Here is a 53,500-nt window from a genome sequence, read left to right on the forward strand (position 1 = left end):
TCCCAAAACCGAGAGATCGCACAAGACGATCACGGCGGCTGCGTGCGCGCTGGAGTGTTTCCCGGGCGGGCGGGTCCTCGTGACCGTGCCGACCCTGGACCTGCTCGTGCAAACTGCTCAGGCGTGGCGCCTGGTGGGCCATCGGGCGCCGATGGTGGCGGTGTGCTCGCTGGAGAACGACCCGGTGCTGAACGAGCTGGGGGTGCGTTCGACCACGAATCCGATTCAGCTCGCTCTGTGGGCAGGTTCGGGGCCCGTGGTCGTGTTCGCCACGTACGCCTCTCTCGTGGACCGCGAGGACCCGGAGGACCCAACGGGTCAGCGGAAGGTGCGCGGGCCGCTGGAAGCCGCTCTGGCGGGTGGAGAGCGGCTGTACGGGCAGCAGATGGCCCCGTTCGACCTCGCCATCATCGACGAAGCCCACTCAACCGCGGGTGATCTAGGTCGGCCGTGGGCGGCGATCCACGACAACGCCCGCATCCCCGCCGACTACCGGCTCTACCTCACCGCCACCCCGCGCATTCTCGCCTCCCCCCGCCCGCAGAAGGGCGCGGGCGGGAAGGAGGTGGAGCTAGCGAGCATGGCCGACGATCCGGACGGCACCTTCGGGGCGTGGCTTCCCGGCGCCGAACTGGGGCTCTCGGAGGCGATCGAGCGGGGCATCCTCGCCGGGTTCGAGATCGACGTCCTCGAGATCCACGACCCCTCCCCCATCGTCGGGGAGTCGGAGGAGGCGCGGCGTGGCCGGCGCCTGGCGCTCCTGCAGACCGCACTGCTGGAGCACGCCGCGGCGTACAACCTCCGCACCGTCATGACCTTCCACCAGAAGGTGGAGGAGGCCGCCGCGTTCGCGGAGAAACTGCCGAAGACCGCAGCCGCGCTGTATGCGCGCGATGCCTCCGGCGAGGACCTGAAGGCCGCGGATAAGCTGCCCGCGTCGTCGATCGGCGCGGAGTTCTACGAGCTGGAGGCCGGCCGGCACATGCCGCCGGAGCGGGTGTGGTCGGCGTGGCTGTGCGGCGACCACCTCGTCACCGAGCGGCGCGAGACCCTGCGGCAGTTCGCCAACGGCATCGACGCGAACAACCGGCGCGTGCACCGGGCGTTCCTCGCAAGCGTTCGCGTGCTTGGGGAAGGGGTCGACATCACCGGCGATCGGGGCGTGGAGGCCGTCTGCTTCGCCGACACCCGCGGCTCGCAGGTGGAGATCGTGCAGAACATCGGCCGGGCGCTGCGGCCCAACCGCGACGGTTCTACGAAGGTCGCGCGGATCATCGTGCCGGTCTTCCTCGAGCCCGGCGAGGACCCGCAGGACATGGTCGCCAGCGTCTCGTTCCGCCCCCTTGTCGCGGTCCTCCAGGGCCTGCGCTCGCATGATGAACGACTCGTCGAGCAGTTGGCCTCCCGCGCGCTCACCAGCGGCAAGCGCAAGGTCCACATCCGGCGCGACGAAGAGGGGCGGATCGTCGAAGCCAGCGGCGCGGTCGGCGGCGAGGACCAGGAGGCCGACGACACGCAGGCCGCCGCCGAAGCGGCCCTGCTGCACTTCTCCAGCCCGCGCGACGCCGCGACCATCGCCGCGTTCCTTCGCACGCGGGTCTACCGGCCGGAGTCGCTGGTGTGGCTGGAGGGCTACCAGGCGCTGCTGCGCTGGCGAAAGCAGCACGAGATCACCGGCCTGCACGCCGTTCCCTACGACGTTGAGGCCGAAGTCGGTGCAACGAAATCTTTTCCACTTGGGCGATGGGTCCACCAGCAGCGGAAAGCGCTACGGGCCGGGGAACTCGAACCGCGCCGCAAGAAGCTCCTCGACGCACCCGAGGCCGGCATGGTCTGGGAACCGGGCGAAGAGGCGTGGGAGAAGAAGCTCGCCGTGCTCCGGGCCTACCGGCGCGCCACCGGACATCTCGCACCCCGCCAAGGCGCGGTCTGGGGCGAGAGCGAGACCGAGGGCCTCGTGCCCGTCGGGCAGCACATGGCCAACCTCCGTAGGAAGGGCGGCCTCGGGAAAGACGCGGAGCGGGCAGCGCGGCGGGCGCAGCAACTCGCGGCGATCGACCCCGACTGGAACTGCCCCTGGCCACTGGACTGGCAACGCCACTACCGCCACCTCGCCCACCTAGCCGCCGACGAACCCGGCGGACTCGTGCCCGACATCGCGCCGGGCGTCACCTACGACGGCGACGACATCGGGCGCTGGCTCCAGCGACAACGCCGAGGCTGGAGACTCCTGTCGACCGAACAGCAGAAGCGGCTGTCGGGGATCGGTGTGAAGCCCGCCCAGACGCCACCTCCCGCCTCCGCAGCCAGGGGCGCGGCGAAGGGGAGCAAGGCGCAGCAGGCCTTCCAGCGCGGCCTGACCGCCCTCGCCCAGTGGATCGAACGAGAAGGCCAGCGGCCTATCCCGCGCGGCCACGCTGAGGAGATCGCGGTCGACGGCGAAGCGGAGCCGGTGCCGGTGAAGCTGGGGGTGTGGCTCTCGAACACCAAGACCCGGCGCGACAAGCTCACGGCGGAGCAGCGGAACGCGCTGCGGGAGCTGGGCATGCAGTGGGCGTAGAGCCGCAGACCGCAGATCCTTGATCTAGCGGCACACCAGCGCACAGAAGGACCCCGGATCGTCATGGCGACGCCCCGGGATCTTTGACCCGTCTCACCGATTCCTGATGCCGCCTGTCAACTGTCCGAGCGGCTTTGCGGGGCGGACAAGCGGGCGACGCAGTCAGGGTCGTGGTGACGGACCGCTTGCCAAGTCCTTCCGCCAGGTGTGCCATCTCCACGGAGGTGCCGACGAGGCCGTCTCCGTTCAGGGCGGCCGCTGCCAGCCGGGCTTCGCCCAGCGATATGTGGCTCATCTCGCGCAGGGCTCGCAAGACGGGAACGAGACTGACCTCCTTGGTTGCCAGGCGAAGCCGGGCGGCCCCGTGCTCGGCCAGCAGTGCCTGTCTGACTTCTTGGGGAGCTGGGCCTACGCCCGTCTCGCACCACGCGTTGGGGCAAGCCTGGCATCGCCCTTCGATGCCCCAGCGCAGCTGTCCCCGGTCGATGAACTGACCGACATCGCGGACCAGCACGCCGGCACAAGCCACGCACTTCGAGGTGACCTTCACTCCCTGGGTGGCAGTGATCATGGGTCTCTCCCCACCATGTCGATCTGCTTGATCCTGCCGCAAGCACTGGAGCCTGACGACTGCGTTGTCCGCGGATCAAGGTTCGGCAGCGGGATGTCCATGCGGCGAGTGGCTCCGGCGGCACGGTCTGGCAGCACCGTCCACCGCGGTGGGAAGCGCCATGACGCAGTCCTATGACGTCGGCTGCAAAGGCATTGAGTTCGTCTTCGTGCTGGGGCGGGTGTCACCAGGTGGCGGGTGTCAGTCGTGCTGCCACCAGGTCACTGCGAGGCCGGCCAGGAGGGTGCCGAGGTGGCGGACAGCTCCGGTGAGGAGCGCTACGGAGATCAGGCGCCGCCACGAGACCGGGGCGGGCACCTCGTGGTCCTGGCGCGGGATGGTGGAGGGGGTACGGTTCTTCTTCGGCATGGTGGGAGTCCTTCATTCGGGCAGGGCGCGGCGGCGCGCCGTGCGGGGTGTGGGGTGACACAGCGGGCGGTCTGCGGGAGATGGCCGGGGTGTTGTGCTGTTGCGATTGATCGTGGCAGCCGGGCGGTGGGCGCTGCATCCTCAACTGGGCCTTGGTTGGGGGGAGAACGATGTAATTTCCACCCCGTGTACACGTGGGAGAGCATCACCGGGCCCGGCACCATCGACGATCTTGTCGCGGACGCTCATGCGGCCGGCCATTCGGACATGACCGTGCGGCGGATCCACGACTGGATCTCCAAGGGGCTGCTGGACCAGCCGCGTCTGCGGACCCGACGGCGTGGTTCGGACAAGGCCGAGCACAGCGCCAACCAGCGTCGGCTTCTGCTGCTCCTGCTGGACAAGCATCAGCAGGTGGCGCGCCTGAGTTCGCTCGCGCAGGTGCCGCTGGCCATGTGGCTGTGGTGGGACGGCTATGTGCCTACCCGGCAGGCGCAGCGGGCGTGGGTGACGTGGGTGGGGCGCGGTCGGCGCAGTCAGGAGGTGGCGCGTGAGGGGGCGGTGGGTCTGCTGGAGCAGGTCGGGCATCAGCTGGCCACGCCGACTGCGCGGGCCCGGTTCGTGCGGATCATCACCGAGCTGGGCAACGGCAAGATGCTGACGGTGCGTGGGCGGGCCGAGCTGCTGGACGCGGTGCGGGACGTGATGGAGCCGGAGACGGTGTTCGCGGCCAGTGGCCTCGTCCGCTCCCTCGGACCTGCGGGGGCGCCGATGACCGTTGACGCGGTCGTGACCCAGGTCGAGGCCCTGCGCACGGCGCTGTGCCGCACCTTGGACGGGAAGGCGGACGGCTCGCTGCTGGAGCGGGGCCGGGCTGTCTACCGTGCTTCCACGGCCGACTACCTCGCCGTGCGCAGTGGCCTCGCCGCCGACGCCGGGCAGCTGGCCGACCTCTTCCGCCAGCCCACCCTCCAGCAGCAGTTCAACCAGGCCGGGCACCAGCTTCTGCTCGTCCTCGGCATGCACCTGGTCGACCGGCGCACAGGCGTGGGGTGGGCCTGAGGCCGGGCGTAGGTTCTGACCGGTCCGGTGAAGTGGCGGCGGGACAGGCTCAGAAGGGCCTTTTTTAGGTGGTCTTCCGCCTGTCTGCCCGGCATGCTCCGAGGATGGATACTGCCTCTGATCTCCTCCCTGTCGTCTACGCCGACGAGTCTTCGAACTCTGGGCAGAACCTTCTCGACCCTCATCAGCCGGTATTCACACTGGCGGGGGTGCATCTGTCCGACGAGCTGGCGGCGTCGATCGTGGATGAGGTCCGATCCCAGCTTCCCTCCACCCAGGGGGAGGCCAAGTACAGCTCTCTCGCCCGGTCGTCAGGAGGGCGGAAGGCATTGAAGAGGGCCTTCGGGAGTCTGCCCGAGGGGAGCGTTCGCAGCTTTTTGATGGACAAGCGGTTCATGGTGGTCACCAAGCTGGTCGACGTTCTGGTGGAGCCGCTGGCCGATGCGGACGGTCTTAACCTGTATGAGGACCAGCGTTGTCTGGCGTTGTCCGAACTGCTGCGTATGGCCGGCCCGGTCCTCGGTGACGAGGCGGCGTTTCAGCAAATGCTCCAGGCCTTCGTCGACTGGGTACGTCAGCGGGTGGCGACCGAGGACTTCTTCTCCGCCATAGTCGCCTACAGGGCGTCGATCCCGGAGGAGCACGCGGACTTCGCCGGTTGGATCGAGTTGCTGGAATACAGCCGGGGAGTAGCCGACGCGGCCGCCGCCGACCTTGTGGCTGGCGAACAGCGCGACATCCTCGACCCGGCGGTACCGGCGCTGTACTGCCTCTGCACCAGCTTCGGCGAGGCTCTCGAGCGGTTCCGTCTCGTTCATGACACCTCGAAGGTGATCGACCGGAACGCGACGCTTCTACGCATGGCGCATCTCCTCCCGGACCTCGCTCGCCCCGGCCACTTCAACGACCCGCTTCCGGCCGTGCAGATCGACTTCGCGAACAGCACTGCGCACCCCCAGCTTCAGATCGCGGATTGGGCAGCAGGTGCGGTACGGCAATGGGCCGCCCACCTGGCGGTCGGTGGCGGTGACCGGTTCTCGGAGGAACTGGCGGACGTGGTGATGCCCTGGGTGGTCGGCGCTGTATGGCCGACCGGGGAAGTCGATCTGCGCGCGTCTAGTCCTGAAGGACGGTAACCGCGTCGCAAAGACGACGGCTGAGCCGAGCAGGCGCAGCTCACGCGGGCCAGCTGCTCGTGCGGCATCTCAGCCGCGTCCCGGCGTTGGCCCCTGCCCCGTCGGCGCCGCCCGTTCCCGGGGGCGGCGCCGTGCCCGGTGCCAGAAACACCGACGGCCGGTACCGAGGCGGTACCGGCCGGTGTTGACGGGCGCGGGCCAACGCGCCTGCCGTGTGTCCTGAAGGGCTCGGGCTTGCGACCAATCTGCCGTCAGGCGACACCGACGGATGTCGTCGGCATCGGTGTTGAGCAGCGTCCTACCGATGGGGGCGATGGTGCAAGAGCGCCGGAACGAATGTTGGGCCGCACGGAGCCCGCCCAGTGGTCAGGGAGGTGATCCTGTGCCGGGGTTGAGGGCCGGGGCGTGAGGCAATTTCCCTGCGGGTCACCGGAACATCGGCGAGGCCGCCAACCGGCGAAACGGGCAGATCGGGCAGATCGGGCAAGGGTGCGGGCGGGGAGCCGGGTGGTCGTGGAAGGCTGGTGCGTACCGCGCAGCTCCGCATCAGCAGGGCCAACTGCCGCAGGGCTGCGCCTGCTTGGGACCACCGGCCCGGGTTCCGGTTCTTCATGTGCCGGGAACCCCTGTCAGGACGGAGTCCTGCTCGTCACGCCCCACCAGCCCTCCTTCCCCTCTACCCCCGCGTCGCCGGCCGTCGGCGAGGTGCCCGCGGGGCGTCTGGGGCCCACGCACACGCTGATCCTGCTGATCGCCTTCCTGGCGTTGGGCACCGTCCTGTTCGTCCAGGGCACGCCGATCAGCGACATCCTCATCCTGCTCGGCGGATGCGGGGCGATCGGCGCCGCCACCCTCGCCGCGGCCGGCGGCGGACGCCGGCTGATGGCCGTCCTCGTCGAGGCCGCGGTGCGCTCCGGCGCGGGCAAGTAGAGGAAAGGGACCATGGCCTTTCCCCGCCCTGACGGCCCGCCCCTGCCGTTCGCCGGCCTCGCCGAGCACCTGACCGCCCTACGCCGAGCGGCGCGGCTGTCCCAGCTTGAGCTCGCCGCGGCCGCGGCCGTCTCCCGCGGCACCGTCCAGCGTGCCGAGTCCGGCGCCACGGCCCCCTCGACGGCCGTGCTCGACTCCCTCGCGCGCGCCTGCGGCGGAGACCAGGCGGCCCAGGGCCGCGCACACGTTCTGCGCATGCGAGGCCGCACCGAACAGCGCGGCCGCCTCCGTGGTCTCAAGGCTCCCGCGCCCGGCCTCGTCCATACCGCGCAGGACCTCGGTGCCGCGCTCGCCGCAGAGTACGAGCGCGCCGGTGCGCCGCCCATGAGCCGCTTCTTCGGCCCGGCGGAGGGCCACAAGCCGATCCCGCGCACGACCGCCTGGCGCATCATCAGGCGTCAGGGGCTGCCCGCCGACGCCGAGCAGCTGCAGACGTTCCTGGATGTCTGCCGGGTCAGCCGTTCCTCCCAGCGTCACTATCGGGAGGCGTACGGGCGCCTCGCGCCTCGCCGTAAGTGCAGCGCGCCCCCGCGTCACACTGTCCGGCGCACGCCCGTCGCCGTACCGGTCCGGGGTATCGACAAGATTCCCCAGTACTACAGGGACCTGCTGGACGTCATGCCCGAGGAGAACATCGAGACCGTCCTCGCGTTCGGCATCGCCCACTTCGTCGCCGGGCAGGCGTACCGCAATGGCACCGCGCCGCCCCACTCCCTGAACCATGTCATGCAGGTCGCGGTCGAGCTGTTCGTTGAAGCGAACCGTCTCCCGGTCACCCGGGACCGGGACGTCCGGCTCTTCGACCCCTACGGGCCTCTCATGGAGACCAAGGAGTCCGCCAAGGACCCGGGGATGTGGGATCTTCTCACCCGGCTGCAAGGGCGGAGTCCGGTGTCCGGTGGCGGTGCGGCGTGGGTCGCGAAGGGCAGCCGGGGGCCGGAAAGCAGACGCGCGGCGTAGGGCAAGGCGTGGTGGTCCCGGCCGGCCCTGGTGTCGGCCGGACCGCTTGCCTCCCGAGGCCCGGCCGGGGCCGGAGGGCGGTCACGGCTCCTCACGGGCCTGCGTGGATGGTTCCCACACCCGGGCGAAAAAAGGGGGTGCCGGCACCGGTCCGTCGCCGGTCGACCGGCGCAAGATTGGCAGCAAACACCACCTGATCTGCGACGGACGCGGTACCCCGCTCAAGGTCATCACCACTGCGGCCAACGTCAACGACGTCACCTAGACCTTCGCCCTGGTCGACGGCGTCCCGCCCGTCGCCGGCCGCCCCGGCCGTCCGCGCAGGCGTCCCGAAGCCCTGCTCGGCGACAAGGGATACGACTCCAATCCCAACCGCGACGAACTCCGCAGGCGCCGGATCCTGCCCGTCATCTCCCGCAAGGGGTCCCGGACATCAAGGGTATGGGCAAACTCCGCTATGTCGTGGAGCAGACCTTCGCCCTGCTCCACCAGTTCAAGCGCCTCGCCGTCCGCTGGGAACGCCGCACCGAACTCCACGACGCCTTCGTCTCTCTCGCCTGCAGCCTCATCTGCTGGAGGCGACTGAAGAAGCACCGATCATGAGCGGGTCACGAGCTCTTGGCTACAACTCACACCACTCACCCAGAGAGCCGACAGCCCGCGCCCGGGTGAAGTCATGCACCAGCTCCCACGCCCGATCGACACCCAGGACAAAGTCACCCGTGAACGCGGCGAGGTCGTCCATGATCGGGACTTCGACCTCAACACCCGAGGGAACAGTGCCGTCTCCTACGAGCAGAGACATCCGCTCGGGGGCACTCAGCAGATGGACGACCGCGTGATCACCTCGGAAGGCCAGGATCAACGCCGGGAACTCCCCGTTCGGCAACCGAACCTCGATGTACCCCTGGCCAAGAGAACGCAGGTCGTTGAAGCGGTCTGACAGACCCTTCGCCCCTGAACGCCCCTCAACCGGATGGAACAGTCCCGATTCCGACGATGTCGCCGCCCACACCACGCCCATCCAGCCACTTCTCCCCACACAGGTCATCGTCTACAACCCAGGGCCACGCTCCCACGCCCCACCACGACACAACTACTGGACTGGTGCACATGATCGTGTTACGAGCTCTTTGGCCTGCCTGGACGGGCAACACGCAAGATCCGTACGCATCGCGTACGCGATGCGTACGTTACTGGGGGCGCTGTATCCGTGTGTCACGGGTACAGGGAGACAGTGATGCCGAACTGGTGCATCAGGTCGGTGAAGGTGTCCTGGGCGCTCGCACGCAGGTGGTCGTCCTCGTCGGCCGGGGTGATCAGCGTTGTGACGGGCTGGATGCGGCGGGGGCGGCGTGCGTGGTCGGGGATGGTCCGGAAGCTGCCGTACTCGGTGATGACCGGCGTCAGGGGCGTCGGTTCGGCGGTGGTGATGGTTGCGGTGACGTGCACGGAGCTGTCCACGCCGAGATGGCGGGCGAGTTCGTGGGTGAGGGCGAGGGCGTCGCGGCAGCTGGCTCCGACGATGTCCGCGTCGACCAGGACGCCGTGCGCTGTGGGGTCTGCCATGTCATCTGAGCGCAGGCCTTCCAGGACAGGTTGGCCGCGAGGACGGTGCTGCCGTCGTGGTGCAGCTCGGTGTAGATCTCCCGGCCCATGCGCAGGGGCAGTGTGCTGAAGACCCAGCGGCGCAGCCCGGGCCGGGGGTTGGAGGAGACGACCTCGAGTCCGGTCAGCGGGCCCACGGCCAGGGGGTTGCGGGTCAGGTGCTGGGAGCGGACGCGGGCGGTCGCGCACAGGTCGGGGGCCTTCTCCCGGGCCAGGGGCGGCGCGGTGCGGGGCAGGGGCCGTTCCGGGCGGGCGACGGCGACGAACCAGGCGGAGGGTTCGGCCTGGTCGGCGAGGCAGGTGTCCAGGGCGTGGGCGAGGAGGCGGTCGGTTTCGTCCTGGGCGTGCTGGGTGCGGGTGAAGCGTTCGCGGTAGGCGCGCTCGATCTGGTGCTCGGCCATCCAGGCGGTGTGGTCGCGGTCGCGGTAGGGGACGACGGCGGCCTGCTGGTCCTTGTCCTTGGCGGCGGTGCCGTAGACGTGGTGGGGGGCCATGGGGCTGGCGGGGACGTCGATGGCCAGGAAGCTGAGCTGGCCGTCGGGCGAGGTGAGGGCGGTGAAGATGAGGTCGGGGAGGTAGGGCTGGACGTGGTTGCGGATCCACTGCGCGTACTGCTGCTCGTTGACCTCGTCGGGGTCGATGCCGACCGGCACGGTGGTCTTGTCGGTGACGCCGTAGACGAGCAGGCCGCCACGGGTGTTGGCCATCGCGGCGACGTCCTTGGCCAGCTCGTTCCACCGGCCCTCGTGCGGGGGCCAAGGCAGGGGCTCCTTTCAGTCCAGGTCGTCGGACTCGGCCAGGTTGGCGTCGGCGGCCTTCTTGATCATGTCGAAAGTGAGCGGGCCGGGCGGTGTACCGAGGTGCTCGTGCAGTCGCCTCCAGGAAGGGGCCATGCCCGGCAGCATACAAAGCCGCACTGACAATCTGGGGTGGTCAGCGCGTCGGTCTCAGCCACGGGGGAAGCGAGTCCCCGGCACCGGCACCGGCACCGGCACCGTAGGAAGTCGGGCGGGTCAAGGAGGGCTGCCAGGGATCGGGGCGGGGTTCAGCCAGGAGCCTCGCCCATCGTGACCGCTTCGCCGTCGGCGGCGGAGAGGGGCAGCAGCGGCAGGCGCCCTGCCGGTAAATCCGGTTGCGTTCCAGGAGGACCTCCGCCCGCGCCCGCACGTCCTCCCGCGAGCTGTCGAGCAGGTTCCGCAGGAGGCAGGGGGTGCCGCGGAGCGCGCTGAGGGCGGTGCCGCGGACACCGGGGTCCGGGTCATCGGCGAACGGCGGGAGCGCGTCATCGGGCAGGGCGCCGAGCATGCGCAGCGCCGACAGGGCGCGGGCGCGGACCGTGGCGTGCGGGTGACGGAGGAGGGAGTGCGGCAGGGCTGCGTCCTCGGGGTGCCCCTGCTCGGCGAGGCCGAGGACCGCGGTCGGGACGACGGTGGCCGGGTCGGCGCACAGGGCCTGGTAGTGCGCGCGGAGGTCGTACCCCTCCGTCCGGAGTTCCCGGCACGCCGTCGCGCGCACGCCTCCGGAGAGGTCCGCCAGGTACCGGGGCAGTTCGTCTCCGCGGCCGGCATGGCGCAGTCGTCCCACGGCGGCGGAACGCACGAAGGTGTCCCGGGCGGAGAGCAGGAGGTCGAGGACCACGTCCCCTTCCGGGTGGGCGAGGACGGCCGCGCAGGCGTGGCGCCGGATCTTCCGGTACCGGTGGGTGGCGGCGAGGGTGGCGAGGTCGTCGACGTGGAGGAAGCCGGTCTCCACGGCGGTGGCGAAGGTGTTGAGGCGGAGACCGTAGGCGCAGTCGTTGTCGAGGTGGGCGAAGAACCGGGCCCTGGCGTCGTCCAGGACCGCCTGCTGCCCGGAGGCGAGCGCCAGACGTATCGCGGTGCGCACGCCCAGCGCACGCACGCCCTCGTCGCGGTCCTGCTCGGCCAGCGCCCAGGCCTGCTCCATGGCCGGCAACCCGTACATGGTGGCCGCCTCCAGGCCGGCGAGCCGGGACTCCCGGCCGTTCGTCAGGAGGTAGGTGAGCGTCTCGTCGGGCAGCGCGCCGAGGCGCCCCAGGACGGCCTCCCGCGCCCAGCTCCCGTACCGCCTCCGCATACCCACCAGGACGGCCAAGGAGGCCAGTTGACGCGGCAATGCCTTGTCAAAGTCGCCGAGCACGCGGTCGAGGACGGCGCGGGCGAGGGTCCGCACACGTTCGTCGGTGTCCGCGCTCCGGATCAGGACGAGCGGCAGGACGGAGACGGGTAGTTCCGCCGACTCATCAAGGGCCAGCGCCGCCGCACGGACGCGGGGATCCCCGTGACACAGACACAGAGCGATCTCGGACTCGGTGGGCGGCAGGCTCCAGGACGGGGCTGCGGTCCCGCCAAGGCCCTCCTGCCAGTACGGGGCCCGGCGCCAATCCGCGATCTCCCGTGTATTCACCGACCGGAAGCCGACACGTATCCAGGAGGTCGACTTCCCACTGCGGAACACGTTGCTGCAGGTGGCCCAATGGACGCGTCTGTCGAGCCGGATCCAGTCCTCGGCCTCTCCCGCCCCGATCGCGCACTCCACGCCCTTACCGTGGAGCAGCCGCTCGGAGGGGGCATAGAGCTGGGTGGGGCCGAGGTCGTACGTTGTCATGCGCGACTGTAGCCCGGTCGCCCACCCCTCCCGCCAACCGATTTCCAGCACGGGCGAAGAGGGCCCGGCCAGGCAGGCGACTCGTGTCCGTAACCGAAGGAGCCGACAGGCCCAACGGGGTGTGTACCAAGACACAAGACGCAACAGCAGGTCGAGGGTGTGGCGGGTGCTGCCCCGTGCCGGGCGCGGCCGGGGCAGCGGACCCGGCCGCGTATGTCAGGCGGGCGGCGCGGTCGGCGGCGGTGTACGCGAAGCGGGCGGCCTCGTGGAGGGTGAACATGCAGTTCACCCTCGCGAAGGGGTCCGATGTCTCCAGGATCAGGCACCAGTGCGAACCGATCATGAGGTGTGTGGCGACCGTCTCGCTGTCGATCAGCCACACGTCCAGCGGGCCGGACGGAGTCTCTGAGCCGTACAGGTGCCACGAGGCGACTACTTCTTCCAGCCGGCGTCCGACCAGATAGTCAGAACGCGCACTGGCCCCGTGCAACGGGCACTCGTCCACCCTCTCCGACTCCACCCGCCGACCGTACCGTCAGGCAAACCCCCAGCTCACACCCTTACGCGGAGCATCCCTTAGGGCTACTGCGCGCCGCCGTCGTCCGACGTCGTTGGTGTCAGCGTCGGATGTCACCGGAACAGCTCGGGCACCGGGCAAGCCTCCAGCGGCCCCTCCGGCCGGTCGGCCCAGCGCCACCAGACGTGCCGACCGGTACACCTCAGCAGTGTCCGGCAGGTCCGCCGGCCATCGTCCTCCCGCTTGACGAGGACGAAGCCGCCGGACTTCATGGGCTGGCCGCACTCGGGACAGGCCGGGACGTCGTCGGTCATACGGCGCACCCTAACGGAGTGACCCCTTCATCCCGAAGCAACTCGGACTGCTCGCCGGTCATGCGCTGCTGTACCTGTCACCTGCGCTGACAGTCCGCTGACGTCCACGGTTGCCCGCGGCCGTGCGTCATCGCTGTCACGCAGTTAGATACTCAGTATGCCTCGCACGTAGGGCTCCTACAGGCCACGTAGCGCCTCATAGAGGCCGTCATAGGCTGCCCAACAGCCGATGCTGCCGTCGTCGTACAGACTGCCCATATACCAGTCGCCGTCATCGACAGGCCTCACGAGACACAGGCCGTGGAACCCGAGAACGATTTCTGGGCGCACCATCTCGTGGGTCCCGGCGAAGGCGACCCACTTCGCTGACCGATCGGGATCCAAAGCAACAGCCTCCCGGTCTCCCGATACATCGCGGATCTGCTGAAGAGTCCATCCCTGGGGTAGCCGCGCGTCTGCCATCCAGGGATGGTCTCACTCACCAGGTGCAGATACCCCCCTTTAAGTGGATGGTTCGTGAGCATTTGACCGTGTCTTGCCTTGAAGGGCGCTCATCAGCGGTTACTTCGAAAGGCGCTGTCCGGTGGAGCCGCAGGCGATACTCGTCTTGTGGACTGGTTGGAGCGAGCTCGGGCGGCGGAACAGCTTCAAGATTGGGACGAGGCGATCGCGCTGGTAAGCGCGCACGCCGAATGTTTCTCCCACGATCCAGACATGCACGACAACCATCTGTGGCACATGGATCTGCTGGCCCGAGCGGAACGGATTCCAGAACTTACGGAGCGCGCCCTCACGGATAGCCACGCACGTCGAAGACTCAACAGATCGCTTCGAGAGCGGGGTATGGAGGCGGCGCTGCGTGACCGCGCCGAAGACGGCGACCGTGGCGCCCTGTACGTCCTTGTTCGACTGATGTGCGAGACGGGTCGGGTGCAAGAAGCTCAGAAGGTAGTTGCGGACATCGGCCCGGAGGACCAGTACGCACGCCAGATTGTGGCCGGCGATTGCTGAACGTAGGTGTCCGGCTACGGCTTTCTCGCGAAGTTGCCGGTGTCGGCCTCGGTGAGGAGGCCGAGTTTGACCAGGCGTTTCAGCTTGGCGCGGGTGCCTTCGACGTTCCTCGGCAGCAGTTCGTGGCCGAGGGCTTCGCAGACGTCCTTGGCCCGTAGCGGTCCGGTCGTCTGGTTGAAGGCGTCGAGGATGCGGAGGTAGTCCGGGTGTTCGGGCAGCTCCGGCGAGGATGCGGGGAGCCGGTCGGCGAGGCCGGTGACGGTCTTGCGGGTGATCGCGAGGTGCTCCAGGTGCGTCTCGGCCTCCCGCAGCCGGGTCTGCAGGTCGTCGATCTGTGCGCGGAGCTCGTCGGCCAGGGCCCGGGCGGCGTCTTTCTGGAGGTCCAGGGCTTCGAGCAGGGGCTGGAGGTTCACGCTGCCACCGTCTGCGTCGCGTGCCAGGTGGGGGCGTTCGCGCTGGTGAGGCGTCGGGTCATGACGCGGGTCATCGCCCAGTAGACGCGGGAGGCGGAGGAGGAGGACCGGTGCTCGTAGTCGCGGACCAGGCGCCGGTGCAGTATCAGGATGCCGTAGGTCTGCTCGACTCTCCATCGCTTTGGCTGCGGCACGAACCCCTTGACCTGTGGGTCGCGTTCGACGATCTCGACATCGATGCCCAGGCCGGCGCCGTGCAGAACGACCTGGTTCTTGAAGCCCTGGTCGGCCAGGGCTTTGCGGACGGTGCCGCCGGTGTGCTCGGCGGCCTGGTCCAGCAGGAGGATGCCCGCGGTGTTGTCGTGGGCGTTCGCGGCGAGGACGACGACCGCAATGACCAGGCCGAGGACGTCCACGGCCAGGCCGCGCTTGCGGCCGGGCACCCGCTTGGCCGGATCATGGCCGGTCGTGGAGGCGGGGACCCCGGCGGCCGCGTGGACACTCTGGGTGTCCAGGACCACCAGGGTCGGGTCCTCTAATCGGCGGGCGCGTTCACGTACCTGGCAGCGCAGGAGTTCATGGATGACCTGATCAGTGCCGTCGTCGCGCCATGCGGCGAAATAGTAGTAGGTCGCACTCTTCTGGGACAGGTCGTGCGGGAGGTAGGCCCACTGGCAGCCGGTCCGCCCCTGATAGAGGATCGCGTTCACGATCTCCCGCATGTTGTAGGCGCCTTGGTGGCCGCTGACCGAGCGGTGCCGGTTCTTCCACGCGGTGATCACCGGCTCGATCAACGACCACTGCTCGTCCGATAAGTCACTCGGGTACGGCTTGCGTTCACTCACCCGATCACATCACCAGATCAGCACCCGTGGACCGGCGGATTCCGCCCTGCCGCCACACCATCAGGCGACAGCAGAACCACTCAAATACTCACGAACCGCCCACTTAGGGGGCCGGGTCGCGGCAACGCGACCCGGCTACCCGACAGATCTCCAACCAGCTCCGCTCCTTGCTGCGCGAGTACTGCCCCACTGCCCTCGACGCCTTCCTGGCCAAGCAAGGAGGGCTGGCCCGTGAGGAAGCCCGCATCATCCTGGCCAAGGCGCCAACGCCTGCAGAAGGCTCGCAGCTGTCGCTGAGCCGACTGCGTTCCGCTCTCAAGCGCGCCGGCCGTGTCCGCAGCGTTGACGAGGAGGCTGACCGCCTGCGCGGTGTTCTACGGGCCGAGTATGCTCACCAGCCCGCGGCGGTCGAGAACGCCTTCGGCAAGCAACTTCTTGCTCTGCTGAAGCAGTTCGAAGCAGCCTGCCAGGCCAGTGAAGACCTCGCTGAAGCAGTTGATGCCAGCTTTCGCGAGCATCCAGATGCCGCGATACTCCTGAGTTTCCCGGGCCTCGGTGTCCAGCTCGCAGCACGAGTTCTCGCCGAGACCGGCGACGACCGCAACCGCTTCGCCGATGCCCGTGGCCTGAAGGCATACGCCGGATCCGCACCGATCACCCGCGCCTCCGGCAAGAAACACTACGTCGGACGCCGCATGGTCAAGAACAACCGGCTCCACCACGCCGACTACCTCTGGGCCTTCTCCTCCCTGCGCTCATCACCCGGCGCGCAGACCCGCTACCGCCATCGACGCGCCGTCGGCGACTGGCACGCACAAGCTCAACAGCACCTGTTCAATCGTCTGCTCGGGCAGCTGTCCCACTGCCTCCAGAAGCGGACTCTCTTCGAGGAAGAACGCGCCTTCAATCCGCCCGCGATGTCACCAGCGGCAGCCGCTGCTTGACTTCTTCAGATCCCGAGATGTCTATCGGGACACGCTCCGCCGGCCCGGTGCCGGTACGTGCCGCTCCGACCGGGCCGACAGATCAAACACAAGGCACATGCAGCCAGCCAGAGTACGAGTCGAGCCACGGCCGGAACGGCACGACCATCATGCTCACAGCCCGAGTAGTAGGGCCGGTCCGCGGCGATCCGGTCGATCGGCAGCAGGGTCCCGTCCAGCAGCACGAACGCCTTCAATGACGCATTGCGGCCTGAGCGTTTCCTCGCCGTACGGCGCAGGCGTTCGTGCAGTTCACGCGCGGAGTCACAGGACCGCCAGCGGCGGAAGAAGTCGTAGAACGCCCGCCAGTACGGAAAGTCGACCGGCATGGCTGTCCACTTCACGCCGTTGTCGACAGTCGACCAGACAGCGCACAGCGTCGAGCACCTCACGGTGGCAGTACGCCTCCGGACGCCCGCCCCGCCTCAGGAGCCAGGCCGGCACCGGCATCGCGGAACGGACCTCGGCCCACTCCGCATCCGTCATGTCACTCGGATAGCACCGCGCCGCTGTCCTGGAGCGATCGAACCGAACCTGTGCACGTAGCAGTCACACCCAGGGGTGACCGGTGTGGACGCAGGCACAATGGTACTGCTCAACTGATCGGGCAACGGGCTTCCTTGGTCGTGCTGGTGTCGTAACCGCGTCACCACCAAGCGGCCCGTTCCCTCACGCCCGCGACTACACCCGGACCTCCGTCCAGATGATCACCCGCTGCCGCTCGAACAGGATCCGGTTTGCCACAACGCACTCAGTAGCCGTCCGCGCCCAGCTCCGTGATGCCTGCGTAGAGCCAGCTCCACACCCTGCCCGTTGCAGTGTCCTGGTCGGACAGGTCCGGGGCCAGCTCCGCCAGCTCCGCCAGGAACAGCTCCGTCACGTCTTCCTGGCCGCCCTCCACCGGGTAGGGGTGCCAGCAGGCGTTGCGGTAGCGGTCGACGGCCTCCAGGGCGCGGGTGAAGACGTCGAGGTCCGGGGCGAGCGGCACCAGTACCTCGTCGGTACGGCGGGTCAGGCGGCTCCGGATGTGCACCGTACCGTCGTGACGGTGGAGATACAGCTCGCCGTACTCGGTGGCGCCGAAGGCGATCAGGTCGGCGGCGGCCACCCCGTCGGGCAGGCTCTCGTCCGGCAGGGCATCCACCGCCGGTGGGCGCATGGCGTCAAGCGGGTGGGTCTCGTACTGAGCGCTGTGGCACACCCACCAGGCGGGCAGACCGACGTCCCGCAGATACCGCCTGCTGCCCGCGTGGATGAGCCCCTCGGGCAGGTCGCTCTCGGCGATGCGCACCACGTGCCGCGCGCCGCCGAAGGCGTCGTCGACCCGGGCGGCGGTGAGCGGACCCGTCGGCCGCCGCACGGCGGGGGCCGGTCCCGGCGGTGGTTCCTCCGCCGATGTGGGGTCGAGGCCCGCACCGCGCGGCCAGTCCCGAAGCGCGTCGGCGTCCGTTTCCACGACCGCTATGCCGTGCACGCTCTCGACGAGATGCCGGGTCCGGCCGCCGTCCGCCGCGAAGGCCACGGCGTCCTCCCACTCCTCCGGGAGGAACAGGTCCAGGTCGTACAGCGCGGGTGCCTCGGCGGCCCCGGTCGCGGTCGGCGCGTCGGTCAGCGCCGCCTCGTCCACGCCCGTCGCCCGGTGGCCGGTCGCCGCGTCGAGCCAGAGGGGGCCGCGCTGGTCGGTCACCTCGACGAGTTCCCGGGGCCCGTCCACACACCGGCGCACCCGGAAGTAGTCGCCGTTCAGGCTCGGGTGGACCGGGAACCAGTGGGCCGGCCGCCACCACGCCCACACCGTCCGCCACGGCATGCCGGGACCGGCCGCCGCGATCCGGTCGGCGTACGCGTCGTGACCGGTGGCCTTCGCCGCGAAATGCAGCCAGGATGCGAACTCCGCGGGCGTCACCTCCGCGCCCCCGAAGATCGCCTCGGCCTGCAGGAAGACCTCACCCCCGACACCACGGGCCCGGTCGTCGTGGGAGAGGCGGTCGCGCAGCGCCGCACGGTCGGCGGTCAGCAAGCGTGCGGGATCTGCCAGTACGTCGTCAAGATCGTCAGTCATGCGGCCATGCTGCCAGTCGGCGCTGACAACCGAGCGCGCCCCCGTCCCCGAACCCCTCCCCGCGCGCTTCTTGGCCGATGCGAAGGCCTCGGTGATCTGTCCGCTGGAGGAGTAACAAACCGTGGCCATCCGGCCGGACCGCCACCGTCCCGCCCAGCTTGGCCGTGCCCGCCCTTCCCGGCAGGCCCTCGCACGGGCCGCAGTGCCGCCGACCGCCTCCCGCCGGGCGGGACGTCTTCGGTACTGCCCGTCCGGCGATTCCCGCCGGGCGGGCGTTTGAGGCCGGTGGTGACCCAGGGGCCGGCGCCGGTGTAGGCGCGGTCGGCGAGGATGGGGACACCCTGGCGTTCGCAGATCCGGATGATGCGCTGGGTACGGGCGGCGGTCAGGTCGTGGATGCGGCCGGGCAGGGCGGGCGAGATCCACAGCACTTTCCCGGCGGGATCGGTGACGACCTGGATGTTCACGCCGTGGCGGCGATGCTTGGCGGAGTAGTCGCCTCGGCTGTCGCCGACCCGGTCGCACTCGGCGAGCGTGCCGTCGAGGAGGGCGAAGTCCGGTTCGTGCTCGCGCAGCGTCTTGAGCAGGCCGGGTGCGCGGTCAGCGAGCAGGCCGGTGACGGCGGCGACGTAGGCGTGGGCGATGTCGACGGATATGCCGAAGCCAGCCGCGACGCGGGCGAGGGTGTCGTGGCGGCGCAAGTACACGAGTCCGACGAGCGCACGCCGGCGCGGCGGCAGCTTGCACCGCCGGTCACCCTCGCGGGTGACGATGAGCATCGTGACCCACTCGACCAGGGTGTGAGGCAGGTCGAGTGCGGCAGGATACGGAACCAACAGGGCTTCCGTACTGCTGAGTTGAGACATCGAACACCTCTCTCAACGGCACGGGAGCCCTGTCCGTTGCGCACACCCACCGCACGCCCCGGCGTCACTCGATCGGTGGCCACGTTGGAAAAGCTCACTGCAACTACCACCGACCCCATACGGCCGTTGAGAACAGGCCCCCGACAGCTCAACTACGTCAGGTCGTCACCAACGTCATGGCCTCGTACACCTAGCATGCCAGACCAACGAGCTCCGCCACCCTTCGTTAACACCAATTAGGGGACAAAGCCGTTCGCTACACAGCCCCCAGCACTCCTCCCGAGGAATCTCTCGGGAGGAGTGCTGGCATTCCGCCATTTTCTGCCTTGTGGATTGGAAGTGGATGGTGTGGTTACGGTGACTACATCATCCGAATGGCAGAGTGATTTGCTTTTCAGCAGGCGGCGCCCGGCGGAGGCTTTGGGCCGCCACCGCCAAGAGGCGCCCATGACGAGATTACGTCGTTCATGCTTGAGCCGCCTACGTAAGTGCCGGAGAGGTTGACAAGCGCACCGCCGGACGGCACTGCAACACCACGGCCCACGTAGTTGTTGTGTTCGTAGAAGCAGATCGTTGTAGCACTGTTGTTGCGGATGGACGAGATGCTGTCCTGCAGGTCGGGGCGGACCTGCTTGAGAACGTCTCCCACGTAACCCGGAACGTTGGTTGCACAGTTCTGTTCGTATGCGTCTTTACAGACAGTGATCCCGGTGGCCGCTGCTCCCGCAGCTCCCGTGGAGGCAGATGCAGTGCCGGTAAGGGCGCCCATGACGCCAATCGTCAGTGCGAGACTTGCGGTGGCGCTGGCAAGTCCGCTCTTGCGCATACCCATAAGGTGTTTTCCTCTGTGTTGGGCTCGTCCAGCTGTGTAGCCGTCTGTCGAGCGTCTGTTTGTGTGCCTGTGTCAAGGTGCCCATGGGCGGGCCTCGACTGACGGCGGACCGTCAACCTTCTGACCGGGTGCGGACTTGAGATGTGACAGGTACGGCGCGATGCCAGATTGAGGAATTGTCCCTGCGCGGTGCGCGCAGGGAGGGCGGTCACACGGCGCGACGTCAGGAAGGAGAGTGCCCTCTCCCTGTTCTGCGTTCCGGCACCGGGGCTGGCCCCAGGGCCTCGGCAAAGTTGTCCTGTAGCCCTGTGACGTGGGGGTTTTGTGAGGGAAAGAGGTGCGCCAGCGTGTTCCGGTCCGGTTGGATGGAGGTTCCTACGCCTTACCGTCCGACCAGGGGATCACGCCCGCGCCATGTCATCGTCCCTCATCCCTGCACCTGTGCGCACGCCCGTCCCGGAAGATGAGCTTCTGGTCCAGTTGCTCGCCGGGATACCTGATCCGCGCCGCCGGCGCGGGGTCCGGCACCCGGTCGGCGCTCTGACCGCGGTCGCGGTGTGCGCGGTGGCGGCCGGAGCCCGGGGATTCACCGCGATCGGGGAATGGGCCCGGGACGCGGGAGCCGCCGCGCTTCAACGGCTGGGGCTGCAACGCGGTGGCGTGGACGAATCCACGCTGCGACGCCTGTTCGCTCGCCTTGATGCGGACCGTCTCGATGTGGTGCTGAGTGCCTGGGCCCTGGCCAGGACCGCACTCGTCGCGGGCCGCAGGGTGATCGCCGTCGATGGCAAGACCGTCCGGGGTGCACGTGGCGGTGGTTCATCAGCCCCGCACCTGGTCGCGGCCGTCGCGCACGGCTGCGGGACGGTACTGGGCCAGGTCGCGGTGGGTGAGAAGAACAACGAGATCCCCGCCGCCCGGGAACTGCTACAGCTCCTCGACCTGGAGGGCACGGTCGTCACGATGGACGCGTTGCACACCCAGCACGACACCGCGGCAGTGGTGACCGGGGCCGGCGGCGACTACGTCCTGACCGTGAAGGCCAATCAGAAGTCGTTGTACGCGCAGCTCAAGGCCATCCCCTGGACTTCAAGTACCCGCCGTCACCAGGACGGACCGAGGGCACGGGCGCCGCACCACTCGCACGATCAAAGTGGTCGACGTGCCGGCCTGGGTCGAGTTCACGGCCGCTGCGCAGGTCGCCCAACTGCGGCGCACCGTCACCAGGAAGGGCCAACGGACCGTCGAGATCGTCTACCTGATCACCAGCGCGGACGCCCGCACCGCACCACCCGCCGTCCTGGCCGTATGGGTGCAGTCACACTGGGAGATCGAGAACCGCCTGCACTGGGTCCGCGACGTCACCTTCGACGAAGACCGCTCCCAGATCCGCACCGGCAACGCACCCCGCATCATGGCCGCCCGGCGCAACACCGTGATCACCCTGCTCCGCCTGGCCGGACACCACAACATCGCCGCCGCCCTACGCCATCACGCCCGCGCCACCGACCGCCCCATCAACCTGCTCCTGACAGCATGATCAACGACTTTGCCAGAGCCCTGAGTGCGCGGGTCAGTTTGTCGCCGGGTAGAGGTAGATCTCATGCCAGTACTTGCCCGCCTCCTTCAGCGGCGCAATTCCGAACCCCGGCCCGACATAATGCGGCTTGACCACCAGGTCCGTGACCATATCCTTTCCTGTACGTGCGTTCAAGATTAAGGAACCGTTGTCGGTGCTGCCGTAGACGGCCCCGTTGTGTACCGCTGTGACTTCCGGAGCGACACGACCGGCCGCCTGGTCCGGGAGGCTCCACAGTTTCTTGCCGGACTGTTCGTCGTATGCGTCCACCTGAGAATCAACACCAACTTGGCAGACGATTGTCTGCCGACCGTCATGCCAGCAGTCCCGAAGCTGGCTGGCCTGGAGCCCCGAATCAGTGTTGATGGTGACGATCTGCTTGCCGTCTCGGGCGCGGAGTATCAGGGCCTTCGGCTGAGCGTCCAGCGATTCGCCGACGCTGACCAGGAAGAGGGCGTCGTCAGCCCTGTCCGTCCTCCACACAGGGGCAATCCCTCCCCAATCCCGGTACGGGTCTTTGCCCGGTGGGCGGTTGGGCAGCTTCCATCGCCTTGTCCCGTCGGTCACTGCCCGTCCTTCCGGCGGTGACTGGTTCTCAGGGGACCAGTTCACCGACACCGTCTGCCCGGCCAGCACCTGTCCGTCGAAGGCGTAGGGGTGGAACTCTCTATCCTGCCAGCGAAGCTCGCCGTTCTTTGCATTCAGAATGGCTGTGTAGTGCCCACCCTCGACGATCCGCTCGACGACCACGTGCTCCGAGTTCGCGGCGAAGACGGAGGGGGTGTCGGAACTGTAGCTCCCGATGTCTTCATCAAGGTCGACACTCCAGAGGGTCCTTCCGGTTCTCGCGTCCACTGCCACAACACGGAGCAGTCTGCGTTCGGCCTGAGTTCCGGTGGCCTCCACTGGTACCAGGTAGCTGTTGAATATCCGACCGTCGGTAACTTTCGGCAGGGGCACCGCGTCATCGGAAGACCCGTTGTCGAACGTGAACGACAGCACCCTCTTACCCGTGGCGAGGTCATGGGCCACGAGTTCCGTGTCAGAGGTCATGTAGTAGATCGCTCTGCTGTCGACCACGTAGCCCCTGCCGGAGCCGTCGGGGTCGTCATTGCAACACCTTTTGGTGCCGAGGTGTATGCCGTCCGCCGTGAACTGCTTCGGGGGGTCGTAGTTCGGCAGGGACGGTTCCTTCTTCCGTGTGGGAGAAGGGGGCTTGGATCTCTCAACCTCGGCCCCGTCACCGCCACCACCGGAACACGCCGAAATCATGACACTCATGGCAAGTAACAAGGCGCATGGTAAGGGGACTCTGCCGTTCATCCACATGTGCAGATCATAAGGATTTCTGCTCGCGAGCGGAGCGTTGCGGACTGGACATCGACAGTCGACAACGCGCCACCGGTCAAAGCCGTCTACCACCCGAACTGCACGGCGGTGAGGGATGTGGGCAAAGCTCCGATCTGGACCGGGATGCCGGGGTACGGGCGATATCGACCGACTGCGCACGTGCCCCACAACGGCGAGAGGTCGGTCGGTACCCGCCCCTTGGACGACACTCGGCCGACGAGACTTCCGGGAGCGGGCGACCACGCCCCAGGGCTACAGGACAACTTTGCCGAGGCCCTGAGGGATCATGGGTCGTCAGCCCTACCGACATCACGCCTTGAAGGTCAGTAACGGTAGTTCGTTAAATCCGGAGGTAGAGGTCAATGCCGTGTCCGGTGGTGACCGCGTCGATCAGGGCCTGGAGCTCGGAGGGTGGGTCGGTGTCCGTCCAGGCTCGCCACCACCGGTTGAGGGTGATGGCGGGGGTGAGCCAGGATCGGATGGACCGTAATGCCCTGGGCCAGCAGGGCGGTTGGGGCCGGTGGGGTTCGGCTGGGCCCCCTCTCTGGCCCCTCGTCGGGGCACGGGTCCGGCGCGGTGGCATCCAGTGGTCCGGGTGGGGCGAACCATTGGTCCCAGCAGAAGGAGAAGGCGCAGTTGACCAGGGTCTGGTGGCGGCGGATGGCGCGGTCGGAACGGACTTGGAAGTCGGCCCAGCCGAGTTCGTCCTTGATCTGCTTGTAGCTCTGCTCGATCCACGGCCGCAGGCCGTAGAGGCGGACGATCTCGGCGAGGTCGGCCGGCGGGTGCGGGCTGGTGGTGGCGTGAGGTGCGTCGGAGTGGGGCAGGTTGGTGGCCAGGTACCAGGTGGCCTTCGGCGGCAGGCCGGCCGGGTCGGTGGTGGCCACGACCAGTCGGCAGGGCGATTCGGGGCCGTAGCCGCCCAGGCGGGCATCGGCGGCCCACCAAGTCTCGGTGTGCCCGTCGCGGAAGTGACGCTCCACGGGCGTCCAGTCGCCCGGATGCTTGGCATCCTTCCAGGCCAGGGCGTGGCCGGCTTCGATGGGGGTGTGCGGCTGGTCGGCCCGAGCCCAGGTGCCGCGGTGCGGCTTGAGCGCGACCACGTAGGCCAGGTTGGCCTCGCGCAGTGCGAGGTACCAGTCGTCGCTCACGGAGTAGGCGCAGTCGGCGACCACCGCCCGGCAGCCGAAGCCCGCCTCCTTCCCGCGGGCCGCGAGGTCTGCGGCCAGCTGCGGTTTCGTACGGAAGTCCGGGTCGGACCGGCCGCGGGCGAAGTGGTGGGCGGGGGTGTATGGAGTCGCGTGCAGCGGGTAATAGACGCGGCCGTCGGTCCACACCGTGGTCACCGTGACGATGCCGTTGTCGGTCTTGCCCAACCGGCCCAGCCACTGCCGGCCCACGTGCGCGGTCGCCGTGCCGTCCTTGCGGTCCCCGGAATCGTCGATCACGATGACCCCGCCATCGTGCGGAGCTGTCGCCGGCTCCTCGAGCAGCAGCTCAAGCCGCCGGTCGTTGACCAGCTCGGCCTCCCAGGGCGACTCGGACAGGAAGAACTGCAGCCGCTGCACCCCCGGCATCCCCGCACCCGCCACCGGCTCCGCCCCTGCCAGACAGGTGATCGTCTTGTTCCGCTCCCTCGGCGCCAGCAGCCCGGTCAGGTACTCGCGAAACCCTCGCCGCTGGGCCAGGCTGAAGAAGAGGTCGTCGAACCGGGCCGCGTAGTCCTCCAACGGCCCCGGCGCAGGCGGACACGGACGGCGAGCGGTCATCTTCAGCCCCCAGCCAGCCAGTTGACTCCTACCACCGACCTACGACCAAACCGACCTGCCGTCAACCCACACCACCACCGGATTTAACGAACTACCGGTAATCAGAAAATCACAGGGTTCTCGTCCGGGATGCAGTGGACGTGCGGGCCATCGAAATAGCCACGGACTATGTGCGGTTGTCACTGGGTTCCATGGAGGCACCGACGGTTCTCGGCGGCTCCGTATCATGACGCCATCACCGATGCCGCCGAGTAAACTGCGAGACCTCGACACGCGGGCCCTCAGACCGGGGTCGGAAAAACCCGGACCCGCCCCACACCTGTGATCAGAATTCATGGAGTCGATTCGTGGAGTCGGTCCCTGAAGTTCCCGATGAACGCCGCCCTGCTGCCGTCACGACGCAAAGAGAACGGCGGATCCGCCAGGTCCCGCTGTCCAGGACGAGATCCGGACAGGGTTCTGACCAGCCCGGACAGCATGTGTCTGTCCGGGACAGCCGACTTCCGTTGCTTTCGATCCCTCAGTGCCAGAGTCTCGATGCCACAACGGACTTCAGACAGCCGGTCCGTCAAACCACACGATGGGAGAGGTCGAATGCGCAAACGCTTAACCTCTGCTTCGGGTGACGAAGGGGGGAAACCGTCAAGGATATTCCTTCTCCTCACCGCGACGACCGTTGCTTTCCTCGGGGTCGCTGCCCCGCAGTCCGCCAGTGCCGCGGAAACGGCCGCGTCCTGTACTGCGATAGCAGACACCCCGCAATACGCGGGTGGGGAAGTCGTGTACAGCGGAAGGGTCAAGTGCAGCCGACCCTACAGCGCGCTCGAGGTGGAAGTGAACCTCACCATGCAGGAGGGCAGTTCTTCTGCTACGGAAGTGGCTGACACGGTCAGTTACTGCGAAGACGAAAGTGTGTGTGCGGACTTCGGGCTTCACCCGAACAAGTCAGGCTCGCAGGTGTGGTGCACCGTCGTAGAGGGCTGGGCTCCCGGCGTCACGGTTGCGACCGCTCGACGTTGTGAGACGCAGAGTTGGTGAAGAGGTTCCGAACCCGCCCGCGACCAGAGAGGACTTGGACCGTCATGAAAGTTCGCTCATTTTCCGCAGCCGCTTCGGCACTGACACTGCCTTTGCTCTTCCTGAGTGGGGCCACCGCACACGCCACGTCATCCACCGCCGCCGCTCCCGAATGCCACACCGTGGCAGACACGCCGATCTATCAGGGCGGCAACATCGTGTACAGCGGCGGCGTCGTCTGCGACGGATGGTTCGGCGGCGAGGTCGAAGTCAAGCTGCTCATGAAGGAAGGCACCAAGCCTTACGTGGAAGTCTCCAGCGTGTCCAACGGGTACTGCCCGAACAACAGCTGCTACGACACGGGGTACTACCCCAACAGAGCCGGCAACCAGAGTTGGTGCACGCAGGTGGTGGTGGTCAACCTGCGTCATGCGACCGCTTGTGAATCACAGAACTGGTAGGGGCCATGAAACGAGTAACGTGCAGGACTATGGGACGGGCAGCCAGCCTGGCCGCGAGCACCGGCCTTCTGTTTGCCGCGACCCTCTCGATACCGACCAGCGCTGCCGCAGCCACGGCCGCGCCCGACTGCTGGCCGGTCGCGTCCACGCCGCGCTATGTCGAGGGAAGCATCGTGTACGCGGGCGAAGTGCGGTGCCGTACCCTCGTACCGAAAACCCAGGTATACGTCAGGCTCGAACTGTCCGACCGTTCCTTCGAAGCGGGCACGCAGAAGTCCTGTGAGCTCACTTCCTTCTGTCGAGACGTCGGGTACCACCCGAACCGGGCCGGGAACCAGGTCTGGTGCACCGATGTATCGGGGACGAACATCGGCTCTGTCCGGGCCTGTGAGTCGGAGAACTGGTAGATGACCATGCGAGGATCAGAACCGAAGTAGTGGAGCTTTGAGGGCCTCTCATCCTTCAGTTCGAAGTGAGGGCGGTCGGCCCTGTGCGTCGGCGCAGTGACACAAGCAGGGCTCCTGGTCGTCTCGATGGTGATCTCATTCATCAACGTTGCCGACCGGGAGCGCTGTTGCTACATCGATGCAAGCGCGCTCCTGGGGCACATGGGAGAGTGTGGCCGTTCCTGCCCTCCCGGAACCACGCGATCGGATCGTCCAGCTCGATGATCTACCCTTCGGAAAGCTGCGCGGTATACCGGAAGTCGTGGAGAGCGGTCGCGAACTCCTTGGCAGCGACTCCGCACCCTCCGTGGTGGACCCGGCCTCGCCCTGGAAGAGCGACCGGTTCGCCAACCACATCCGATCCAGACACGCCACGGTCCACGCCATGCTGGAAGCCGGCCACAGCCGCCGTTTCATCGGCCGCCAACTCCACATGACGCACCGCACCGTCAAAAGCCTTGTTGATGCGGCGAGATCGGAGGATCTTTTCACCGGTCAGTACCAGTTCAACCGAGCCTCCGCGCTGGACGAGTACAAGCCCTAATTTGTTGGTAGGGGTCTGCTGCAGGTTTGGGTGACAGGTTCGGTCACGCGGCGTGGAGGGCTGGTGTGGTCATGACGGTTTCGAATTCGACGGGGGTCAGTCGGCCGAGTGCGGCTTGTCTGCGGCGGCGGTGATAGGTCCGCTCGATCCAGGTCACGATCGCGATCCGGAGTTCCTCGTGGGTGGTCCAGGTCCGGCGGTCGAGGACGTTCTTCTGCAGCAGGCTGAAGAAGGACTCCATGGCCGCGTTGTCGCCGGCCGCCCCGACTCTTCCTATCGAGCCGGCCATCCGGTGGCGGTCAAGTGCCCGGACGAATTTCCGGGACCGGAACTACCATCCGCGATCGCTGTGCAGAATGCATCCGTCGACGTGTTCGCGCCGGGCGACGGCGTTCTCCAGGGCGGTCACGGCCAGGCGGTACTTCATCCGCGCATCGATGGAGTAGCCCACGATCCTGTTGCTGAAGACGTCCTTGATCGCGCAGAGGTACAACTTCCCTTCGCTGGTGGCATGTTCGGGGATGTCGGCGAGCCACAGCCGGTTCGGCCCGTCCGCGGTGAAGTCGCGGCGGACCAGGTCGTCGTGCACCGGCGGCCCGGCTTTCTTGGCTCTCCCGCGCTTCTTGCCGAACACGCTCCACCAGCGGTTGTCCCGGCAGATCCGCCACGCGGTCCGATCCGCCATCCGAGCCCCGGCATCGCGCGCTTCGTCGGCCAGGAAGCGGTAACCGAATTCCGGGTCGTCGCGGTGGGCGTCGAAGAGCGCTTTCGCGCGGTATGCCTCTTCCAGCACGGCATCGGTCACCGGCTTGTCGAGCCAGCGGTAGTACGGCTGTCTGGCGAGCTTCAGGACCCGGCACGTGACCGTGACAGGCGTCCCGTCCGCGGCCAGCTCTTTCACGAGCGGGTAGAGCCTTTTCCCCGGCAGATGGGCCTGCGACAGATAGGCCGCTGCCCGGCGAAGTCGGCTGGAGAGCGGTAGTTCACCGTGCGCAGCTGTTGCCCCGCGAAGGCGGACCGGCCGGGGATGGCGGGGAGGAAGGGTCTCGACCACGTGCCGGTCACGCTGATGACCGCCCGGGCCCGCCAGGTGCCGGAGTCGGCCTCGACCAGGAGCCGGCCGCCGTCGCGGCGTACGGCGTCCACGCGGGTGCCGTGCTGGACGGTCAGGTCGTAGCGCTTCTCGTAGTCGGTGAGGTAGTCCACCACGTGCCCGGCATCCGGGTAGGTTTCGCCCGGCTGGGCTGAGGCGGCCGGCCAGCGAGGAGTGCTGCGCTGGGGAGAACAGCTGCAGGGAGTCAGGGTGGTCCGACCGTCTGCCTGGGTGTTCGCCCTGCCGAGGCGATCTCCTCATGAGTAGTAGCCCCCGACCAGCCCTGACATTGGCTCAGTCGCGGTGCGGGAGGTGAGCATCGGGCCGGGAGGCTGGGTCAGGTGACCCACCGGCCGTTGCACTCGCGGCCCGGGTTTGGCTCCGGATGGTGCTCGGCAGCGCTCTCCCTTGTAGTCACCCGACCTCAAACCAGACCACCTTGCCGATGCTCAGCCGGTCCGCGCCCCAGCGCCGGGCTAGCCGGTTCACCACGTACAGGCCACGTCCAGCCTCGTCCGTGGCCCGCGTCTGCTGAAGCCTAGGCAGCTGCGGCGCGTCATCGCCGACCTCGCAGGGGTCTGTACGGTGAGCGGTGTAACTCCCGAGCTGGGAGCGACAGTTGATGACTGACGTGACGAGTGGCACCGAGGCCGGGAAGGCCGCTGTGAGTGGGGCGAGCGCCGTGGACGACGAGCTGGTCGCTGAGTTGGTGGCCCGGGCTCAGGCCGGTGGGGTGAGGCTCACCGGGGAGGGCGGTCTGCTGCAGCAGCTGACCAAGTGGGTGCTGGAGTCCGCGCTGGAGGGCGAGCTCACCGATCATCTGGGGCACGAGCCCGGTGAGCGGGCCGAGGGCGGCCGGGAGAACTACCGCAACGGCCACCGGTCCAAGACGGTGATCACCGAGTCTGGGCCGGTCGAGATCGCTGTCCCGCGGGACCGGGCGGGGTCGTTCGAGCCGCAGCTGGTCAAGAAGCGGCAGCGGCGTCTGGGCGGGGTGGACGAGATGGTCCTGTCGTTGTCAGCGAAGGGGCTGACGCATGGGGAGATCTCCGCGCACCTCGTCGAGGTCTACGGAGCGGAGATCTCCAAGTCCACGATCTCCACGATCACCGACAGCGTGATGGCCGGCATGACGGAATGGCAGAACCGTCCCCTGGACAGCGTCTACCCGGTCGTCTTCATCGACTGTGTGAACGTGAAGGTCAGGGACGGGCAGGTCGCCAACCGTCCGGTCTGCATGGCGGTGGCAGTCACCGTCGAGGGGCACCGGGACATCCTGGGCCTGTGGATCGGTGACGGCGGGGAGGGCGCAAAGTACTGGCTCCAGGTCCTGACCGAGATCAAGAACCGCGGCGCGGCCGACGTCCTGATGCTGGTCTGCGACGGCCTGACCGGGCTCCCGGACGCCGTGAACACCGTCTGGCCTGCGACGATCGTCCAGACCTGTGTCGTTCACCTGCTGAGGAACAGCTTTCGTTACGCGGCCCGGCAGGACTGGGAGAAGATCGCGAAGGCGCTCAGGCCCGTCTACACCGCGCCGACCGAGGAGGCCGCGCTGGAGCGGTTCGTGGAGTTCACCGACGCCTGGGGCGGGAAGTATCCGGCGATCGTCCGGCTCTGGGAGGCGGCCTGGGCGGAGTTCGTGCCCTTCCTCCGGTTCGATGTGGAGATCCGCAAGATCGTCTGCACCACCAACGCGATCGAGAGCATCAACGCACGGATCCGCAAGGCGGTCCGGGCCTGGGGGCACTTCCCCACCGACCAGGCCGCCCTCAAATGCGTCTACCTGGCCGTCATGAGCCTGGACCCGACCGGCACCGGACGCAAACGCTGGACCATGCGCTGGAAAGCCGCACTCCAAGCCTTCGACGGCCGGCTCACCGCCGGACGCCGCTAAAGAAAACCGACCGAGTTCCACCGTTCACTACACAGACCCGCCGACGGACGCTGGCCCGGCTGCGCGCCGATCACCACGACTCCCTCTCACCGACAGGAGCAGCCCGGTAAACCCCGACACCGCACCCACCGCCACGGCCGAGCCGCAGGACGCCGCCGGGCGAGTACCGGTGCGCGCGGCCACCTCCGCTGACGCCGAGGGCATCATCCGGATGCGCTCCGAACATGTCCTGTCCCAGCCCTTGAGCGAGGAGTGGATCCGGCGATGCGCAGACGAGTTGGCCCCCCGGCTGAGTCCGGCCGGTGACGCGCGGGCCTTCATCGTCGACGCTCCGGACGGCACGATGGCCGCCTGCGCCCTCGGCCTGATCCACCCCGTACTCCCGGCACCGGCCTACCCCCGGGGCCTGGCCGCACGCGTGCACGTCGTCGCCACCCACCCAGACTTCCGGCGCCGCGGCTACGCCCGCGCGGTGGTCACCGCGCTGCTCGATCACCTCGCCGACATCGAGGGCGTCACCCTGTTCGAGGTACATGCCAGCGTGGAAGCCCAGCCGCTCTACCGGGAGCTGGGCTTCACGGGCAGTCCGGCGCTGATGCGGATGACGCGTCTCGAACCGACAGCCACGGCGAGCACCCCGAACAGCCGCCCGGTCTGGCTGCCACTCAAGCAGTACGCCGAGACTGTCCCGAAGGCAACCGCGTTCGCGTGCGTGTACTTCACCGACGAGGACGACCGTCCGCTCCAGCTGCACTCCGTCTACTCCCCCGCCCACTCGTGGCAGCTGGTCGGCGGAACTACGGACCACGGTGAGCGGCCCTTCGAGACGGCTGTGCGCGAGTGCCGGGAGGAGACCGGCCTGACTGTGGCCGGCCCGCCCCGCCTGCTGGCCACCGTGTACGGGCTACCCGGCATCCAGTGGCCCTACAGCACCATCGGGATGGTCTTCGACGGCGGACGGCTCACCGCGATGCAGATCCGTGGCATCACCCTCGACCCGCAGGAGCACGACGAGGTACATGTCCTGCCCCTGGCCGAGTGGAAGGCGCTGATGCCGGCTCGCGACTTCGCGCGCCTGCGCACGGTGGCAGAGGCCCGCCGCACCGGCGAGGCCGCGTACTTCGGCACCTGGGACTGGGGAAACGAATGAGCAGCATCGTGTTGATGTCCGACCGGCGGGTGGCAGCGATCTCCGTGCAGGAATGCGGCGAAGGCCTCGTCGACGTCCGTGCGCACGGCGTGAACGTCGATGACCGCAAACGCGACGCCGCCGGAGCGTGGGCACATGTCCGGCAAGGAGTCCTCACTCGGCTGCTGCACACCCAGTCGCTGCTGCCCGTCGGCGCCGCGCTGCTCTTCGTCGAGGGCTTTCGGCCGCCGGCCCTGCAAAAGCAGTACTTCGAGGCGTACTCCGAGGAACTCGCCCGCGCCCACCCACGGTGGCTGGCCGCCGAACTCCGGGAGGCCGCCAGCTGGCTTGTCTCCCCGCCAAAGATCGCGCCGCACTCCGCCAGTGCAGCCGTCGACGTCACCCTCCTCGACCACCAAGGCCGAACGCTTGACAGGCCCCCTCCGTCAGAAGCGCCTGCCGGTGACCTCCAACGAGCCAGCCCAATCTACTGACAGACATTCAGGTCGTCCGATAGCATGCCAAATCGTTGGGTCGCCTCTCCGCACCGAGAGTTTGGAAGAGCGTTGGCTGAACCACTGACGATGGCGTCGATCGGTGCGGTTGCCCTGAGCGAGGGCATCCGCTTTCTCTACAGCCAAGCCACGGAACTGCTGCGGCGACTGCGTGCCCGGCGCGAGGGCCGAATCGTCGAGGGCGAGATCCTGGTGGATGGCAGGGACGCGCTGGACGGATCGATCGGGCTGGTGCGGATCGATTACGCACGGGCGGCGGAACAGAGCGAGGCGATCCGCGACCTGAGCCGTTCGCTCGGGGAATACGCGGAGGGCATCGAATCCGTCGATCCGACGAACACCGCAATGGTGCAGTCGGCGCACGCTCTGCGGCAGCTTCTGGAAACGGTGTACGGCCGCCGCATCACGCTGCGCGGTGAGAGCCGCGAGCGGTCCGGCGCGACCGTCGATGTCGAAATCACCTCCGGGCAGGTCGACGGCTACGTGGCGGCCGTACGGGCGAAGCGTGTCGGGAACGCCGACGTCAACGCGCGCGTTCGCGTCGACACCGTCAACTCCGGCGCGGAGGCGGTCGGCCTGGAGGTCGACGATCTCGGTTAGCAATAGGCGGCTCGGCCGGTTGGACAGAATCTGCGGGGCCTCGGAGCGCTGCCGGTAGCGGCCGACGATCAACCGACGCAGCCACCGCAGTCGAGCCGCACCTTCCGCGCATCGCGAGAGAACACCCGGAACACGGCGTCCGCACCGCTCCGGGACGCCTCGGCCAACATCGCCGCCGACGTGGTGAGCGGTCCGACGCCGCAGTCGGTGCGAGGCCGGATGCTCAGCACGCGCGTCTGCGCGGTCCGGATCGTCCTCTCGCCGACGACGCTGGCGCAGCGTGATCGCAGCACAAGCACATGGGTCGCTCCTTCACGGGCCGCCCTGGGCAGTGCGATACGCTCACCGATCGAACCGTCGATCCAGCGGGCGCGCCGGAATATCACGGGCCGACCTGCCAGGAGCGGCACACACGCCGACGCCCTGAGCACAATTTTCCAGTCGTCAGATGTGCGCAGTCCGGAGAACGTCGCCGGCCGTCCCGAAGCCAAGGAAGTCGCGACAAGTCGTACCGAGATATCCCCGTCACAGACCTCGTCGAAGTCCAGCGGACGTTTGCAGGTCAGCACCTCGTCCGTCAGGTAACGCAGATTCATCAAAGGGCCGGAGCCGCTACGCAGTCGCCGGTAGCTGATGAACTGTGCGCCGGACAGGAACTCCGGATAGATCGAGGAGGCTCCCCGCGCACCCTTGGCCGCGAAGACCAAGGCAGAGAAGGCCCCAGCCGATGTCCCGTAGACGACATCGAAACTGTCCCGCAGCCCCAGCCGGGCCAGTGCGTCCACCATGCCGGCGGTATACGCGCCCCGCATGCCTCCTCCCTCCACCACCAGAGCGACTCGGTGCGGGTCCCGGCGCGACGCAGGTTTGCTCTGGCTTCGCCGTCTACAGAAGATGACGTCCAAGACGTCGTGGCCCTCACCGATCGGGTCTGCCATGGGCTCTCCCGCCGACATGGGGATCACCGCAGGCGGCGCACTTCAGCGAGCTTGCAGTGCCGAAGCATGAAGATGAGCCACCAGCCTGGGTCGAATTCCCATCTTCTGGCGGCCAGGCGGGCGTTGGCCGGAGAGGCATGATGGTTCGCATGGAGTGATTCACCGGCGGTCAGGAGGGCGAAGGACCGCAGGTTGCGGCCGATATGCCCGGAGACTTGAGGCCCCGGCAGATGGCCGAGGCCGTTGACGATGCCCACACCCGCGAGTATCTGCGCGAAGGCGAGCAGGTAGATCCAGAGCATGTGAACGGGGCCGGCCCATGTCGCGAAGACGATCAGGGTCAGCGCGATGCCGCCGTATCGTTGGCCGAAAGGCATTCGGTCGACGAAGTCACGCGGAACATCCTTGGCCAGACGATCCACCAGAGCGGGATCCGAGCACGCGACACGGTTCAGCTTCGATCCGCGGAAGGTGACTACCCAGAGCCCTTCGAAAAGGGGACTGTGCGGATCTTCCTCGGTGTCGGCGTGCCGGTGGTGGAGCCGATGAGCGGCGACCCACTCCCTGGGGTTGCTGCCGAGAAGCAGCCAGATACTCAAGCGAAACAGGAACCTGACGGCCGGGTGCAGTGTGACCGAGTGATGCGCCAGACAGCGGTGCAGGTAGACCGACTGGCCGTAGATGACGATTTGACTGAGGATCACTGACAAAATGACGTCCGTCGCGGACGGCATCCAACCGTTCATCAATCTTCACCCCTTTTCCTTTCGGATGGAATCCGGTTATCCATGGGCGAGCCTGCGGTACCCCGCACCCATGCGGCGTTTCAGGCGTCTCGCGGTCAGCGGGAGAAGCACCAGAAGGAAGACCGCCACCGCGGCAAGGTCGCCCGACCGGCCGCCCGCACACAGAGCGACAGTCCCAAATCCCGTCAGTAGTTGGACTCCGGCGAAGACATACCGTCGCCCCATGTCGGCACGAGAGTTGAGTGACAGGAAGAGTGATGCGAACGAGGCGATGCCGAAGGCCGCGGCAACGATCGCCGTCGTCCAAGAGAGAGCGCCCTTCACGAAGGTCGCCAGGAACGGCCCGAGTGTGATCACCGACAGAAGGATCTGCAGTGCCCAAGCGTAGCCGACGAGCCCACGGGGGATGTGGGGCGCGTCCGCCCCGGTTGGCCTGGCTCCAAACAAGATCGGAGTGGTACGAGCCCCGTAGGAGTAGTCACTGCTCAGGTCACGCAATCCGGCGTGGACCCCGTTGATAAACGTAATAAAGACGACGACCGAGATCGCCAGCAGAGCGGATCTTGAGGTCGGATCCCCGGCGACCAGTGCTCCATAGTATGCGAAACCAGCCGCGCCGACACCTTGAAGGAAGTCCATGAACGGCGGTACGGCTGTCCGCTTACCCGCGACGTTGTAAGCGGCTGTAGCAGCGAATGAGATGAAGAGAGCGAGGAATCGGTAGGCGTCGAGCCCCAGGAGAACCGGATCCGCAAGAAACCCGAGCACGACGGCCGACACCACAACGCCCAGTGCCGTACGTGGGCTGATTCTCCCACTGACTAGGGGACGACCGGCCTTCCGGGGATCTCCGCGGTCTACCTCGATGTCCGCTAGGTCATTCACGACCGATAGCACGACATGAAAGGGCAACGACATGCAGAGAGCAAAGGCAATTCTCTGCGAGTTGACCTCAACAGCCGTCATGGCCCCCAGGATCGGAAGGGCCACACTCCATCCGAAAAGGGGAATCCGGAGGAAGCTGCCCAGCATTTTGATGGTAGTGATGAGATCAACCCCCTGATGTTCACTCCTGTGCGGCCCACGCCCCCGGATGGAAGTCGTAGTCTCGCGCCAACTGGAGCAGAATCCGCGTATATCTCTTGGCAAACTGCTTCACGGAATACGATTCGTTCAGGCAGCGCAAGGCCGGCTTGGTGAGTCGTTCGCGCATGATGGGATTGTGTGCGGCCTGATAGATGGCAGAATTGAAGAAGCCGACTTGGTCGATAATTCGACGCGTATTCACCACGTTGACCTTCGACCGCACATTCATCCGAAGGTGCCCGCGGCCCGTTTCCTCAAGAAAAAGGTCAACAGCCTGCGGGTGCAGCACGTTGAGGATCGCGAGGGAATCGATGATCTTGGATCCGACTGCCCCGCCCACGGTATTCGGAACCAGTTGGAACGCGGAAAGCGTTTGGTCCGGATAATAGATGCCGACGACACCGAGTGCTTCCACCAGGGCCACCGCGTACTCGGAGTCGTCGACCGTCAACGCATCACGCAACGCGGTCTCGACCACGACCATCGGCGCGCCGGCCTTGCCGCAAGCCAGCCCCAGAGGCAGCAGGACGAGGTTGAGTGAGCGCATCGCCCCGGCATCACGACTGACGATGGTGGCCCGGTCGTTCCTCAGTAGATACTCGGTCTGCCATGCGACAAAGGGACTCCAGTCGGTTTCGGTCGGTGCGAGCACCCCGAACGCGATGAGATGCCACAGCCGCGCCCTCGGCGGGAGCCTCGTGTACCGCTCGGCAAGAAACTCCTTGAGGTTGTGCAGGGAACGACTGCAGTGCGACGACAGGACAATGGCCCCGATGACCCGCAGGAAGGCGATATCCGAGCCGAGCAATTCGGCCAGCAGATTGTACTCCCCACGCAGATCGCTGTGCGGGTCCAGCAGGTCGACAGCGCGGCCAAGCAGTTCGCGCGGCTTCTGCCCGCCGTGGAAGTAGACACTCGGCGACTGCATCGCGTCGACCATGACCGCCTCGCCGAGTCGCTGCGAGATAGTGTTCGCCGCAACCGAGGTCACTACTGCACCGATGAGACGGTGGTTGAACTTCCGGACATGAAGCTTGCGCGTCAGCAGTTCCCACCACAGCCCGTCCGCCCATTGGATGAGCCGATAGTCATGGGCCAGATTGATGTACAGGATGATGGTCACGTCCGCCAGGAACGCCAGTCGTCGGCGCGCATCCCGGGGCGCCTGTATTCGTACCTCCCGTGCGATTTTCTCGGTGAACCGCATCACGATTTCATGTTCACCCTGGAGCCACTTCAGGTAGGCCATGTAAGCCACCATCCGGGGAAGCTCCGAATGGTCGGTCAAGGCCATTTCCTGAAAAAGTTCCTCTGCAGCGAACCCGAGCTGGTACGCGGCGTTGAGTGCGATCTGCCGAGTCTCGTCACGGGAGAGCAGCCGAAGGATCTCATCCTTCCGTAGCTCCGGGCTCATACGCGACAATGCGTTTGCAGCGAGTCCGTGAAGTTGCGGCTCGGATGCTATTGCGAACGCTTCGATGAGCTTGGCCGTCGCCGAACTGCTGTTGCTCTCGAGGGCATGCTCCAATGCCACGGTTGCGGTCTGGAGCATGGCATCAATGGAACCTGTCGCGGTTTGCGCGCGGCGGTATTCAGGATCAATGGCCAGATCGTACAGATCATCTGGTTCCAGCAACCCGACGCCGATACCGCTTCTCATGTGTTCCGCGAGGTAGTTAAGTCCGTAGCGATCGATCTCATGCCAGGACCCGTGAGATCCGCCGGATCCCTGTGAATATCGATCAACATAAGATCTGGCGATTTTTGCATGCATCTCGCGGGCTGGCGCGTGATATCGGTTCGGCGTGCGGTCCGGAAGTACGCTGACGCCGACGAATTCTGCCATCGAGCTGTGAAAGAAACGTATGTCGGAGTTCTCGTGACCGAATTCGATGAGTTGTTGCAGTTCGTCGATCCGTGTGCTCACCGTCTGGATGGGCCAATCGAGGATCAGGGCGACCCGGTCCACAGCAATTGGCGCCAGCACGACGGACAACAGTTCCAGGAGCGGCAGATAGTTCTGGAGGACGGCGTCGCCCTGGCCGTACTCACCTGATTCCGGGATCAACTGGTCGAGATATGAACTGTACAGCTGAGAGAGACCTTCAGGTATGCGGGGCGAGTTGTCAATGTTCCCGGACTTCATCTCATCGAGCAGGTGACGCGCGTACTGGAAGTTAACGCCAGCGGCTCGGGCAATCCGATCCGGCTGCCATATGTGATCGGCGCTCGCAAGCTCTCGCGCTAAACGGCGCTCCACGAAGGAGAGGACGTCCTGCCGACTGTACGGTTCGAGCCCGGGGTCGGCGAGATCGATCACATCCGTCTGGTTTGGAAACAGGTCGCGTATTCTTCGATCCGTCTTCGCGGAGATGAGAACTTTAACGTTTCCCGGCAAGTCGGACATGCTGGCGATCAGATGGGGAATCGATGTACCGCCGCCCGTCAGTGCCTCGTCGAGACCGTCGACCAGAATCGCGAGATTCACGTCCGGTGCTTCTCGGGCCAGAAGTTCCACCGGCATCTTGATGGACTCGCTGAAGCCGTCCATGATCGATCTTCCGGTGATCCACAGATGGTCGGTATGTACTCCGACGACCCTGCCGAGATTGCTGCCGACGTTGATATCGACCCGGGTCAACGGCGGTGAGATGGCACGGAGTACCGCATGAGCATAGGCGGGAGTGCTCGACGCGAGATCCGTCGCCAGGCGTCTTACGTAGGACCGCGGATCGATACTCGCGCCCTCAAGACGCCGGCTACAGAACTGGAAGGAGTTCCACCGCTTCCGTATCCGGCGCAGCAGTTCACCAGCGGCCCCATCCGGGACCGGGCCGGCCCCACTGAGCCATGCGCACAGAGCGGTTTTCCCGACACCTGGAGGCCCGGTGACGAGCAGGAACTTCTGACTCGTCGGATCGTCGAGCCACCTAGCGATCCTGGGAAGGAGCCACTCACGCCCGGTGAAGTCTCGCGCGATGAAATCGATGTCCGCCGACAGGCCTGCCGCTCCCCCGTGGTTCATTGCCCCCGGTTCCCCAATCGATCATCCAGGTCCGAACCCGGGAATGGCGTATCTCCCTGACCGATCTGCATCTCAGCGTTAGTGTGCCAGGCGAAGGAGATGACCGTACGAGAAGTACGGGAATTCCCCGCACTGCCATCGGCTCAGCCTCGATCCTTCAAGCAGGCGTGATGCGTCCTCATCCTGGGAGACCGAGTTTGCGTAGGGCGTCGGCGGGGTGGCTGTGGTAGTGGTCGTGGGCGGCGGCGTTGGTGATCCATCCGGCGAGGTGGGTGAGGCTGATCGCGAGGCTGCGGAAGGTGGCGAGAGTGCGGGGCAGGCTGCCGGCGCGGGCCCGGCAGGCGTCTTTGCCGAAGGTCACGTCGCGTACGAAACGCTGGGCCTCGGTGGCCCATTGGTCACGAACGCAGCGGGCGAGAACGTGTGAGGTGGCGGTCTGGGGTGGGGAGGTGGGGAAAGTGAGCGGGTCAGCTCCCACTTTTGGCGGTGGGGTTGCGCGATGCGATCAGCCGGTTGGTCAGCTTCACCATGGCGAGGTACCACCAGAAGATCCAGTCGAGGAACGCTTCGTCATAGTCGCCGCGCTGGTCGGCCCGGCGGTGGCGTAGGTCGAAGCGGTTGGCGATCTCGAACAGTGCGCCTTCGTCCTTCCCGACGTGCTCCTTGATCAGGGCACGGCGTTCCTCAAGGAGGCGAGCGAGGTTGAAGATCGCCGATCGCTTGCTCTCGGCTGACGTGTCACATCCTCGGAAAAGGGTGATCGCGTGGCGAACGCTGGCGGTGGTGTCGGGCGGGCTGTCGTTGAGGGTACAGCGGCGTGGCCCCAGTGGCGGGGGTCGAGGGCGTGCCAGGACGGGATGCACAGCTGGACGCAGGCCCGCTCGGAGCCCTGCGCGGGGCGGTAGATCCGCGCCCACGGCCCGAAGCCGCGCTTCGTCAGCTTCCACTCCGCGCGCGCGAGCTGCTTGACGGCCTTGTGGCCCTCCGGGATCCGCCCGGCGAGCCGCTCCTCGTCGGTGAGGGCGACGGGGAGGCCGTAGCGCTTGAGCGCGGCCTCGGTGAGCACGAGCAGCGGGTCGGCGTCCTTGCCCGGACCGGACAGCCTCGGCTGCCCGAGCTCGGCCTCCTTCAGCGTCCACTCCACCAGGGCCGGCAGGGACCTGGCGGGCACCTCCAGGACCAGACCGCCGGTGCAGTACGCCAACACCTGCCCGTCCGTGTCGACGTCGACGACCGCGAGCGGCCCGTTCCCGAAGCGCGGATCGGCACCGCCCGTCGGAGTCCTGGCCGGGGCCGCCTTGTACGCACCGGGACGGCGCGACGTTGAGGTGCTCCTGATGGTGCGCGCCGGATGCGGCGCGACCGCCGAAACAGGAGGTGGAGGACCAAGGATGATTCGGGGGTTCCCGGTTATGCTCGTGACCGCAGTATCGGACGCCGGGCCGGAGGGGAGAGGCTGCGCTTCCCCCCAGGGCGGGCGCGGCGGTGAAGAGGTGGCCGGCGCCGTCGGGGCGGCTGCCACCTCCGGTGCCGGGGGCATGGGGTAGAGCTCCGCGAGCTTGTTCAGCAACCGTGCATACGCCTCACGCTCAGGGCCCCGCGGCTCGACCGTCTTCTTCACCGACTCCCAGCCGGACACCGTCGCCCGGCGCACCTTCAGCGCGGCAGCCACCTCGTCCAGCGTCAGGCCATGGGCTTGACGCAGCCGCTTACGCTCCTGCGTCGGCGGCAGCGGAGCGCGAGACGCCACCAGCGCGTCGACCACCCCGAACAACTCGGACATGCCACACCTCCTGACCAACATCCCATCTCCTGAACCGTACAAACAGCGTACTTTTTCCGTGCTAATTGCATACAAAACGATTTAGAGCAGCACGGTTGACACCGGGAAGCCGTCAACTTGCTGGGACGCGTGGCCAGCCGCCGGTGAGCGCGGCTGCACACGGCCTCGATGAGCAGGAGAACGCGGGGTAACCGGGAGGCAATGACGCTGTTCCGACTCCCCTTCGAGGAGGTCTGCGCTGTGCTCTCGCTCAAGCGCTTACTCGACCGCAGTCTGACCGCGCAGGCGGCTCTGGTCTTCCTGCTGGGACTGGGCATCACGGCCCTGTTCCGCAGGGACGAGCACCCGGCTGTCTGGGTGTTCCAGAGCGCTCTCTACACCGGGGTTGCCATCGCGGTCCTGGCCGTCCAGCGCCGCCGGGTCGCCCGAGCCGTGGGCACCGACGTGGGCGGACTCGCCGATCTGAACCGGAAGATCCGGCACCATGAGGCGCCGCAGGACCCCGAGGAGCAGGCGGCTATGCGGCGGCTGGTCGTCGAGCAGCTCGGCCAGATGGAGCGGGCGGGCAAGTGGCTGCCGTACTGGCTCGGCGCCATGGGCCTCGTCGCGGTTGGCATGTTCGTCCTGGGGGCCGTCAGCGGGTCCCTGGTCTTCCCCCTTCTCTTCGCACTCGGCGTGGTCGCGCTGTGCTCCTGGGTGCTGTGGATGCGCCGCCGCTCCCTGGATCGCCTCCGCTGGATGCGCCAGGCCCTGCGACAGGAGTGAGCGGCCAGGGAGGGTGGGGACGGTAGACAGGTCCCCAAAATCAGCGGTCTTCCGAAGCGGTGAACTCACGTGGCGGCCTTATCGAGCAGTGGTGAAGTTACTCGATGAGGCCGCAAGACACCCCGATCCTCGGTCAGGTGGTGTTGAGGAGTCGAGGAGGCGCTGGGCTCTTGCCAGGGCGGAATCGCGAAGCTCTGGGTGAAATGTGCCGGTCATGCCGCAGATGTCGAAGGGGAAGCTGTGCGCAGCGATCCGGCGTGGCCCCGTCGCGTGAGGCGACCGGTCGTGCCCTACTCGCTCAGCCCTACAAGTCCCCATCCCCGTCGGGCGGCTTCGGAAAGGACGCGGCCCCAGTCGTCCAGCAGGTCGGTGAACTCGTCGAAGTCGTGGACCCAGCCCTCGGGCACGGCGGCATGCTCGTCAAACGCCCCGCGCAACCCGTCGAGCCAGGTCCGTACCTCCTCCCACGTCGCTGCCAGTTCCCGCACGCTGTCCGGCGACCTCGCGAGCAGCACGCCATAGGTGACGGCGGGGTCATCGCAGAAGAAGCCCTCTTCCACGTGCTCCGCCTCACCGTCCAGCCCTCCCCAGATCAGCGCGAGCAGCAAGGTGTCCAACCTGGCCCGCACCAGTGGGTCGGCATGATCGCGTACGGACTCCCACCGCTCCCCAGCCCAGAAGTGCGCCTTGAACGAACCGAGGGTTTCCCGGAACTCGTAGACGGCGAAGGAGGAGTTGCCGGGCTCTCGTGGCCATTTCCAGTCGCCTTCGACCGCCGGCGCGTCGTGATCCCACAGCCCGCTCTCGTCGGCGTACCAGGCATCCCGCAACCGCGACAGCCTCTCCCCGGGCGGAATCTCACCCAGCCATGACCAGTCGGCGATCATCACAGTGATGTCCAGCCCCATGCCCGTGAGAGTACCGACCACCCGATACTGTCAGGCGCCGGTACCGGAGCGCGCCTCGAATGCCTGTCGGTGACTGTGAACGGACAGCCCAAAGGCCTCTTCCTCACGTGATCCTGACAGCTGGACAACGACGGTGCCCGTACCATCTGCCTGGCCGTGTACCGCTCGGAAAGTCATCGCTGCAGGTGCATGCCCATGTCCTGGAGCGTCGGTAGCAGCTGGGATGCTGTCGTGGTGCTCGTCTCGCTGCTGTGCAGGGTGACCCGGAAGCTGCTGGCCGTCCCCGGCATACTGCTGCGCCGCGACACCGCGAAGGAAGCTGACCTGTTCGTGCTGCGGCACGAGAACACGGTCCTGCGCCGCCAACTCGTAGGACCGGTACGCTACGAGCCGGCCGGCCGGTTCTGGTTTGCTGCCCTGTCATCGCTGATACCGCGCCGTCGCTGGGCGCAGGTCTTCCCGGTCCAGCCCGGCACCGTACTGGCCTGGCACCGCAGGCTGATCGCGAAGAAGTGGGACTATTCCAAGCGCTGCGGCCGCACCGGCCGACCCCCGACCCCGGCCGCGCTGAAGAAGCTCGTCCTGCGCCTGGCCGAGGTGGGGCCATCGCCGGATTCAGGGCGAGCTGGCCCGGCTGGGGCACCCGATCTCACCGTCCACCGTCTGGCAGATCCTCAACGCCGCGGGCATCGACCCGGCCCCACGCCGCTCCGGCCCCGGCTGGCGCGCGTTCCTCACTGCCCAGGCCGAGGGGATCATTGCCGCGGACTTCTTCCACCTCGACACCGTCCTGGGCAAGCGCCTGTATGTGCTGGTGTTCCTCGAGCATGGCACCCGGCGCCTGCACCTGACCGGCGTTACCGCCCACCCGACCGGCCAGTGGGCGGTGCAGCAGGCGCGCAACCTCGCCGCTGACTTCGGCACACGGATGGAGTCCCTGCGTTTCATGCCGCGCGACCGCGACACCAAGTACACCGAGGCCTTCGACGCCGTCTTCCCGTCAGAGGACGTGGACGTGCTGCTCAGCGCGCCCTGGGCGCCGCGCATGAACGCCCACTGCGAGCGCGTGATCGGCACGATCCGCCGGGAAGCCCTGGACCACGTGCTGATCGTGAACGAGGCCCATGCGCGTCGCGTCCTCGGCCGGTACCAAGATCACTACAACGGGCACCGGCCTCACCAGGCCCGGGACCAACTCCCGCCCGACGTGAGCGAGGAACCCGCCGCCGAACGCCAGCACGGCCATCCCGGCAAACTCCTACGCACCCGCATCCTCGGCGGAGCGATCAACGAGTACCGATATGCGGCTTGACCAGCAGCGATAACTTTCCAAGCGGCACAGGGTCCTTCTGTTCCGCAGCAAGGTCCCACGGTGACGTACGAAAGATCTTGACCGGACGGAAACCATGAAGAAACTAGCTATTGTCCTGCCGCTTTCGGCTGTCCTCATCGTCGGATTGACGGGCTGCAGCGATACAGTGGCAGAGGATTCCGCGCCGGCAGCCACAGCTTCGCCGGCCGCAGAGTCGATCGACCCGAACCTTCCCGCTAAGGAAAAGGTTGCACAGTCCGATCTGATCAAATCTGTGGAGGAGAAGTCCGGAAAAGACGGCGGTATTTTCATCACCGTCGAGATGAGCCCTCAGCAAGCGGGCTGGGACACCGAGCAGGTAGTGAAGTCCGCTCCCATGGTGCCGGTCAAGGCGATCAAGAAGCACTACAAGGGGAAGCAGGTGGACGGCGTTCTGGTGCGGATCGTGGGCGAGATCGTCGATCAGTACGGAAACGAGGACCCGAACGGCCTCATCGCTACCTGGCGTATGGATTCCGACTTCAAAAAGGTCAACATCAAGAATTTGGACTACAAGCAATTGTGGAATCTCGGCGGAAAGGTTCTGGTGAAATTGTGACGCGACGGATGCGCCGGGGAGGAATATAGCTCCCGGTTTCCCCGGAAAATTTACGTGGAGTCGGTTTGCCCGTGTACTAGCCGGGACGGGGGTTGTGCTCACCGCTCTTTCCTCGGGTCGCACGCGTACTACGGTGTGGCAGCTGGCAAGAACTGTGCCCCTGCGGTGTGCCGCGCGCGGGGCCACCCTCGAGTCCCGCGGGCGGCGGAACTTGAGGACCGGGGATGCGCTGGGGTGGCGGCGGCCGCGGGAGGCTCGCGACAGCGCTCTGAGGGCTGAGCATGGCGGGAGCTGGTTTCAGTGCGGCAGGGGTGGAGTCGAAGAGTCGCCCCTGCGTCCAAAGCCGTGGAAGCCGGGGTTCAATCGGCTCGGCAGCCGGGGCTATCGCCCTGTCTACGACCGGCCCGGTTTGCCGGCGCAGCCGGCCGGCTGCGCCGGCAAACCGTCAGGAAGGATCGAGGTCGGTGCACTCGCTCCCTGGGACGGCAGGCTCTTCGGTCAGGGTTCTGAGCGCTTCAAGACTCGGTGCCGCCTGCTCGAGGGTGTGGGAGCTTCTGTCGATGGCTTCCGTGAGCTGCTCCAGGCGTGCATCCAGCGTCTTCTTCGCATGGGATTGAACCTTGGCGTTGACGCTTCCGGCAACGAGGGCCAGTGCGCTGCCGCCAACGACGATGGAAGTCGCGGGCAGCGAGATCGCGGTTCCACGAAGTGAACCCAGGGGCACAGACTTTCCCGCCAGTTTCTTCACGGCGTCGGACACGGTTGAATTAATCATTGCGTCCGCCACCGCGGACGGCAGTTTCGCCTTCCTTGACGCGGGCCGGCGCTGGACATGGACGCTGCCGTCAAGCCGGCCGAGCCGGCGGTGGGCGTCTTCGATCTCAGCACGGAGCTCGGCGGTGGACTGGGTGATGCGCTCGGCCAGGGTCCTGGCGACGTCAGGCTTGTTCTGGTGATACGCGAAGGCGAGCTCGGCAAGTCCGAACTGGACGGTTGCTGCGTAGCATTTCGCCAGCAGGTCGAGGTACAGCATCGCCTCTTCCACAGCCTCCTTGCTCAGGTTCTTCTCCGCCTGACGCGGGGATCTGTACTCGGCGTCCTCCAGCTTCTTGACCGCATCCTGCAGATGGTGAAGGCACTTGTGTCTCGCACTGCCCAGGGCGTTTCTGATGACCGAGAAGTCGCTCGCCTGGACTCCGTGCTCGCCGTGAGCACGTAGCAGCTCGACCAGGTCCTCGACCTGCTCGACGGCGTTCTCGACCTCACCGATCTGGTCGGACTGCAGGTGCTTGTAGAGCTCGTCCATCCGCTGCCGGATGACCTTGATGTCCCGGGCCATCTCGGCAGTCTGCGCCTGGGCCGCGATGGCACCCAGGACGGCTGCTGCACCGGACATGGCGGCGACACCCGTGGCGGGACGGATACGCATCAGACGCGTCACCCGGCCTCGGTCGCCACGCAGAGCGCTCTGGATCCATCCCCCCTCCTCGGTGATCACCTTGGCGGTCTTCATCATCTCGCGGGAGGTCTGGTCGAGTTCGACCAGACAGCCGGTCAGACGCTGAGACTCAACGAAGGACCGGGTCGCAGGTTCCAGTGTCCGCAGGAGGGCCACCCATTCGCTGGAGGTGAGGTCAGCAATCCGGCGCCCCCACCGTGAGCGCCGCGCCTCGGAGGGCGCGTCGATCACGACGGCCCGGTCCTCCGCCACGCAGACGACGATCTCTTCGGACTCATCCCTCAGCGGCACTTCGCGCAGCCCCCTCGACCGAACTCGACATCCCGGCCGATTGTAGGCCTGACTCCCGCCGCATTTCGGGCAAACGAATCGGCATCACCATCTCACGCCCCTCGGCGGCTGCCGCCCTCCTGAACGAACCGCACGTCTCAAGGTCACCACTGCGAGGGCTTCAAGGGGCAGTAGGTGCGCACGGGCGCGGGTGCTCGATGCCGGGCAGCATCGTGGTGAGGATGTGTGCGGTCTGTATGGTGTCGCCCCGGTGCAAAGTGGGCTCGGTTCCGTGCGGGCGGCGGTTTGTCCCCGATCAGTTGCGGGCCCCTGCGACAGGGACGAGCTGCGGGATGTGCGTGGCGAGTGCCTGGCTGTCGCCGTCGAAGTGGAGCGTGCACAGGCCGAGCTGGGCTGCGGCGACGCAGTTTTCGCGCCGGTCGTCGACGAAGAGCGTGGTGGCCGGGTCGGGCCAGCCGGCGGCCGCGAGGGCGGCTTCGTATGCCCGCGGATCCGGTTTGTTGACGCCGAGCCGGGCGGAGTAGACGGTCTTCGCGATCAGGATGCTGCACCAGGGAGCGCGGTCGAGTGTGTCCGCCAGGGGGTGCGGGGTGTTCGACAGGATGATCAGGCGGAGTCCGGTTGCGTGGGCTGCTTGCAGGACGCGGATGACGGTCTCGTCGGTGTAGGTCCACATCTCGGCGTCGGTGGTGCGCAGTGCGTCGAGCAGGGCGCTGCCCTGCGGGGCGGTCAGCTGGCCGTGCAGCAGGCCGCGCCAGAAGGCGTGGGTGGTGGTCTCGCCGGCGTCGTAGGGGGCGCGCCGTGCCCAGAACGCGGTCTCGAAGTCGGTGGTCTGGTCGGCGGGCCATCCGGCGAGTGCGGCCAGTCGGGCCCACATGTGTGGGGTGGGCTGCCGTCCGATGACGCCGTTGCAGTCGAGGATCAGGGCCTCGAGGTGCGGTGCGGGGGTGGTGGAAGGGGTGTTCATGTGGGGTCCAATGCTCGGTGGGCGGAAAGGGCGACGACTGCCGCCAGCAAAACAGGCAGGGCGAGGGCTATGGACAGGCTGGTGAGTGAGGCGAGCGCGCCGATGGCGGCGGGCCCCATGAGCAGGCCGAGGTAGCCGGTTGCGGCGACGGCGGCGACGGCTCGGGGACCTCCGTGTCCTGCCGCACTGATCAGGGAGGGCACTGCGGTGGACAGGCCGAGGCCAAGTGCCGTCCAGCCGATCAGGGCTGCGGGGGCGGAACCGATGAGCAGGCCGGCGCCGAGTCCGGTTGCTGCGAGGGCGGCGCCGGCGCGGGCGATGGTGGTCGGTCCGAAGCGGGCGTTGAGGCGGTCGCCGAAGAGGCGGCCTGTCACCATGGCGGCGCTGTAGGCGGCGGCTGCGATCGCTTCGGACGTGTGGAGGGTATGGAGATGGACTGCGGACCAGTCTGCCGCCGCTCCCTCGCCCAGGAGGCAGGCGGCGGCCAGGAGGCCAAGCAGCCACACCATGTGCGGCGGAAGCCGGGGGGTGTCGTCTCGCTGCGCTGGACTCTGCTGGGCGGGTGCGTCGAGGTGTGCTGCTGACCGGATCAGGGGGCGGCAGCGGCGGCCGTGGCCGTCAGGATGCCGACGGCGGCGAACAGGACCTGGTAGGGCGCCCAGGCGGTGAGTGCAGCCAGACCGGCGCCGGCCAGCGCGGCGGCCACCCCGGCTCGTTTCCAGTTCAGCCGGTGCCGCAGGGTGGGAGTGCGGCCGCGGGGTGCGTAGGTGCGGCGCACCTGAGGCAGCAGCGATACGCCCGAACGCTGGCAGCAGATCGAGCGGGACATCGGCCGTCTGCGCGAATCGGCCGCGGCGAGCCTGCGCGACGACAGGGTTCGGCAGGACATCGTGGAACTCGCCGCCTGCCGCGACGCCATCGCATTCGCCCCGCCGCGTAGGCCCACCTTCACCGGGCACCGCATGGCCGCACCAGTACGGCATCGACCTCACCGCCTGCTGGTCCCGACTGTGGCTGGTCCTGCCCGAGGACGTTAGGACGGAGCTGCGCACCTCCCGGTCCCGCGTTGACGCGACGGCGGGCGGCTCGGTGTGGGCGGGCTACTACCTCCTGCTGGGCCGCCTGTGGCGGCCGGCCGCCGCGGCGCCGTGACGACCGGGTTCGTGGCCTGGCGCCGTGGGCGCCGCGCCGTCACGACCCACACCGAACTGGTGGAGTCCACCGTCGACGTCTACCTCAAGAGACTCGTTGACGAACTCAGCGTCGACGTGTCCGGTGGTCCGCCCGATCCCCGAGTGGGCACGGCTCTGAACCGCGTGGCGCTCAAGCCACGCTGAGGCCGCCGCCGGGCCCGGCTCGACGCCGCCCCTGTGCACCGTCCACCTGTTGCCGGAGAGAGACCGCCCGGCCATGGCGTCGTTCGGGAGCGAGGAAGTGAAGGCCGAGCTGCTGATCCGGCGTGCCAGTTCCTGGGCGCGGTCAGGCTCTGGGCTTCTCGTGGTCACGCGGTGCGGGGCTCCACCTCCCGCCAGAACGCGTCGACGCGGGCGTTCCATTCGTCGGGGATCTCCTGGAAGGGCTGGTGTGCTTCCTCCTCCATGACCGCGAACCGGGCGCCGGGGATCGCGTCGGCGACGGCGCGGCAGAGTTCGGGGCGGCTGGTGGAGTCGCGGCCGCCGGCGAGCACCAGTGTCGGCACCTCGATGTCCGGCAGACGGTTCGTCGTGTCGTGGTCGAGGACGGCGTCGAGGAAGCGCTTCAGGTTCTCGGGCGTTTGCTTGTGCGGGAAGGCAAGCGCGTCCTCGATGAACCGGTCGACCGTGCCGTCGTTGTGCGCCCGGGCCGTGTAGATGTCCAGGAAGAAGCTCTCGAGGAATGTGCGTTCGTCGGGGGCGGTCTCGACCAGTCGGCGGACGAACAGGCCCCACCGGCGCAGGTAGGCGTCCGGCACCGACCAGGTGCTCTGGAGGACCAGGCTGCGCACCAACCGGGGGTGGCGAAGGGTCAGCTCCTGGCTGATGACGCTGCCACCGGAGAAGCCGGCGACATGGGCGGAGGGGATGTCCAGTGCCCGCAGCAGCGCGGCGGCGTCGTCGGCCATCGCTTCGACCGAGACAGGGCCCTCGGGCATGGCGGTCCGGCCCGCTCCCCGGTTGTCGAAGGTGGTCAGCCGGTAGCGGTCGGCCAGCCCGTCGAGCTGGAACTGCCAGGACTCGACGGTGTCACCGAGCCCTCCGACCAGCAGGACGTCAGTCCCGGTGCCGACCTGCTCGGTCCAGACGTCCAGTCCGTCCGCGCGCACATACCGTCCCATCGTCCGTACTCCCTTCCCGGTTCTTCAAGGGTCCACCCGTCGAGCACGGCACGCCAACAGGCTCCGGCTCACCGGCCCTGGTGCGAGAAGGCCGCCCGGACTTGGATCGTGTCCTACGCGGTGAGGGTCGTGTCTCGTTCGGTGACCCTCCACTATCGGCTTCAGTCCTTCACTGTCGTGGGTGTGGGCGCCTGAGACGCCGACGAGGAGGGGCAGTCCGTTCACATCCGACGGAACGTGCATCCTGGAACCCGGTCTGCCCCGGTCCACGGGGTTCGGACCTGTGTGTTCGCCCCTCAGCCGTGTCCTGTGTTCCCCCCGCCCTGCGGCCGGACCCCGCCGGGGGGATCAGCGGCTTCGCGATCTCCCCCAGCCCGTCCGGAACAGTCCGACTCCACGTACCCCGCCCCCTGCAGGACTCCGAGCAGTCCCGCAGGGGTCAGGGGGTAGTCCAGTCGCGTAGTTGCCGGGCGATCCGGGCGACACCGAGCGCTCCGGAGGCCGCATCGCGTACCAGCGCGACAGCGGCCTTGGGCGGATAGTCCAGGGCATGCCCGTTGAGGATCAGGTAGGCCTCGGTCGCGTGCCAGGCGAACGCCTCGTTCGAATGTTCCAGGCACGGCAGCTTCGCCAGGGTGTGCAGCAGGGCGGCGGCCTTGAGATACAGCGCTCCGTAGATGTCCCGCTCCATCGCCCGGGCATTGACCCGGGCGACGGCCGCATACAGCGGCCCCAGGTCGTCGACCTGCGGATCACCCTCGAGCAGCTCGGCGGCGTGCAGCAGGAACGTGACATCGAGCGGGTGAAGAGGTTCCTGTTCACTCACGCGGCGCGGCCCCGCTCCTGCTGCTCCAGCTCCCGCAGAGCCTCCTGTTCGCTCGCCCGCTGCTCCGCGCCGGCGTCGATGCTGCTGGGCTCGGCCGCGAAAGCCGACCCGCCGCGGGCCATGGACGCCTTGAAGCCCTCCAGGAACCGCTGCTCCACCGCGGTCGCCCGGTCGTAGGCGGCCGAAAGGATGTACTCCTGCATGCTGACCCCCGCCTGCTTGGCGGCCGCCGCGATGGCCGCCCGCTGCGCGGGGTCGGGGAAGCGCAGATTCATCGCCTTGGGATCCGACATGGCACCCACGGTACCAGCGGTACCATTCGGGTGTCACTGCCGGGAACGCCCGCCTTGATGGGGGCAGCGAAGGGTGACATCCAGTACCGCTCACCACCGGTCAGCTACTCGTTGCTCATCAGGCAAGTGTTGAGCTCCCAGCCGGGACGCCCCTGCGGCCGGATGTGGCTCAGGACATCGCGCAGTGCCTCCTCCAGGACCTCGATGCGGTCGGTGTCGGCGTTCGGCTCGTTCACCGTGCTCCGGGGCAGGGGCTCGGCGACGAAGCTGCCCTGCTCTGCACGACGTGGACCAGGCCCTCGGCGCGCAGCACGTGCAGGGCCGCCCGCGCGGTCATGCCGGCGATGGCGTACCGCTGCTGCAGGCTGCGCGCTGCGGGCAGCCGCTCACCCGGTTTCAGCCGTCCGGACAGGACCTGCCGTCGCAGGTCCGCCGCGGCCTGCTGGTAGGGAGAGGCAGCGACGGGCCCGGAGGGGGAGTGTCCGATAGACGGCGGATCCGGTGATTGAGGAGACGCCTGATGAGCGAGACCATCACCGAGTGCGAGGCCGCGGAGAAGCCGGTCGTCGAGTCGGCCGCGGAGGCGGTCTCGGACGAGCAGTTGATCGCGATGCTGGTCGACCGAGCCCGCTCCGACGGGCTCCAGCTGACCAAACGGGTACTCGAGTTGGTGCTGATTGAGCGGGCCGGATGCGGCGTACAGCACGGCCAGCTCCCCGGCGGCCGGGTGGTCAGCGACGAGGGCGTACGCCACTGGCATCGTGCGTTTACGAGCCCGGAGATCGCTCAGGCGGGGTTTGTCCGTAGCAACTGGGTCTCCCAGATTCCCAGCAGGTCGTCCACGCGCTGGAAGGCCGCCCCGAGGTGGGCGTCTATTGCCCCCAGGCGGCGCAGCCGGGCCTCGTCGGCGCGGGCAGCGACCCCTGTAGGGCTCGTGAAGTCATCGCTGCAGCTCAAGCCGTGCACCGGTGCTCGTTGATGACCCCGGAAAGGACGCGGGTGCGCAGGAGCCTGCGGGGCACGCGGTCATGCAATACCGCAGGCTGTTCCCGGGCTTCGGGTGGTCGTTGGTCTCGTGATCGGTGTGGCCGATGCGTGTTGTAGTGCTCTTGGTACGCAGCGAGAACCTGGGGGGCTTCGTTCACCATCAGGATGTGATCGAGGACCTCGCGCCGGATCGTGCCGATCACTCGCTCGCAGTGGGCGTTCATGCGCGGCGCCTGTGGTGCGCTGAGCAGCACGTCCCTGTCTTCGGCCTCGAAGACGGCGTCGAAGGAGTCGGTGTACTTGCTGTCGCGGTCGCGGAGAATGAAGTCGCGGAGAATGAAGCGGAGGGACTCGACGCGTGCGCCGAGGCCGGCGATCAGATCGCGGGCCTGCTGGGTCGTCCACTGAGCGGTGGGGCGGGCGGTGATGCCGGTGATGTGGAGCCGGCGAGTACCGTGTTCGAGGAACGCCAGCGCGTGTAGCCGCCTGCCGGTGATCGTGTCGACGCGGAAGAAGTCCGCCGCGATGATCCCCTCGGCCTGGGCGGTGAGGAATTCGCGCCAGCTCGGGCCGGTGCGGCGCGGAGCAGGGCCGATGCCGGCCGCGTGCAGGATTTTCCACACCGTGGACGGTGCGATCGGATGCCCCAGCCGGGCCGGCTCACCCTGGATCCGCCGGTGGCCCCACCGCGGGTTCTCCCATGCCAGGCGCAGAACCAGCTTCTTGAGCGCGACGGCCGTAGGAGGGCGGCCAGGGCGGCGTAGTCCCACTTCCTGGTGATCAGCCTGCGGTGCCAGGCCGGCAGCGTTCCCGGCGTGACCGGGAAGATACGGCTCCAGCGCCGGCGCGGTATCAGCGACCACAGCGCGACCAGCCAGAACCGGTCCGCTGGCTCGTAGCGGACCGGACCGGCGAGTTGCCGTCGCAGCACCGCGTTCTCGTGCCGTGACACCAGAAGTTCATCGTCCTTGGCCGTGTCTCGACGCAGCAACACCGCAGGCACGGACAGCAACGCCCGGGTGGCCCGGTACGGCAATGAGATGAGCACTGGTTCAGCATTCCAGCCACCGTCGAGAGAACTTGCACGCGAGCCCCCACCAGCAGCGACGACTTTACGAGCCCCACAGGGCGGCGGACGAGGGGAACGAGTGCCGCTGGCGTTGCTTGCGCGACGGCGGGGAAGCCGTGGTGTGGCCGGCGGCACGCCGGCTACCGGAGCGGCTCCCGGCGTTGGCTGGAGTCGGTCTTGCACGGTGTCTCGGAGGGCGGACCGTGCGCCGCTGGTGCGCCGAGTCCGGAGATGCCTATGCCGCCGGACTGCGCAGCCGCAGACCCCGGCCTGGTGACACGTGGCGCCTGGCCGAGGTCTTCATCAAGATCGATGGGAAATGGAAGTACCCGCGGCGGGCCGTCGACCAGGACGGCAACGTCCTGGACATCCTCGTTGCAGGACTGCCGGGGCAAGGCCGCGGCCAGGCGCTTCTTGCTCCGCCTGGTGAAGAAGACCCGCATGGTGCCGCGGGTGATCGTCACCGACAAGCTCCGCTCCCACGGCGCGGCCCACCGCGAGATCATGCCCTTGCCGAACGGGTGAGGGGCGCGAGGCGGCGGTACGGTCTCGTGCCCCGGTGTCAGGACTGCCGGGTGTTCACCGGTTGCGGGGCGTGGCGCTGGGCTGGGGGCGCGGCGCGGTGCCCGTCCCGGTCGGGGTGCAGGCACTCGATCTGGTAGTCGCCGGTGTCCGCGTCGATCGTCACCCCGTGCGTCTCGCTGCGGAAGCCGGGGAAGCGGCGGTCGAAGGACTCCAGCGCGGTGAGGTAGCGCAGGAGCGGACCGTCGGGGGTACCGACGCTCTCGCCCGGCATCAGCACCGGGATGCCCGGTGGCGTGACGGTGACCATCGCCGCCGCGATCCGGCCGGCCGCCTCCGCGATGCGCACCTGCTCGGTGCCGCCCCGCACCAGCCGCTGGTAGCAGTGCTGCGGCGGGAACACCGGCTCCGGCAGTTGCTGGAACGCGGTGTCCAGCAACTCCACCAGCCGTGCCGAGCGCAGCTGGTCGTGCATCTGCCGGCACAGCTCGCGCAGGGTCAGCCCCGCGTACCGCTTCGGGTGGGCGGCGACGGCCTGCGGCAGCACCCGCTCCAGCGGCGCGTTGCTGTCATACAGGGCCTTGAAGTCCATCAGGGCGTCCAGCAGCGTGCCCCACTTGCCCTTGGTGATGCCCATGGAGAACAGCACCAGCGTGGTGTAGCTGTCGGTCTTCTCCACCACGATGTTCCGGGTCGCAAGGTACGCCGTCAGCACGCGTGCCGGGATGCCCTCCTCCGCCATCTCCCCGGTGGGAGTGATGCCGGGGCAGGTCAGGGTGACCTTCACCGGGTCCAGCATGCAGTATCCGTCGGTCAGCCCCGGGAAACCGTGCCAGTCGGCGCCGGGGGCGAGCGTCCAGCAGGACGGCTCGGTGCGCAGCAGCTCCGGCGGGGCTTCGTCGAAGGGGAGCTCCGCGCCGGTCGTCGGGTCGGTAACCGTCTTCGGCTGCCACACGCCGAAGAACCACGGCGGACGATCCCCGGCGGCCTCGACACGGCGCCGGAGCCGGACCATCTCCTGACGGAACCGGACCGCCTCGGTCACCGCTTCGTCGACCAGCCACTCGCCCTGCGGCCCGTCCATCATCGCGGTCGCCACGTCCAGGGAGGCGATCATCGGGTACAGCGGCGAGGTGGTGCCGTGCATCATCAGCACCTCGTTGAACCGCTCGTGCTCCACCGGTGCCCGCGGCGCGGGCCGCACGTGCACCATCGCCGACTGCGACAGCGCGGCGAGCAGCTTGTGCGTCGACTGGGTCACGAACACGGTCGGCCGGTCGGGTCCGGGGAACGACGACTCGTGCACCGCCATGCCGTAGCGGCCCGCGTACAGCGGATGGAAGCGGGCGTACGCGAACCACGCCTCGTCGAAGTGCACCCGCGGGCTGCTCGCCGCGAGCGCACGCGCCGTCGGGACCGCGTCGTAGCACAGGCCGTCATACGTCGAG

47 protein-coding genes and 15 pseudogenes are annotated in these 53,500 nt (G+C 67.6%); 23 read left to right on the forward strand and 39 right to left on the reverse strand.

Going from position 1 to position 53,500, the window contains the following annotated elements; translation table 11 throughout:
• Positions 1-2,560, forward strand: a 2,560-nt coding sequence (locus AMK33_RS38115; RefSeq protein ID WP_443030954.1) for a Helicase associated domain protein, incomplete at its 5' end; no start/stop codon positions are given.
• Between the two features lie 61 nt (positions 2,561-2,621).
• Here AMK33_RS38115 and AMK33_RS38120 read toward each other — a convergent pair.
• A complete protein-coding gene (locus AMK33_RS38120) occupies positions 2,622-3,131 on the reverse strand; it encodes a hypothetical protein (RefSeq protein WP_073937853.1) in 510 nt (169 codons plus the stop codon).
• 240 nt (positions 3,132-3,371) lie between these two features.
• A complete protein-coding gene (locus AMK33_RS42655) occupies positions 3,372-3,539 on the reverse strand; it encodes a hypothetical protein (RefSeq protein WP_158075176.1) in 168 nt (55 codons plus the stop codon).
• 186 nt (positions 3,540-3,725) lie between these two features.
• Between AMK33_RS42655 and AMK33_RS38125 the strand changes: the two genes are divergently transcribed.
• The 6 genes from AMK33_RS38125 (at position 3,726) to AMK33_RS42665 (ending at position 8,290) form a co-directional block, all read left to right on the forward strand.
• Positions 3,726-4,601 (forward strand): hypothetical protein, encoded by an 876-nt coding sequence (locus AMK33_RS38125; protein WP_073937854.1) that lies wholly within the window; start codon positions 3,726-3,728, stop codon positions 4,599-4,601.
• Positions 4,602-4,705: 104 nt separating this feature from the next.
• The gene (locus AMK33_RS38130) at positions 4,706-5,737 is read left to right on the forward strand and encodes a DUF3800 domain-containing protein (RefSeq protein ID WP_073937855.1); all 1,032 of its coding nucleotides are present in this window, start codon (positions 4,706-4,708) and stop codon (positions 5,735-5,737) included.
• A 705-nt stretch (positions 5,738-6,442) separates the two neighbouring features.
• On the forward strand, positions 6,443-6,667 hold the full coding sequence (locus AMK33_RS38135) for a hypothetical protein (RefSeq protein ID WP_107425353.1): 225 nt from the start codon (positions 6,443-6,445) through the stop codon (positions 6,665-6,667).
• A gap of 12 nt (positions 6,668-6,679) precedes the next feature.
• Complete coding sequence (locus AMK33_RS38140) at positions 6,680-7,687, forward strand: helix-turn-helix domain-containing protein (RefSeq protein ID WP_073937856.1); 1,008 nt, start codon at positions 6,680-6,682, stop codon at positions 7,685-7,687.
• Complete coding sequence (locus AMK33_RS45385; protein ID WP_443030956.1) at positions 7,632-7,952, forward strand: transposase; 321 nt, start codon at positions 7,632-7,634, stop codon at positions 7,950-7,952. The genes AMK33_RS38140 and AMK33_RS45385 overlap by 56 nt, the downstream gene beginning before the upstream one ends.
• Before the next feature lie 176 nt (positions 7,953-8,128).
• Positions 8,129-8,290 (forward strand): hypothetical protein, encoded by a 162-nt coding sequence (locus tag AMK33_RS42665; protein ID WP_158075178.1) that lies wholly within the window; start codon positions 8,129-8,131, stop codon positions 8,288-8,290.
• Between the two features lie 19 nt (positions 8,291-8,309).
• On the opposite strand, the gene AMK33_RS38150 is transcribed toward AMK33_RS42665, so the two are convergent.
• From AMK33_RS38150 to AMK33_RS38180, 6 genes are all read right to left on the reverse strand, one after another.
• Positions 8,310-8,711, reverse strand: a complete 402-nt coding sequence (locus AMK33_RS38150) for a hypothetical protein (RefSeq protein ID WP_073937857.1) — start codon at positions 8,709-8,711, stop codon at positions 8,310-8,312.
• A 194-nt stretch (positions 8,712-8,905) separates the two neighbouring features.
• Entirely contained in the window at positions 8,906-9,139 is a 234-nt protein-coding gene (locus tag AMK33_RS38155) for a hypothetical protein (RefSeq protein ID WP_073937858.1), read from the reverse strand.
• Positions 9,094-10,059 (reverse strand): AlbA family DNA-binding domain-containing protein, encoded by a 966-nt coding sequence (locus tag AMK33_RS38160; protein ID WP_327380509.1) that lies wholly within the window; start codon positions 10,057-10,059, stop codon positions 9,094-9,096. Before AMK33_RS38160 ends, AMK33_RS38155 begins: the two co-directional genes overlap by 46 nt.
• A gap of 169 nt (positions 10,060-10,228) precedes the next feature.
• The gene (locus tag AMK33_RS38165) at positions 10,229-11,920 is read right to left on the reverse strand and encodes a hypothetical protein (protein ID WP_143203906.1); all 1,692 of its coding nucleotides are present in this window, start codon (positions 11,918-11,920) and stop codon (positions 10,229-10,231) included.
• A 630-nt stretch (positions 11,921-12,550) separates the two neighbouring features.
• The gene (locus AMK33_RS38175) at positions 12,551-12,751 is read right to left on the reverse strand and encodes a dehydrogenase (protein WP_073937861.1); all 201 of its coding nucleotides are present in this window, start codon (positions 12,749-12,751) and stop codon (positions 12,551-12,553) included.
• 177 nt (positions 12,752-12,928) lie between these two features.
• The gene (locus AMK33_RS38180) at positions 12,929-13,213 is read right to left on the reverse strand and encodes a hypothetical protein (protein WP_073937862.1); all 285 of its coding nucleotides are present in this window, start codon (positions 13,211-13,213) and stop codon (positions 12,929-12,931) included.
• Between the two features lie 147 nt (positions 13,214-13,360).
• On the opposite strand from AMK33_RS38180, the gene AMK33_RS38185 reads away from it, so the two are divergent.
• A complete protein-coding gene (locus AMK33_RS38185; protein WP_073937863.1) occupies positions 13,361-13,762 on the forward strand; it encodes a hypothetical protein in 402 nt (133 codons plus the stop codon).
• 14 nt (positions 13,763-13,776) lie between these two features.
• On the opposite strand, the gene AMK33_RS38190 is transcribed toward AMK33_RS38185, so the two are convergent.
• Together AMK33_RS38190 and AMK33_RS38195 are read right to left on the reverse strand one after the other, a co-directional pair.
• Entirely contained in the window at positions 13,777-14,175 is a 399-nt protein-coding gene (locus tag AMK33_RS38190) for a hypothetical protein (protein ID WP_073937864.1), read from the reverse strand.
• Positions 14,172-15,020 (reverse strand): IS5 family transposase, encoded by an 849-nt coding sequence (locus AMK33_RS38195; RefSeq protein ID WP_073937865.1) that lies wholly within the window; start codon positions 15,018-15,020, stop codon positions 14,172-14,174. Before AMK33_RS38195 ends, AMK33_RS38190 begins: the two co-directional genes overlap by 4 nt.
• Positions 15,021-15,160: 140 nt before the next feature.
• Between AMK33_RS38195 and AMK33_RS38200 the strand changes: the two are divergent.
• Positions 15,161-15,964, forward strand: a pseudogene (locus AMK33_RS38200) (transposase); the annotation flags it as partial.
• Positions 15,965-16,122: 158 nt separating this feature from the next.
• Here the strand turns inward: AMK33_RS38200 and AMK33_RS45390 are convergent.
• The 4 genes and pseudogenes from AMK33_RS45390 to AMK33_RS42315 form a co-directional block, all read right to left on the reverse strand.
• Positions 16,123-16,212 (reverse strand): annotated as a pseudogene (locus AMK33_RS45390) (IS5/IS1182 family transposase); the annotation flags it as partial.
• A gap of 542 nt (positions 16,213-16,754) precedes the next feature.
• The gene (locus AMK33_RS38210) at positions 16,755-18,065 is read right to left on the reverse strand and encodes an SUKH-4 family immunity protein (protein WP_073937867.1); all 1,311 of its coding nucleotides are present in this window, start codon (positions 18,063-18,065) and stop codon (positions 16,755-16,757) included.
• A 260-nt stretch (positions 18,066-18,325) separates the two neighbouring features.
• Positions 18,326-18,901: pseudogene (locus tag AMK33_RS38215) on the reverse strand (transposase family protein); the annotation flags it as partial.
• Between the two features lie 424 nt (positions 18,902-19,325).
• On the reverse strand, positions 19,326-19,763 hold the full coding sequence (locus AMK33_RS42315; protein ID WP_143203907.1) for a peptidase inhibitor family I36 protein: 438 nt from the start codon (positions 19,761-19,763) through the stop codon (positions 19,326-19,328).
• 414 nt (positions 19,764-20,177) lie between these two features.
• On the opposite strand from AMK33_RS42315, the pseudogene AMK33_RS38225 reads away from it, so the two are divergent.
• A pseudogene (locus AMK33_RS38225) lies at positions 20,178-21,303 on the forward strand (ISAs1 family transposase).
• A gap of 33 nt (positions 21,304-21,336) precedes the next feature.
• Here AMK33_RS38225 and AMK33_RS38230 read toward each other — a convergent pair.
• Both AMK33_RS38230 and AMK33_RS38235 read right to left on the reverse strand, forming a co-directional pair.
• Positions 21,337-22,623: an outer membrane protein assembly factor BamB family protein gene (locus AMK33_RS38230; protein WP_158075179.1), complete on the reverse strand. Its 1,287-nt coding sequence runs from the start codon at positions 22,621-22,623 to the stop codon at positions 21,337-21,339.
• A gap of 428 nt (positions 22,624-23,051) precedes the next feature.
• Entirely contained in the window at positions 23,052-24,461 is a 1,410-nt protein-coding gene (locus tag AMK33_RS38235) for an IS701 family transposase (RefSeq protein WP_073937870.1), read from the reverse strand.
• A gap of 1,082 nt (positions 24,462-25,543) precedes the next feature.
• On the opposite strand from AMK33_RS38235, the gene AMK33_RS38240 reads away from it, so the two are divergent.
• Positions 25,544-25,939, forward strand: coding sequence for a hypothetical protein (locus AMK33_RS38240; protein ID WP_143203908.1), 396 nt, complete (start codon positions 25,544-25,546; stop codon positions 25,937-25,939).
• Between the two features lie 708 nt (positions 25,940-26,647).
• Positions 26,648-26,929: a hypothetical protein gene (locus AMK33_RS38250; protein ID WP_073937873.1), complete on the forward strand. Its 282-nt coding sequence runs from the start codon at positions 26,648-26,650 to the stop codon at positions 26,927-26,929.
• A gap of 43 nt (positions 26,930-26,972) precedes the next feature.
• Here AMK33_RS38250 and AMK33_RS44400 read toward each other — a convergent pair.
• The 3 pseudogenes from AMK33_RS44400 to AMK33_RS44405 form a co-directional block, all read right to left on the reverse strand.
• Positions 26,973-27,893: pseudogene (locus tag AMK33_RS44400) on the reverse strand (IS3 family transposase); the annotation flags it as partial.
• A pseudogene (locus tag AMK33_RS42005) lies at positions 27,872-28,235 on the reverse strand (NAD(P)-binding domain-containing protein); the annotation flags it as partial. The pseudogenes AMK33_RS42005 and AMK33_RS44400, both read right to left, overlap by 22 nt.
• Before the next feature lie 201 nt (positions 28,236-28,436).
• A pseudogene (locus tag AMK33_RS44405) lies at positions 28,437-28,610 on the reverse strand (ATP-binding protein); the annotation flags it as partial.
• A 34-nt stretch (positions 28,611-28,644) separates the two neighbouring features.
• Between AMK33_RS44405 and AMK33_RS38260 the strand changes: the two are divergent.
• The 4 genes from AMK33_RS38260 to AMK33_RS38275 all read left to right on the forward strand — a co-directional run bounded on the left by AMK33_RS38260 (position 28,645) and on the right by AMK33_RS38275 (position 32,163).
• Positions 28,645-29,919, forward strand: coding sequence for an IS256 family transposase (locus AMK33_RS38260; RefSeq protein ID WP_073937874.1), 1,275 nt, complete (start codon positions 28,645-28,647; stop codon positions 29,917-29,919).
• A 211-nt stretch (positions 29,920-30,130) separates the two neighbouring features.
• Positions 30,131-31,069 carry a GNAT family N-acetyltransferase gene (locus tag AMK33_RS38265; protein WP_073937897.1) on the forward strand — a complete coding sequence of 313 codons (939 nt, stop codon included), beginning with the start codon at positions 30,131-30,133 and terminating at the stop codon, positions 31,067-31,069.
• Positions 31,066-31,542 (forward strand): hypothetical protein, encoded by a 477-nt coding sequence (locus AMK33_RS38270; protein WP_235618321.1) that lies wholly within the window; start codon positions 31,066-31,068, stop codon positions 31,540-31,542. Before AMK33_RS38265 ends, AMK33_RS38270 begins: the two co-directional genes overlap by 4 nt.
• 72 nt (positions 31,543-31,614) lie before the next feature.
• Positions 31,615-32,163 (forward strand): hypothetical protein, encoded by a 549-nt coding sequence (locus tag AMK33_RS38275; RefSeq protein WP_158075180.1) that lies wholly within the window; start codon positions 31,615-31,617, stop codon positions 32,161-32,163.
• A 68-nt stretch (positions 32,164-32,231) separates the two neighbouring features.
• Here the strand turns inward: AMK33_RS38275 and AMK33_RS38280 are convergent, their stop codons facing one another.
• The 7 genes and pseudogenes from AMK33_RS38280 to AMK33_RS38310 form a co-directional block, all read right to left on the reverse strand.
• On the reverse strand, positions 32,232-33,119 hold the full coding sequence (locus AMK33_RS38280; protein ID WP_143203909.1) for a patatin-like phospholipase family protein: 888 nt from the start codon (positions 33,117-33,119) through the stop codon (positions 32,232-32,234).
• Between the two features lie 5 nt (positions 33,120-33,124).
• Complete coding sequence (locus tag AMK33_RS38285) at positions 33,125-33,847, reverse strand: fatty acid desaturase (protein WP_073937877.1); 723 nt, start codon at positions 33,845-33,847, stop codon at positions 33,125-33,127.
• 36 nt (positions 33,848-33,883) lie between these two features.
• A complete protein-coding gene (locus tag AMK33_RS38290; RefSeq protein WP_158075182.1) occupies positions 33,884-34,813 on the reverse strand; it encodes a UbiA prenyltransferase family protein in 930 nt (309 codons plus the stop codon).
• Between the two features lie 100 nt (positions 34,814-34,913).
• A complete protein-coding gene (locus tag AMK33_RS38295) occupies positions 34,914-37,958 on the reverse strand; it encodes an ATP-binding protein (RefSeq protein ID WP_143203910.1) in 3,045 nt (1,014 codons plus the stop codon).
• Between the two features lie 178 nt (positions 37,959-38,136).
• A complete protein-coding gene (locus AMK33_RS38300; protein ID WP_073937880.1) occupies positions 38,137-38,319 on the reverse strand; it encodes a hypothetical protein in 183 nt (60 codons plus the stop codon).
• Positions 38,320-38,425: 106 nt separating this feature from the next.
• Positions 38,426-38,764: pseudogene (locus tag AMK33_RS44410) on the reverse strand (hypothetical protein); the annotation flags it as partial.
• 5 nt (positions 38,765-38,769) lie between these two features.
• Positions 38,770-39,741 (reverse strand): annotated as a pseudogene (locus AMK33_RS38310) (helix-turn-helix domain-containing protein); the annotation flags it as partial.
• A gap of 240 nt (positions 39,742-39,981) precedes the next feature.
• On the opposite strand from AMK33_RS38310, the gene AMK33_RS38315 reads away from it, so the two are divergent.
• Positions 39,982-40,506 (forward strand): hypothetical protein, encoded by a 525-nt coding sequence (locus tag AMK33_RS38315; RefSeq protein WP_073937898.1) that lies wholly within the window; start codon positions 39,982-39,984, stop codon positions 40,504-40,506.
• Between the two features lie 290 nt (positions 40,507-40,796).
• Here AMK33_RS38315 and AMK33_RS38320 read toward each other — a convergent pair whose 3' ends face one another.
• Positions 40,797-41,414, reverse strand: a complete 618-nt coding sequence (locus tag AMK33_RS38320) for a hypothetical protein (protein WP_073937899.1) — start codon at positions 41,412-41,414, stop codon at positions 40,797-40,799.
• 234 nt (positions 41,415-41,648) lie between these two features.
• On the opposite strand from AMK33_RS38320, the pseudogene AMK33_RS38325 reads away from it, so the two are divergent.
• Both AMK33_RS38325 and AMK33_RS42320 read left to right on the forward strand, forming a co-directional pair.
• Positions 41,649-42,726: pseudogene (locus tag AMK33_RS38325) on the forward strand (integrase core domain-containing protein).
• 94 nt (positions 42,727-42,820) lie between these two features.
• On the forward strand, positions 42,821-43,324 hold the full coding sequence (locus AMK33_RS42320) for a hypothetical protein (RefSeq protein ID WP_143203911.1): 504 nt from the start codon (positions 42,821-42,823) through the stop codon (positions 43,322-43,324).
• A gap of 445 nt (positions 43,325-43,769) precedes the next feature.
• Here AMK33_RS42320 and AMK33_RS38335 read toward each other — a convergent pair whose 3' ends face one another.
• From AMK33_RS38335 to AMK33_RS45060, 3 genes are all read right to left on the reverse strand, one after another.
• Positions 43,770-45,074 (reverse strand): hypothetical protein, encoded by a 1,305-nt coding sequence (locus tag AMK33_RS38335; RefSeq protein WP_073937882.1) that lies wholly within the window; start codon positions 45,072-45,074, stop codon positions 43,770-43,772.
• Positions 45,075-45,369: 295 nt separating this feature from the next.
• On the reverse strand, positions 45,370-46,041 hold the full coding sequence (locus tag AMK33_RS38340; RefSeq protein ID WP_073937883.1) for an HAD-IA family hydrolase: 672 nt from the start codon (positions 46,039-46,041) through the stop codon (positions 45,370-45,372).
• Entirely contained in the window at positions 46,038-46,418 is a 381-nt protein-coding gene (locus tag AMK33_RS45060; protein ID WP_201263156.1) for a hypothetical protein, read from the reverse strand. The genes AMK33_RS38340 and AMK33_RS45060 overlap by 4 nt, the downstream gene beginning before the upstream one ends.
• A 54-nt stretch (positions 46,419-46,472) precedes the next feature.
• Here AMK33_RS45060 and AMK33_RS45065 point away from each other — a divergent pair, with 54 nt between their 5' ends.
• Positions 46,473-46,625 carry a hypothetical protein gene (locus AMK33_RS45065; protein ID WP_201263157.1) on the forward strand — a complete coding sequence of 51 codons (153 nt, stop codon included), beginning with the start codon at positions 46,473-46,475 and terminating at the stop codon, positions 46,623-46,625.
• Positions 46,626-46,630: 5 nt separating this feature from the next.
• On the opposite strand, the gene AMK33_RS45070 is transcribed toward AMK33_RS45065, so the two are convergent.
• On the reverse strand, positions 46,631-46,870 hold the full coding sequence (locus tag AMK33_RS45070; protein ID WP_073937885.1) for a hypothetical protein: 240 nt from the start codon (positions 46,868-46,870) through the stop codon (positions 46,631-46,633).
• Positions 46,871-47,204: 334 nt separating this feature from the next.
• Here AMK33_RS45070 and AMK33_RS42670 point away from each other — a divergent pair, with 334 nt between their 5' ends.
• A complete protein-coding gene (locus AMK33_RS42670; RefSeq protein WP_158075183.1) occupies positions 47,205-47,378 on the forward strand; it encodes a hypothetical protein in 174 nt (57 codons plus the stop codon).
• 164 nt (positions 47,379-47,542) lie between these two features.
• On the opposite strand, the gene AMK33_RS38360 is transcribed toward AMK33_RS42670, so the two are convergent.
• The 6 genes and pseudogenes from AMK33_RS38360 to AMK33_RS44420 all read right to left on the reverse strand — a co-directional run bounded on the left by AMK33_RS38360 (position 47,543) and on the right by AMK33_RS44420 (position 49,961).
• Positions 47,543-48,355, reverse strand: a complete 813-nt coding sequence (locus AMK33_RS38360; RefSeq protein ID WP_073937887.1) for an alpha/beta fold hydrolase — start codon at positions 48,353-48,355, stop codon at positions 47,543-47,545.
• Positions 48,356-48,472: 117 nt separating this feature from the next.
• Positions 48,473-48,791 (reverse strand): annotated as a pseudogene (locus tag AMK33_RS43430) (hypothetical protein); the annotation flags it as partial.
• Positions 48,792-48,794: 3 nt separating this feature from the next.
• Positions 48,795-49,181, reverse strand: coding sequence for a fic family toxin-antitoxin system, toxin component (locus AMK33_RS38370; RefSeq protein ID WP_073937888.1), 387 nt, complete (start codon positions 49,179-49,181; stop codon positions 48,795-48,797).
• Positions 49,178-49,474 (reverse strand): type II toxin -antitoxin system TacA 1-like antitoxin, encoded by a 297-nt coding sequence (locus AMK33_RS38375; protein WP_235618323.1) that lies wholly within the window; start codon positions 49,472-49,474, stop codon positions 49,178-49,180. Before AMK33_RS38375 ends, AMK33_RS38370 begins: the two co-directional genes overlap by 4 nt.
• A 104-nt stretch (positions 49,475-49,578) precedes the next feature.
• Positions 49,579-49,710, reverse strand: a complete 132-nt coding sequence (locus AMK33_RS44835; protein WP_268817398.1) for a hypothetical protein — start codon at positions 49,708-49,710, stop codon at positions 49,579-49,581.
• Entirely contained in the window at positions 49,707-49,961 is a 255-nt protein-coding gene (locus tag AMK33_RS44420; protein ID WP_073937901.1) for a winged helix-turn-helix domain-containing protein, read from the reverse strand. Before AMK33_RS44420 ends, AMK33_RS44835 begins: the two co-directional genes overlap by 4 nt.
• Before the next feature lie 33 nt (positions 49,962-49,994).
• On the opposite strand from AMK33_RS44420, the pseudogene AMK33_RS45395 reads away from it, so the two are divergent.
• A pseudogene (locus AMK33_RS45395) lies at positions 49,995-50,150 on the forward strand (IS256 family transposase); the annotation flags it as partial.
• 277 nt (positions 50,151-50,427) lie between these two features.
• Here the strand turns inward: AMK33_RS45395 and AMK33_RS38390 are convergent.
• Positions 50,428-51,509: pseudogene (locus AMK33_RS38390) on the reverse strand (integrase core domain-containing protein).
• A gap of 221 nt (positions 51,510-51,730) precedes the next feature.
• Here AMK33_RS38390 and AMK33_RS38395 point away from each other — a divergent pair.
• Positions 51,731-52,040: pseudogene (locus AMK33_RS38395) on the forward strand (DDE-type integrase/transposase/recombinase); the annotation flags it as partial.
• 52 nt (positions 52,041-52,092) lie between these two features.
• On the opposite strand, the pseudogene AMK33_RS38400 reads toward AMK33_RS38395, so the two are convergent.
• Positions 52,093-53,500: pseudogene (locus AMK33_RS38400) on the reverse strand (arginine decarboxylase); the annotation flags it as partial.

Origin of the sequence: Streptomyces sp. CB02400, assembly GCF_001905725.1 — a bacterium.
GTDB classification, from domain to species: Bacteria; Actinomycetota; Actinomycetes; order Streptomycetales; family Streptomycetaceae; genus Streptomyces; species Streptomyces atrovirens.

Excerpts from the sequence above, each read along its gene's own strand:
- AMK33_RS38120 (WP_073937853.1), bottom strand. The coding sequence starts at position 3,131 with ATGATCACTGCCACCCAGGGAGTGAAGGTCACCTCGAAGTGCGTGGCT.
- AMK33_RS42655 (WP_158075176.1), bottom strand. The coding sequence starts at position 3,539 with ATGCCGAAGAAGAACCGTACCCCCTCCACCATCCCGCGCCAGGACCAC.
- AMK33_RS38130 (WP_073937855.1), top strand. The coding sequence starts at position 4,706 with ATGGATACTGCCTCTGATCTCCTCCCTGTCGTCTACGCCGACGAGTCT.
- AMK33_RS38140 (WP_073937856.1), top strand. The coding sequence starts at position 6,680 with ATGGCCTTTCCCCGCCCTGACGGCCCGCCCCTGCCGTTCGCCGGCCTC.
- AMK33_RS42665 (WP_158075178.1), top strand. The coding sequence starts at position 8,129 with ATGGGCAAACTCCGCTATGTCGTGGAGCAGACCTTCGCCCTGCTCCAC.
- AMK33_RS38150 (WP_073937857.1), bottom strand. The coding sequence starts at position 8,711 with ATGGGCGTGGTGTGGGCGGCGACATCGTCGGAATCGGGACTGTTCCAT.
- AMK33_RS38165 (WP_143203906.1), bottom strand. The coding sequence starts at position 11,920 with ATGACAACGTACGACCTCGGCCCCACCCAGCTCTATGCCCCCTCCGAG.
- AMK33_RS38175 (WP_073937861.1), bottom strand. The coding sequence starts at position 12,751 with ATGACCGACGACGTCCCGGCCTGTCCCGAGTGCGGCCAGCCCATGAAG.
- AMK33_RS38180 (WP_073937862.1), bottom strand. The coding sequence starts at position 13,213 with ATGGCAGACGCGCGGCTACCCCAGGGATGGACTCTTCAGCAGATCCGC.
- AMK33_RS38210 (WP_073937867.1), bottom strand. The coding sequence starts at position 18,065 with ATGACTGACGATCTTGACGACGTACTGGCAGATCCCGCACGCTTGCTG.
- AMK33_RS42315 (WP_143203907.1), bottom strand. The coding sequence starts at position 19,763 with ATGGGTATGCGCAAGAGCGGACTTGCCAGCGCCACCGCAAGTCTCGCA.
- AMK33_RS38230 (WP_158075179.1), bottom strand. The coding sequence starts at position 22,623 with ATGAGTGTCATGATTTCGGCGTGTTCCGGTGGTGGCGGTGACGGGGCC.
- AMK33_RS38235 (WP_073937870.1), bottom strand. The coding sequence starts at position 24,461 with ATGACCGCTCGCCGTCCGTGTCCGCCTGCGCCGGGGCCGTTGGAGGAC.
- AMK33_RS38240 (WP_143203908.1), top strand. The coding sequence starts at position 25,544 with ATGAAAGTTCGCTCATTTTCCGCAGCCGCTTCGGCACTGACACTGCCT.
- AMK33_RS38260 (WP_073937874.1), top strand. The coding sequence starts at position 28,645 with ATGACTGACGTGACGAGTGGCACCGAGGCCGGGAAGGCCGCTGTGAGT.
- AMK33_RS38265 (WP_073937897.1), top strand. The coding sequence starts at position 30,131 with ATGCGCTCCGAACATGTCCTGTCCCAGCCCTTGAGCGAGGAGTGGATC.
- AMK33_RS38270 (WP_235618321.1), top strand. The coding sequence starts at position 31,066 with ATGAGCAGCATCGTGTTGATGTCCGACCGGCGGGTGGCAGCGATCTCC.
- AMK33_RS38280 (WP_143203909.1), bottom strand. The coding sequence starts at position 33,119 with ATGTCGGCGGGAGAGCCCATGGCAGACCCGATCGGTGAGGGCCACGAC.
- AMK33_RS38285 (WP_073937877.1), bottom strand. The coding sequence starts at position 33,847 with ATGAACGGTTGGATGCCGTCCGCGACGGACGTCATTTTGTCAGTGATC.
- AMK33_RS38290 (WP_158075182.1), bottom strand. The coding sequence starts at position 34,813 with ATGACGGCTGTTGAGGTCAACTCGCAGAGAATTGCCTTTGCTCTCTGC.
- AMK33_RS38295 (WP_143203910.1), bottom strand. The coding sequence starts at position 37,958 with ATGAACCACGGGGGAGCGGCAGGCCTGTCGGCGGACATCGATTTCATC.
- AMK33_RS38320 (WP_073937899.1), bottom strand. The coding sequence starts at position 41,414 with ATGGGGCTGGACATCACTGTGATGATCGCCGACTGGTCATGGCTGGGT.
- AMK33_RS42320 (WP_143203911.1), top strand. The coding sequence starts at position 42,821 with ATGAAGAAACTAGCTATTGTCCTGCCGCTTTCGGCTGTCCTCATCGTC.
- AMK33_RS38340 (WP_073937883.1), bottom strand. The coding sequence starts at position 46,041 with ATGAACACCCCTTCCACCACCCCCGCACCGCACCTCGAGGCCCTGATC.
- AMK33_RS45060 (WP_201263156.1), bottom strand. The coding sequence starts at position 46,418 with ATGGTGACAGGCCGCCTCTTCGGCGACCGCCTCAACGCCCGCTTCGGA.
- AMK33_RS45065 (WP_201263157.1), top strand. The coding sequence starts at position 46,473 with ATGGACTGCGGACCAGTCTGCCGCCGCTCCCTCGCCCAGGAGGCAGGC.
- AMK33_RS45070 (WP_073937885.1), bottom strand. The coding sequence starts at position 46,870 with ATGTCCCGCTCGATCTGCTGCCAGCGTTCGGGCGTATCGCTGCTGCCT.
- AMK33_RS38360 (WP_073937887.1), bottom strand. The coding sequence starts at position 48,355 with ATGGGACGGTATGTGCGCGCGGACGGACTGGACGTCTGGACCGAGCAG.
- AMK33_RS38375 (WP_235618323.1), bottom strand. The coding sequence starts at position 49,474 with ATGTCGGATCCCAAGGCGATGAATCTGCGCTTCCCCGACCCCGCGCAG.